The organism is Citrobacter sp. Cf116 (assembly GCF_030336505.1).
GTDB classification, from domain to species: domain Bacteria; phylum Pseudomonadota; class Gammaproteobacteria; order Enterobacterales; family Enterobacteriaceae; genus Citrobacter; species Citrobacter freundii.
In genome coordinates, this window is sequence record NZ_JAOWEQ010000034.1 from 403701 (window position 1) to 461009 (window position 57309).

A 57309-nucleotide genomic window follows, 5' to 3' on the forward strand; every position below is an offset into this window, starting at 1 on the left:
ATCCTTAACCTTGCCGTCATTCACGTTCACATTCACCTGTAGAGGCTCCTGCTTCACAACAACGGTCTGTTGTGATGCCTTAGCGTTCACGGCTGATTGTGTCAGGCTGGAAGGGCTGAAGGTTGGCACGGGGGCCGGGGTTACTTTCAGATCCTTAAATGGGGCTAGCGCCGGGAGGTTATCCGGGACCTGTAGAGGTTTTGGCAGATTTGGGGCCTTACCGCCGTACTCCTGCGGAAGGAAAGCCTTGGAGTCAAAATCTAACAGATTTCCCCAGAATCCTTTCTCCGGCTGTTCTGACTTGGGAGTCATATCACGTGACCCCGTGTAATTCTCCTTAATGCCTGCCGCTGTACCGTCACCGCCTACACTCGGGAGGATATGGGAGAGCCAACCAAAGAGGCGCACAAAAGAATTTAGGACGTCTGCGGACGCGCGGCCCAGGCCCTCCATAACTGGGGCTAGGCTTTCCATTGCTTTGGTCAATTCATCCGAAGAATTAAACGCCTCAGCAAATCCCAACGTGAAGTTATCAGCCAGCCCGCTGGACGCCTGGCCCAATAACATCATACTGCTCTGGAGGTTGCCCACCTGCTCACGCTGCGCGTCTGTGAGATACAGAGAAGAGTTCTTAACAGTTTTCAGGGCATCACTGGCGATCTGTCCGTTTTGATCAAAGGCCCGGAGAGTCTTGGAACCATCATCAATAAATTCCCCAAATAGGGTCATCTCTGAATCAGTCAGCTTGTACTGCTTCTGGAGTTCGCGGAGGTAGGACAGATACCCTTTGAAGTCTGTAGATTGTAGACGCTTGATAACGCCTGTTCCCGCTCCAGCTTGCTTGGATTCTGCCAGGTTAGCGACATCTGCCAGCTCACCACCGCCGGAGTATGTGCGGTTACCCTTCTTGTCAGTTTTCCATTGCCCCAGTGACAAATCACCTACCTTGTCTTTGTAGTCAACAAACTGATCTTGTAGCTTATCAAGAGAGATTCCCGCCCCTTTCTGGTTTGCTGCTAACAGGATCGCGTCTGCGTCTGTGGCGCTTACTCCCTGCTCTTTGAGGCCGCTGTATTGCTTCTGGCGTTCAAATGATTCCCGGAGTGTGGAGGCTACCGCCATTGACGCGCCCGCTACCGCTAGGAGTCCCGCCGCCGCTGCCCCCGCTGCACCTGCGAGGCCAACACCCACACCCGCCGTCACACCATTGGAACCGCGCCCGGGGTGGCGACCACCGCCCCCAAAGTTGCCGCCGTGGGTCCGCTGGGTAGCCATACGGCGACGCAACCGCGCTTGCTTCTGTAGCTCTTGGGTGATCTTGCGAAGCTCGAATCGTGTCTCTTGAGCGTTCAGGGCTTCACGCTGCTGCTGATCCGCTACCCGGCGCATCTTCAGAATTGCTTCTGTACGCTCCGCATTAGTCAGGCCCTCAATGTTCTGGATTTTGTACGCCTCTGATCGGATAGTCAGATAACGTCTACGGGCGTAGTCTAAGCGGCGCTTTTCTGCCTTGCCCGCCTCCCTCGCTAAACGCGCCTCTTCACGTTTGGCCTGTCGCATAGCCTGCGCTGCGGCTTTCGCTGCGTTGGCTTTTGATTCGGGGCTGTGAGCGTTGATCAGACCCTGTACGGCGGGCACCATCTCGGCGGCTGTTGGTAACGGCTGGCGGACACGTGGCCCACGCTGCCCGGTGAAGCGTCTCCCTAACTCCCGTTGTAGCTTGCTTTCAGCCCGTAGCTGGTCCGCCGTTTCCATTTTGCGCTGCGTGGCTGTCTTAGCGGAGATCGCCCGCTCCTTTTCCTTGGCGGCGTTCAGTCGGTTCTGCGACGCTAAACGTTTTGCCTCCAGGTTATTTGCCTGGACGATAGCTTTATTATTCTCAAGCTGTTGGCGGGAGGCTGATTTGACTTTCTGATCAACCTTCTCCCATGACTTGCCCACATCCTCGATCTTTTTCTTGGCCCGGTTGTAAGACTCTTTCGAAACTTCAAAATCGACAACGTTGGTTGTCCTTGTGATGATCTTATTTTCCATTCTTGACCTCCCCGTTGGCGCGGATCTGGGCCGCTGCCTTGGCGGCTTTTTGCTGCGCCTGTTTGACCTTCTCAATTGCCACCTGCTGAAGAAGCAAATCAATGTTGTTCTGTGCCATAGGGCATCCTTACCCCATGCCGGGGAGATAGTGAAAGAGGTGAGCCAGTACGAAAAGCGACCAGACGGCCACTCTCCAACTGATTAGAAAGTAAGCATTCATAATTTTATGCAGAGGGGAAAACCAACAACGGCGCGGGCTGTAGACAGATTTGACTTAAATCACAAAAAGAAAGTGAAATAAAAATTTCAGGGAGTTATGGGGTTACCGGGCGGGGTTAGGCAGGCACTTGACACAATGCGGAAAGTAGGGAATTGCAATTAAATTTTACAGAATCAAAAGGCTGGGTCTAAATCCCAATCCCTGGATGGCTCCTTGATCTCTCCCCTTGGGAATGGCACCACCATAGGAGCCGTCTCCCCGGGTTGCGGGTCTGTCTGGTCCGCCGTTTCCACCTTGGATGTATACAGCCTGATTAAGTCCGTTGGCTGTTCTCCTGCCGCTGCCGTTATAGGCACAATGTCCGCCACTTCAGGCGCTTCTACAGCTTCCGCCGCGTGGTTGGGTTCCTGCACCTCTTCCGGGGCCTTAGCGGACTGTTGTGGCTGTTCCTGTGGCGCTCCTGCTTCCCCTGTGCCCAACATAGCCGGGGTGATCGGGTTTACAGTGTAATGGCAAGTCTTGCCGCCGATCTGCGCCGTCTTGTTGATCAGCCCAATAGCCACCATATCCGCCAGGAGTTTTACAACTGTTTGACGGGTAACCCCCAGGCGACGCTTCAGCATGTCTTGTGAGAAATAGGCGGTTTGCCCATTGGTCTGGTAACCCTCGATCAGTGCATAGGTGTAAACCATGTTCATGGTGAATACTTTGCCGTTGATTCTCTCAATGTCTGCCAGTTCGTGACAAACGGCGGTAAATGGCTTACTTGCTGTTGCTGGCATTCTGTTTTCCTTCTGCGGAAGCGACTAAAAGAGGATGGTTTTTCAGGTAGGCGGCTAACGCCTCCTTAACGATTGTATGAGGCGCACCACCGCCCGCCCTTACCAGGGCATAAAGCTGATCGGCCTGTTCTTTCGGGAAGTCAATTTTCACAGTGCGATCTCCTTGAGTTCGTCGATGTCATCGGCTGAAAGACTCAGCCCGAAAAATGCGCCCCACCAAGAGGCTGAGGCCTTCAGGCCCGGATTACCCAACGTCACCATTCTGGACGGCGGAAGCTGCTGTAACGTCGTGTAAATGTCGTCATACAGCCCGGGGGCGCTGGCGTCATCCCGGATCGCGTTAACCACCTGGGAAGCGTAAGCGTTAACCAGGCGACTCTCTGACAAGTCTGTGAAGCTGTGCATCATGCTGATCCCCTCAAGTTGGAATTGGATTAATCGACCAAGATCGGGAGGCCACCCGTTAGGCGCTCGAACTGTTCGGCGGCATTCAGGAGGATGAAAGACATTGTTTCGTCATAGTCCATCGGCACACCGCGAGCCTCGAACATCCCCTGGTAGGCCAGAACAACGGAGACCTGAAGGTTTGCATGAGTGGTGCGGTTCTTTTCGGTGTACATGTTCACGGCGGCTTTCAACTCTAAAGCCTGCGAGGCGTCCATGACCTCCAGCTTATCGATCAGGCGTTCATTCTGTCGCATGATTCCATAGGCTGGCTGTTCGGTACGGTTCAGGGCTTCGGTGATAGCCTCGACCTCTGCGGTCTTGTTCAGCTTCTTAAAACGGCTCCGTAACTCAATCAGGGATTTACGGGAAGTAAGACGCTGATCGACACGCCAGATAAGGGTGTCAACGTCGCTGTAATCGATTTTACTCATAGGGCTTGCAATCTCCGGGCAGAACATTTATCATTAAATTGGGAAATTGCACTCAATTACAACCCCGCATCACGTTGATTATTTTATCATAATTTCAATAGATTGACAATGGATTATTTGCGGCTGGGTTGATTTATCAAATCATGCGTATAACGAGCTGTAAGCGGTTCTGAGGGCCACCCTGTGGTGGTAGGGTCACCTGAGAGGAGATAACGCCATACAGCGCGTTAGGTATTGCCCTGTGGCGTCCGTGGGTATCACTCCGCGCCGGGCACCCCACCCCGCTGCCAGGTGTCACGGTTTCCCAAAGGCAGAAACAGAAACCGTGTTGCGGTTCTGGTTCTGCATTGCCCAAAGGAGGCTAACCCGTTGGGCGTAGCCTGTCCCAAGATCAGGAACGGATGTTCCTTACCTAAAGAGTCTTGCTTAATTAACAATCAATTAATACTCACAATCTCTTTAAGGTCTTGCCCTGGTCCTGGGGGTTCTAGTTTTATCTGGTGTGGGTAGGTTTATCTATAGTCTTATTGTGTCTGATTTCTTTACACCACGGTGTCGGGATTCTTTACACCAGATGTCACCTGCTGTCTGATTTCTTTACACCTCTGAAGATTCCCCGGTTTGTCGTGGCGTCTGATTTCTTTACACCGGGAGATGAGCCAACAGGCTCGACTCCACATGTGGGAAACAGGCCCCGGCCTAAAACCTGGACCCGGACGGGTGAGCGTAGCGAAAGGTTTTAAGAGGCTAGAATTTAAGAGAGAAATAATTAAGAGCCTGAGCGATTAATTATTGAACGATTAAATTATAAGATTAATAAGACCGTAGCCCGGACGGGCGAGCGGAGCGAGGTCTTATATATCTATTATTGTCTAGTGTGTCCCAAAAGACACATAGCCCCCCCTGAGTCAGACCACCCACAAACCCACCGTAATCACCCCCCACAAATTCATCTGATACACATCACGACGTATAAGTCAACATATACCTGATCATTTTGTTGCAATTTTGCATAAATTATTGTAAAATATAGACATAGCGTTATGTAGTGAGCATGTCTACTCGGGATCTGGAAACCCGCCGTTTTGCAACTCATCGCGTCACGCTGTGTACAGAGTCGCAACGTGTGCTTAGCCGAGCAATCAAGATCTGTACGAGTGAGCCGGGCGGCTTCTCCTCCGCTCTGGTTCCTCACCCTGTGAGCCTTGAACAACTCCACTTGCCAGGGTTCACAGTGTGATGTTCCTCTCAAGATATCACGCGAGATCTCCTTATCTCAAAAGCCTCCCCGAAAGGGCACAATCCAACGGCGTGGTAACCGTGTGGATGATTAACCGTTTACGGTTTCCGGCGTGTTTCAGTTCACGCCGTTTTCCTCTGGTGTCTTGTCGATGAGTCGCCACAGGAAAACTCAAGCGATAAATCTCCTCTTATTAAGTCCACCCGGTAATCTTCCCGGGTTCTTTTTTTTGTGGGTATTTGCCAAAAGGTTGGCGCTATTGGCGTGACGCCGCCAGGGGCGGCAAGTATCCACACAAAAAGGGTTTACCCTTTCCCTCCACAGAGGTGTGGGATCGGGGCTGGTGATGGGGTCCATGATGGACCTCTGATCCTATTCGCTGCCTCTCTCCTGTATCTCTAATATCCGATCTGGAGTCTCCCCAACTCCCGGATTCTCCGGTGCAACGCCGGGTATCACTGCGCCCCTGTGCGCTTCTCCACTCCTCAAGGAAAATTCAATGAATGCTACTCCTCGTTACCCTGTGACCCAGGGCGACATCATCGTGAGCTATGCTAGCTCACTTTTTGACCGCACCGAAGTAACCGCCCCGGATGGTCTCCCCGATCACGTCGATTGTGGCGACATCCTGGACAGCAAAACTTTTGCCCTGTATGACTCATCCGCCGCTGACGCTGGCAAGCCGATCATTAACCTGTCCAACATGGACGCCGACGGCAAGCCCAAAACGCTGGTCATTGTGGATCGCCACGTAGTGATCACGGATTTCAATCTGAAAGCCAAAGATGAGGCATCCAAGAAAGCCGCATTAGAAGCGCTGACCGCATCGGGTGAGATTCGCCTGGCTGTTAATTCTGATTTCCGTAAATCTCAAGGAGAGTAATCACATGGCTGTGGATTTCAAAAGTTTTGAACGTCTCGACACGGTAGCGGCTATCAAGTCCGTTCCCGCTGGTAATCACCTGATCTCTGATCTGGGTATCTTCACTGGTGTTAACTCCACTACCCCACGCGCTCAGGTTGTGGATATTGTGGAAAGCGCTGTTGCAGAGCTTGAGCAGGTCTCCCGCTACGGCACCGAAGTAAACAGCATCAAGATGGATAAAACCATCCTCCGTGATCAGGAGATCCCACACTACGCAACAGAATCCGATGTGAAAACCGAAGATTGGCAATCCTTGGTAAGCCCGGCTAACCCGGATCAGGCTCAGGCGGTTGCGTCCGTCATTGCCGCTAAATCCGTGCGTATGCGTGATCACCACCTGGAGACTGTGGAAGCGACTTTAGCCCGCGCCCTGTTCCAACAGAAAGCGAAAGCGGCAAAGACCAATGACGGCGACGTCGATTTCAACGTGGTGTTTGATACCGCCCCGCTAGATTTTGAGCTTGACGCCTCAGCCGGGGCTAATGTGTATGCCCAGCTTTCGAAGATTCGCCGCCAACTGGTGAAAGAGTACGGCGCATCCCGTGCCTATCTGGAGCGATTCTTCTGTTTCGCATCCCCGGATCTGTATGACGCTTTAGCGGGTCACCCTGAAGTAACCAGCCTGATCACTAACAAGGTGGCAGAGGCGGCACGTGGTGCGCTGATCCCGGTTAACACTGCGGGCTATGACAGCTTCAGCATTGGCAACATTACTTTCATTCTGGCGGACGATGACCGCTACGAGATTGAAGAGGGTTCCGGCCTGTTCGTTCCTAAGTTCTCCAGTGCTGATCGTAACCCGTTCAAACTGGTGCGCGGCCCGGCTTCCCGTAATCAGGATATTGCCGCTAAAGGCGTGATCAGCCCGTACTACCAGAAAGTGATGGTTGACCGTTACAACATGGTAACCATCCATCAGGAATCAAGTCATATTCCTCTGGTACTGCGTCCGTCCTACCTGCTCAACGTTAAGTTGAAGTAAGGCAGCAAGTAACAGACTTTAAGCCCTGGCATTGCTGGGGCTTTTTACCATTTGAGGTGAGTAGTGAAGATTAGCCTTAACATTCCAGCCTTGGGAGAGGTGTACACCTCAACCAATGCCGACGTGATCAACCGTTCAGCCCTGGCGTAAGTTGGGGATCGATCAGGTGTCTCTATGCCGCTATGAAAAACAGTACGGCTTTGAGCGAGCGTTAAAAATTATGTTGGAGAAAAAGAAACTCCGGCAGATTATTGGGAAGTAATAAAAATTCAACGGGCTAGCCTTTATGGGCTAGCCTTTTTTATTGGTTGGGGCCTGTGGCGTAAAGGTTATATAAAGGGGAAAACAATTCCTTTCATGGAGAGGCAAAAGAACAAAAATCATTATTGTCTTTGTTGATGATAGCCTTTCGAACATTCGATCATATAATTAAACATTTCTGACAACATTCTATCTTTAGATACCTCTACTTTTTGTATTTTCTGATGACTTCCAGATGTAAGCTGTGAGTTCAATCTTGTAGTGCGGGCATCATAGTAATTTTCACCAGGATAAAATACATAGTGAAAGATAAAACCTTCAGCTATAAAATACCATCCAATCCCATTGATACTTTCAATCTCACCAAAAGCAAAGTTCGTGAGGACCGATTTGATGACATGATCAGGAATATTGCCAGTGCTATCAACAATCCGTAGCACTCTAATCTTGATAAAATTATCAATTTTAACCTGACTCTTATTATTAAACCTAACAATGTTATTTTTAATGCAGTGCCTCATCATCTCTCCAAAATCAGGATTCCCTACCACCGAAGAATAATGCAGGTCCATAGCATTAGAGGCTCTCCATAGTATGGATAATAGAAATAGATAAAAGCGCTTGTAATCGAAGTTGCTAATAATAATGTGATCAGAGTTCTTTCTAATGTTGTGAGGGTTTCTTAGCAATCTGATCCCATAAGACTCGTATTGACCACTAAGAAATTGTTCGCATTCAAAACATAGCATTGGTTCTTTAGGATCTAAATTTTCTCTTCTTGGTTCCCTTCCTTTTTGCATAGAGATAACTTGACCGCCGTTTCCTTTTGCTTTGTTAAAGAAACTTCTAGGGATACTGTGTGATTCCTGAAGTTCTTTTGCTTCAAGACATAACTTACAAACACCATCCATAAAACCTCCTATATCTCATAATTGAAATTCAAGATTTTGACTAATATTTCTCTTCATTCATTAAACTTCTGAGATGGCGTAACTCATTTGTACAGCTTCGTGCCTCTCTTACTTCGTTTTCTAACATAACTATTGAGGGTTCTGCCGATTCATCCTCAAAAATTTTTTCTGTTAGACTAACAACCCTAAATAATGTCCATCCAGAAATAATAGCAAGATCTAGGAGTGGCTCTTCGATATAGGCATCGCCTGTTCTTTTATTCCTAAGTTCACCATGCCATCTTGGATTTCTCATGAATGAAGGCTTATCACCCAGCGGTAATAAATATCCATGAACCAAACTATTCCTATAATCAGCCAAATCAATAGCAGCGAGAGAAGCAAGATTTAAGACTGTATTACATTCATTGCTAAGTTTATCATTACCATTTCCCAAATACTCGAACCATTTATCAGATGGCAATTTTTCGGTAAAGGGCCTAACTCCTTTTACATCAATCTCTCTCAGAGTCCATAAGGCACGCTCCAAAGTTGTTTCAAACTGACCATAACAAACAACAAAAGCCCCGATCTTCATTAATCTTTCTGGGGTTAAGTGTAATGCAATGAATCGACTGATAACTTTAAATGATTCTTCCTCGTAATTTTTAACCATAGTGCCGTCCTTTGATCCATACAGGTGCTTAACATCACATGAAATTTTTTATGATTTTACAACTAACTAGGTCACAGACAATAGCATCCATAAAGCCCCGTTAGTGGTAAGGAGACAAGTGAAGCCGTTAGGCGACTGCATCAGATTGTCAGAGGGATCACACCTTATCAGGGTGCTCGTGTACCGTTAGGAGCGTGAGCGAAGCGCTGGCAGAGCCGGATCTGTAGCTACCGGGGCATTACCACTATTCACCTGTTTACGTGGCTTATAGGGCCACACATCGGGCTTAAATGCGTGTGATCAATCTGTTTGGGAGTTGTGCCAGGTATGCGGCTTTTTGTTCGTTGTTGTGCTGTCGCGGTAAGAACGTGGAACCACCGCCAGCGTGATGATATGCTCCCTTGTACCACAGACCAATCACGCGACAGGTGCGGGCGTAGAACAATGGGTAGTTTAAGTTGTACCTGCTTTAGCGGGGCAACGTAACTAACTGATAAATCGTAACTTCTTGATTTATCAGGAGACTGGAGCGGGCGAAGGGAATCGAACCCTCGTATAGAGCTTGGGAAGCTCTCGTTCTACCATTGAACTACGCCCGCATTGAAGTGCGTAAGGGATTATAAACCTTACGCTCTTCTTGGCAAGGGACTAACCGACTGACTGGCGATTAATTCACCGTCAGCATTTTGGCTTACTCCCCTGCGGCGGTAAATAACGCAGCGGATCGATAGCCGTTGCCCGGTAGCGGATTTGGAAATGCAGGCGCACTGTCGTCGCATCCGAGCTGCCCATCGTCGCTATCTTCTGCCCGGCCTTCACGTTTTGACCGTTGTTCACCAGCATGGTGTCATTATGCGCATACGCAGTGATGTAGTCCTCACTGTGCTTAATCATGATGAGATTACCGTAGCCCCGCAGCTGATTACCGACATAAACCACCTTCCCTGCTCCGGCCGCATAAATCGGCGTACCGCGCGCAGCCGAGATATCAATGCCCTTATTGCCGCCGTCCGCCGTAGAATAAGGCAGGATCACCTTACCGCTGGCAGGCCACTGCCAGCAACGTTGCCCTACTGGTGGCCAGGACGACTGCGGCACAGAAGAAGATGGTCTGACCGCCGCCGTTTTGGTTGAGGATTTCTTGGTTGTTTTGCCAGATCCAGAACTGGTTTTCGCGCCGCCGCTGACCTTCAGCTTTTGCCCCACTTCAATGGTATAGGGCGGTGAAATATTATTCAGGCGAGCGATCTCTTTCACGCTGGTACCGGTGGCGCGCGAAATACGGTATAGCGTATCTCCCCGCTTCACGGTATACACGGAGCCGGAATAACTTCCTGTATCAGACGACTTGCTCCCGGAACAGCCCGCTAACAGCAGACCGACACACAGCAGCATCACGATACCCAGGCCATTTTTCTTCAGGCGTCCTGCACTCAAAACAATACCTCGCAACATTTTCAGACGCTTTATCATAGCAGCCAGAAACCGGATGCCAAATCATATCGCGCAACGAACCGGCAGCTCTGGCATTTCACACCCTCTGTTAATCACTCTGACTTAATTAAGCATATAATGTGAGTGCTTAAGATTGATGGTGGACGCTATGCGACAGGAACATGTCATTTTATTGAATGAGCAGGACCAACCCTGCGGAACGCTGGAAAAGTATGCGGCGCATACCGCCACAACCCCCCTGCACTCCGCTTTCTCGTGCTGGATATTTAACGAGCAGGGCCAACTGCTGGTCACCCGCCGCTCGCTGCACAAAAAAGCCTGGCCAGGTGTCTGGACCAACTCTGTCTGCGGTCACCCGCAGTTAGGTGAAACCAACGAAGCTGCTATTGTCCGCCGGGCTCGCTTCGAACTGGGTGCAGATATCAACTTGCTCACCCCCGTATACGCTGATTTTCGTTATCGCGCCACGGACCCGAGTGGAATAGTTGAAAACGAAGTATGTCCGGTTTATGCCGCACATATCGTCAGTGAGCTACAGCTAAACCCAGATGAAGTGATGGATTGCCAGTGGAGCAATCTTGAGGATGTCTTAAGCGGGATTGACGCGACGCCGTGGGCTTTCAGCCCGTGGATGGTAATGCAGGTTGCAAACAAAGAAGCGCGTGCGCTGTTGCAGAATTACTGCCAACAAATTATTGCCTGATGGCGCTACGTTTATCTGGCCTACATTACGAATCGTAGGCCGGATAAGGCGTCAGCCGCCATCCGGCATTTCACATCTTACTTAACCGGGCGCATCGCCGGGAACAGGATCACGTCGCGGATGGTGTGGCTGTTGGTGAACAGCATAACCATACGGTCGATACCAATGCCCAGACCCGCAGTCGGCGGCAGACCGTGTTCCAGAGCGGTAACGTAGTCTTCGTCGTAGAACATCGCTTCGTCATCACCCGCATCTTTGGCGTTAACCTGATCCTGGAAACGCTGCGCCTGATCTTCGGCATCGTTCAGCTCGCTGAAGCCGTTACCGATCTCACGTCCGCCGATGAAGAATTCGAAGCGATCGGTGATTTCCGGGTTTTCGTCATTACGACGCGCCAGCGGAGAAACTTCTGCCGGATACTCGGTAATGAAGGTTGGTTGAATCAGGTGCGCTTCTGCAACTTCTTCAAAGATCTCGGTCACAATACGGCCCAGACCCCAGCTCTTCTCAACTTTGATGCCGATAGATTCAGCAATCGCTTTTGCAGAGTCGAAGTTATCCAGATCGGCCATGTTGGTTTCCGGACTGTATTTCTGAATCGCTTCGCGCATGGTCAGTTTTTCAAACGGCTTACCGAAGTCGAAGACTTCTTCACCGTAAGGCACTTCAGTCGTTCCCAGAACGTTCTGCGCCAACGTACGGAACAGAGATTCAGTCAGTTCGATGAGATCTTTGTAGTCCGCATAAGCCATGTAGAGTTCCATCATGGTGAACTCTGGGTTATGGCGAACAGAGATGCCTTCGTTACGGAAGTTACGGTTAATTTCGAATACGCGTTCGAAGCCGCCAACCACCAGACGCTTGAGGTAAAGTTCCGGCGCGATACGCAGGTACATGTCCAGATCCAGCGCGTTATGATGGGTGATAAACGGACGCGCTGCCGCACCGCCTGGGATCACCTGCATCATCGGGGTTTCGACTTCCATAAAGCCGCGAGCAACCATGAACTGACGGATGCCAGCCATAATCTGTGAACGCACTTTAAAGGTATTGCGGGATTCATCGTTAGAGATGAGATCCAGGTAACGTTGACGATAGCGTGCTTCCTGATCCTGCAGACCGTGGAATTTGTCCGGCAGCGGGCGCAGCGCTTTGGTCAGCAGACGCAGTTCGGTGCAGTGGATAGACAGCTCACCGGTCTTGGTCTTGAACAACTTACCTTTCGCGCCGAGGATATCGCCCAGATCCCATTTTTTGAACTGCTCGTTGTAGACGCCTTCCGGCAGGTCATCGCGAGCAACGTACAGCTGAATACGGCCGCCAACGTCCTGCAGCGTAACGAATGATGCTTTACCCATAATACGACGGGTCATCATACGGCCAGCAACGGATACCTCAATGTTCAGCGCTTCCAGCTCTTCGTTTTCTTTCGCGTCGAAGTCAGCATGCAGTTGGTCTGAGGTATGATCGCGACGGAAATCGTTCGGGAACGGGATCCCCTGCTCACGCAGGCTCGCCAGCTTCTCACGGCGCGTTTTCAGTTCATTGTTAAGGTCGGCTACCGCGTCAGCGCCCTGTACGTGTTGTTCAGACATGTTGGTTCCTCATAACCCTGCTTTCAAACTTGCTTCGATAAATTGATCCAGGCTGCCATCCAGCACCGCCTGCGTGTTACGGGTTTCAACCCCGGTACGCAGATCTTTGATGCGGGAGTCATCAAGGACATAAGAACGAATCTGGCTACCCCAGCCGATATCTGACTTGGTGTCTTCCATCGCCTGTTTCTCGGCATTCTTCTTCTGCATTTCCAGTTCATAAAGCTTCGCTTTCATCTGCTTCATGGCCTGGTCTTTGTTCTTGTGCTGGGAACGGTCGTTCTGACACTGCGTCACAATCCCGGTCGGGATGTGGGTAATACGCACCGCAGATTCCGTACGGTTAACGTGCTGACCACCTGCACCGGAGGCACGGTAAACGTCGATACGCAGGTCCGCCGGGTTGATATCGATATCAATATCATCGTCAACTTCCGGATAAACAAACGCCGAACTGAACGACGTATGGCGACGTCCGCCGGAGTCGAACGGACTCTTACGTACCAGACGGTGTACGCCGGTTTCAGTACGCAGCCAACCGTACGCATATTCACCAGCAATTCTGATGGTCACGGACTTAATACCCGCGACTTCACCTTCAGACTCTTCAATGATTTCAGTCTTAAAGCCGCGCGCTTCAGCCCAACGCAGATACATGCGCATCAGCATGCTTGCCCAGTCCTGCGCTTCCGTACCGCCAGAACCTGCCTGAATATCGAGATAGCAATCCGCGCTGTCATATTCACCGGAGAACATACGACGGAATTCCAGCTGGGCCAGCTTATCTTCCAGCGTATCGAGTTCTGCTACGGCTTCGTTAAAGGTTTCTTCGTCGTCGGCTTCTACAGCCAGTTCCAGCAGGCCGGAGACATCTTCCAGGCCCTGGCTCATCTGATCGAGCGTATCAACGATGGCCTCAAGGGAGGAACGCTCTTTGCCCAGCGCCTGAGCGCGTTCGGGTTCGTTCCACACGTCCGGCTGTTCCAGCTCGGCGTTTACTTCTTCCAGACGCTCTTTCTTGGCATCATAGTCAAAGATACCCCCTAAGAACGTCAGAGCGCTCCGTGAGGTCCTGAATGCGGTTATTTACCGGATTAATTTCAAACATTGTCTGATTTCTTTTATTGGACTAGTCAAAATGCGGTGATAAGAGCGGGATTGTAACTAATCCACGCCCTTTTTTATAGCGATTAGTGACGCTAAAGTGGCCAGATATTGTCGATTATAATCTGCAAGCTGCGGTTGCCGCGAAACTCGTTAATATCCAGTTTGTAGGCAAGCTGAACTTCGCGCACGCCGTTGTCTGGCCAGCAGGTGGTATCGACATTAAACGCAATACCGTCCAGCAGCGGACCACCGCCCACGGGCTCGACCATCACCTTCAGATGACGCTCACCGACCAGACGCTGCTGGAGCAAACGGAAATGCCCGTCAAACAGCGGTTCCGGGAACATTTGCCCCCACGGTCCGGCATCGCGCAGCATTTGTGCGATCTCCATGGTCATCTCCGCCGCGCTCAGTGGGCCATCCGACACCACTTCACCTTGCAGTAAGGCAGGATCCAGCCACTCGGTTACCAGCTCGCCAAAACGCTGCTGGAAACGCTCAAACTGCGCCTCTTCAAGCGATAAACCCGCCGCCATGGCGTGACCGCCAAACTTGAGGATCATGCCCGGATAAAGGGTGTCCAGGCGCTCCAGCGCATCGCGCATGTGCAGCCCCTGAATCGAACGCCCGGACCCTTTGAGAGTACCATCACCTGCCGGGGCAAACGCTATCACTGGGCGATGGAATCGCTCTTTAATACGCGATGCCAGAATCCCCACAACGCCCTGATGCCACTCGGGATGATACATTGCCAGGCCGCCCGGTAGCGTATCGCTACTGCGTTCCAGCTTTTCACACAAAGTCAGTGCTTCGGCCTGCATACCCTGCTCGATCTCTTTGCGCGTCTGGTTGAGCGCATCCAGCTCATTGGCCAGCACACGCGCTTCGCCAATGTTGTCGCACAGCAACAGCGCCACACCAACGGACATATCGTCCAGACGGCCCGCCGCATTCAGCCGTGGCCCGAGGGCAAAACCTAAATCACTGGCTGCCAGCTTTAGGGGGTCGCGATTGGAAATCTCCAGCAGCGCTTTAATACCAGGGCGGCACTTTCCGGCACGAATGCGGCTTAAGCCTTGCCACGTCAGAATACGGTTATTGGCATCCAGCGGGACCACGTCCGCCACCGTGCCAAGTGCAACCAGATCGAGCAAATCTGCCAGGTTCGGCGGTGCAATGCCGCGTTCATCAAACCAGCCTTTGTCACGCAGGAAAGTACGCAGCGCCAGCATCAGATAGAAGGCTACACCAACGCCTGCCAGCGATTTCGACGGGAACTCACAGTCGGGCAGATTAGGATTGATGATTGCCTCTGCGCCCGGCAGCGTATCCCCTGGCAGGTGGTGATCGGTCACAACGACCGGGATCCCCAACGTTCTGGCATGTTCGACACCCGCGTGAGACGAGATGCCGTTGTCTACGGTGACAATCAGCTGAGCGCCCCGGGCATGGGCCTGATCAACGACTTCCGGGCTTAAACCATAACCGTCTTCAAAACGATTTGGCACCAGGTAGTCAACGTTACTGCAGCCCAACGCACGCATCGCCAGGATGCTTAGCGCCGTGCTGGTCGCACCATCAGCGTCAAAATCGCCGACAACGATGATTCGGGTTCCTTCGCGAAAGGCGTTGTAGAGGATCTCAACCGCTTTTTCGACGCCGTTCAAATGTTGCCACGGCAGCATGCCTTTCACGCTACGCTCAAGCTCCTGCGCGCTACGTACACCACGGCTGGCGTATAAACGGCGCAGCAGTGGCGGCAAGTCGGCAGGTAGCTCGGCGGTCTCGTCGGCCTCACGCCGACGAAGTTGTATCTGTTGTTTCACGCGAATTATTTACCGCTGGTTTGTTTTGCATGTGCGTCGAGGAATTCTTTCATCTCTTTCGGGCCCTGATAACCAGGTACGACATAGCCATTGCTCAGCACAATCGCCGGTGTACCGCTGACGCCAAACTGTACGCCCAGCGCATAGTGGTTAGCGATATCCACATCACAGGTCGCCGCTTTTACACCCTTGCCAGTCATCGCGTCATCAAAGGCTTTGTTTTTGTCCTTAGCACACCAGATAGACTTCATGTCCTGCTCAGCCTGGCTGTCCAGCCCCTGACGTGGGAAGGCCAGATAACGTACGGTGATCCCCAACGCATTGTAATCTTTCATCTCTTCATGCAGCTTGTGGCAGTAACCACAAGTGATGTCGGTGAAAACAGTAATGACGTGTTTTTCCTGCGGCGCTTTGTAGATGATCATCTCTTTTTCCAGCGCGTTCAGATGCTTCATCAGCAGTTGGTTGGTGACGTTCACCGGACTTGCGCCGCTCACGTCATACATCGGTCCCTGAATAATATGTTTACCGTCTTCAGTTACGTACAGCACGCCGCTATTGGTCAGTACGGTTTTCATGCCCGCAACCGGAGCAGGTTGAATCTCGGTGCTCTGCACACCCAGCTTTGCTAATGACTGGCGAATTGCCGCGTCGTCTGCATGTACCATGCCGGAAAACGCCGTCGCCAGCAGGGTGAACATCATAAAACGTTTTTTCATAGCCTATCCTATCCTGTCAGCACTCACGCTCGCGGGTGATGCTGTTGATGTAGTTGCCGCAAGCGCTCCGTTGCGACATGAGTATAAATTTGCGTTGTCGAGAGATCGCTATGCCCCAGTAGCATCTGCACCACGCGCAGATCTGCGCCATGGTTGAGCAGATGCGTGGCAAATGCGTGCCGCAGGACGTGCGGTGACAGCTTTTCGCTGTCGATTCCCGCCAACACAGCATAGTGTTTGATACGATGCCAGAAGGTCTGACGGGTCATCTGTTGCGCCCGCTGACTAGGAAACAGCACATCAATCGATACGCCGTTGAGCAACCATGGACGCCCATGCTCCAGGTATGTTTCCAGCCAGTACACTGCCTCCTCACCCAACGGGACAAGGCGCTCTTTGTTACCTTTACCGATCACCCGTACCACGCCCTGACGCAGGCTGACGTCACTCATCGTCAGTCCTACCAGTTCAGACACGCGCAGGCCCGTTGCATACAACACTTCCAGCATGGCTTTGTCGCGTAGCTCCAGCGGTTGATCGATAAGCGGCGCCTGCAGCAGTCGTTCTACCTGCGCTTCGCTGAGATCTTTGGGCAGACGCTGCGGAAGTTTAGGTGATGCAAGCGAGGCGCTGGGGTCATCTTCGCGATATTTTTCGCGGTACAGATGCTGAAAAAAACGTCGCGTCGCACTGAGCAAACGTGCAGAACTGGTGGCTTTATACCCTCCATCCATCCGCTCAGCCAGCAAGGCTTGCAGATCATCACTTTGCGCGGTCGCAAGCGAAGCGCCGCGGTGATGTAACCATTCCACAAGCATGGTCAGATCGCGACGATACGCACTTAATGTGTTTTCCGCCAGATTTCGTTCCAGCCACAGGGCATCAAGAAACTGCTCGATGCGCGCCAGATCCTGTTCCACTCGCGCCCCTTATTCCACTCTCATTTTTGATGCATTATGCCTCATTGTGCCGGGATTGCGGCGATTCTGTTACACTACCCGCAACGCTACAGCAGAATTGAGATGTTTACGTCATGAACATGGGTCTTTTTTACGGTTCCAGCACCTGCTACACCGAAATGGCAGCAGAAAAAATCCGCGATATCCTGGGTCCCGAACTGGTGACACTGCACAACCTCAAAGACGATTCCCCGACCCTAATGGAGCAGTATGACGTGCTCATTTTGGGCATCCCAACCTGGGATTTCGGTGAAATTCAGGAGGACTGGGAAGCGGTCTGGGAGCAACTGGACGACCTCAACCTGGAAGGAAAGATTGTCGCGCTTTACGGTATGGGCGATCAGTTGGGATACGGTGAATGGTTCCTGGATGCGCTGGGTATGTTGCACGATAAACTGATCACCAAAGGTGTAAAGTTTGTCGGCTACTGGCCCACCGAAGGCTACGAATTCACCAGCGATAAACCCGTCATTGCCGATGGACAGCTGTTTGTTGGTTTGGCGCTGGATGAAACGAACCAGTACGATCTCAGCGATGAACGCATTCAGGCCTGGTGCGAGCAAATTCTTGGCGAAATGGCCGAACACTGGTCCTGAATTTCTGCCGACTGACGGCTAAGGTCGCAACCTTACCGTCAGTGCTACTTCTGCTTCGCCTTTTGCAGCATCAACCGCCGTAAATCCCGCCACTCTGCATCATCCATACTGTCTGCCGCCAGCCACAAATGTTGACGTTTTCCGGCATCAGAGCGCAAACGCAGCATCATGCCTGTTTTAACCATCCAGGGGGCGCTAACGATAGACCACTCTTGCCCTTGCCAGCGCAGACGGCCATCCATCAACAGCCGAATCTCACCCTGACAGGCGTTGATTCGACGCTGACTGCGAACGCTATCGAATACCACCAGAGAGAGCAAAACCAGCCATAATGGGGTGTAGCTCAATGGCCAGGGCATCAATAAAATAAACACCGCGACCAGCCCATGAATTAGCAGTGAAAGCCACTGCGCGCGCCATGATACGCGTAAATCAGATTGCCACTGGACCACGTTCCCGATTCCGTGTCTGGATAAGTCGCACCATCTGCTCCAGCTCAGCATCAGCTGGTTTCCCATGATTCATCAACCAGTTAAATAAATCTGGATCATCACATTCTAGCAGACGGATAAAGATACGCTTTTCTTCGTCACTTAAGCTGTCATATTCATATTCGAAAAACGGCATGATCGAGATGTCCAGCTCGCGCATACCGCGGCGGCATGCCCAATGAATACGTGCTTTGTTGTTAATATCCATGTTCTTCTCCCTGTCTCGCGAAAACGAAGTATCCCGCTATTGTAACGTGTTTTTCCCGCTCTTTTACGGGAATATCAGTAAACTGAAGCTCGCTCGCTAAATAAAACCTTATTAAGCCAAAGGATTCACCATTTTTTGATGTTTCCTCGCAAAGCGCAATATATGGCACAAATAGCCTGTTTAAACCGCTTGCAATGGGCCATAGCTCTTTTACCATTAGTCATTATCACTGCGTTAAGCAAATCAGGACATTATTATGGCTTTTACATCTTTTCCTCCTCGCCAGCCTTTCGCGTCAACGCGTTTGCCTCTGACGCTAATGACGCTAGATGACTGGGCGCTCGCCACCATCACCGGTGTCGACAGTGAGAAGTATATTCAGGGTCAGGTCACGGCGGATGTCAGCCAGATGACCGAGCATCAGCACCTGTTAGCTGCACATTGTGACGCCAAAGGTAAAATGTGGAGCAACCTGCGTCTGTTCCGACAGGGTGACGGTTTTGCATGGCTTGAGCGCCGTAGCCTGCGTGATGCGCAGCTCACCGAGTTGAAAAAATACGCGGTCTTCTCGAAGGTGGCGATTGCCCCGGATGACGAGCGTGTCCTGCTGGGCGTAGCGGGATTCCAGGCACGTGCAGCGCTGGCCAATCTCTTTAGCGAATTACCGAACAGTGATAAGCAGGTCATTACCGAAGGTGCCTCCACGGTATTGTGGTTCGAACACCCTGCTGAACGTTTTCTGCTGATCGTTGATGCCACCACAGCAGAAACCTTGGTTGAAAAGCTGCGTGGCGAAGCAGAGTTAAATAACAGCCAGCAGTGGCTGGCGCTGGATATCGAAGCGGGTATCCCCGTTATTGATACAGCCAACAGTGCACAGTTTATTCCACAGGCTACCAATCTGCAGGCTTTGGGCGGGATCAGCTTTAAAAAAGGCTGCTACACCGGTCAGGAAATGGTTGCTCGTGCAAAATTCCGCGGAGCCAATAAACGCGCCATGTGGACTTTGGCGGGTGCCGCCGGTCGAGTACCGGAAGCTGGCGAAGACCTTGAATTAAAAATGGGCGAGAACTGGCGTCGTACCGGTACCGTACTTGCCGCAGTAAAACTGGCCGATGGTCAGGTACTGGTGCAGGTTGTGATGAATAACGACATGGAGGCCGACAGCGTGTTCCGCGTTCGTGACGACGCAAAAACGCTGCAAATCGTACCGCTGCCGTATTCGCTGGAAGAGTAAATGAATAATGCCTGATTGCGATGCGTCTATCAGGCATGCTGGCTTTTGTTTTGTAGGCCGGATAAGGCGCTAGCCTCCATCCGGCGTCAGTGATTACGCCTGACCAACGTACAGATAGATCGCCAGGAAGTGGCAAACGCTGCCGCCCAGCACAAAGCCGTGCCAGATCGCATGGTTATAAGGAATACGCTTACAGACGTAGAAAATTACGCCCAGGGAATACACCACACCGCCAACAGCCAGCAACGTCACGCCTCCCGCTGCCAACTTAACCGCCAGTTGATACACCACAATCAGCGATAGCCAGCCCATTGTCAGGTAGGTTACCAGCGACAGAACCTTAAATCGGTGCGCAATGGTCAGTTTGAATAAAATACCGATCAGCGCCAGGCTCCAGATAACAATCATCAGTCCACGTGCCAGCGGCGAATCAAGCCCCACCAGCAGAAATGGCGTGTAGGTCCCGGCAATCAGCAGATAAATCGCACAGTGGTCAAATTTTTTCAGCCAGACTTTCGCTCTCTGATGGGGGATCGCGTGATACAAGGTTGAGGCGAGGAACAGCAGGATCATGCTGCCGCCGTACAGGCTATAGCTGGTAATGGCCATAGCGCTGGCGTTGGTATCTACTGCCTGGACCAGTAATAACACCAGTCCGACAATCCCAAACACCAGCCCGATACCGTGACTGATGCTATTGGCTATTTCCTCTGCCAACGAATATCCCTGCGCGATTAATGGCTTCTGAACCATAAGTTACTCCCCAGAAACGAACACTTTCGTTATTGCGCCTCTAGCGTAACTGAGAATGGTTCCAGTGAACACCTGTTAGCTAAAATAAATATCAAATTAATATTAATCCTTTAAAATCATTGTGTTGTAAGTGATTTTTCAACTAACAGATGTTTCTTTAAATCAAAGGCATTTAAAATCAATCACATAAAATTGCGTCTGATTCGGGTAAATCTCGGCAATCACATGTTTAAGTTCTTCAAGCGTCATGTTTTCCTGCTGGGCATGTTTATCCGTTAGCGTATCCAGCGTGACGGTTGAGGTGCCAACAACCTCAATCGTGCAGAAGTAACCGTCATCTTCGAAGCGCCCAACCCGTAAAATGTCCCCGGCTTTGAAGTGTGATTCGGACTCGTCACGAATGGTGATGGTCTTGCGTCCGGCCAGAATGTCATCCTGGAAACGCTGAAAAAAAGTGATGTCATTTGGCTGCATGTTATTATTCCCTGTAGATGAAGTCTGATGAGTGAGTTTTGCCATTGTGAGTATGTTCTCCCACGCTGCCATTGCCAGTCTCAACAATCTTGAGATGCTGGTCTACAACTATGTCATCAAAAACCGTGACAAAGTCATGTACATGACCATTCGCGAGCTGGCCGATGCCGTGGGTGTTTCTACTACCACCGTACTGCGCTTTTGCCGCAAGCTTAAATGTGAAGGTTACTCAGAATTTCGCGTGCGCTTCAAATTATATTTAGAGCAGAATGAACCGCAACAGGCTAATTTCGGTGCCAGCGAAATTATCAGTTTCTTTAAAGGCGTCAATAACGACGAGTTCGATAAACTGCTCGATCAGGCTGTTGATATTATATTATCGTCCGAACGTATTATATTCGTCGGAGCAGGAACGTCTGGAGCGCTGGCAAAATATGGCGCACGTTTTTTCTCAAACGTCGGTAAATTCAGTAATCACATTGACGATCCTTATTTCCCGGTAACTAACGACATGGCCAGAAACGCGCTAGCGATCGTGCTTTCCGTATCTGGTGAAACAGAAGAGATCCTGCGCTTTGCCAGCCAGTTCAGTCTGCACAACTGTAAGGTTCTGTCGGTCACCAGCCATGAACACTCTCGCCTGGCGAAACTCGCCGACTTTAACCTCTCCTGGCATGTTCCACAAACACGTATTGCCGGGGTATACGATATAACCACGCAGATCCCCGTTATTTATATTTTGGAATCACTCGGTCGCAAGCTGGCGAAAAGAATAGCGTAAAAAAACAATCTGTTTTTTTGATGTAACAAACCACATTTACGCTATTTTGTTATATCGTGACATTTATCTTTCCTTTGTTAGACTCAAAATCAGATTGTATTAATTTGAGACTGAGCGCAGATGAAAAAACTTACCTTACCAAACGATTTTTTATGGGGCGGCGCGGTTGCGGCGCACCAGGTTGAAGGCGGCTGGAACAAAGGTGGCAAAGGCCCCAGCATTTGCGACGTACTGACCGGAGGGGCACACGGTGTTCCGCGAGAAATCACTCAGGAAGTTGAGCCCGGTAAGTACTACCCCAACCACGAAGCTGTCGATTTTTACAGTCATTACAAAGAAGACATCAAGCTGTTTGCCGAGATGGGGTTCAAATGCTTCCGTACCTCCATCGCCTGGACCCGTATCTTCCCCAAAGGGGACGAAATCCAACCGAATGAAGAAGGGCTAAAGTTCTACGACGACATGTTCGATGAACTGCTGAAGTACAACATTGAACCAGTCATCACCCTTTCCCACTTTGAAATGCCGCTGCACCTGGTTCAACAGTACGGTAGCTGGACCAATCGTAAAGTCGTCGATTTCTTTGTCCGTTTTGCTGAAGTCGTTTTTGAGCGCTATAAGCACAAGGTCAAATACTGGATGACCTTCAATGAGATCAACAACCAGCGTAACTGGCGCGCGCCGCTGTTTGGCTATTGCTGCTCCGGCGTGGTGTATACCGAGCATGAAAACCCTGAAGAGACTATGTACCAGGTGCTGCATCACCAGTTCGTGGCCAGCGCGCTGGCGGTAAAGGCGGCACGTCGCATCAACCCGGAAATGAAAGTCGGCTGCATGCTGGCGATGGTGCCACTGTACCCGTTCTCCTGTAAGCCTGAAGATGTGATGTTCGCGCAGGAATCGATGCGTGAGCGCTACGTTTTCACTGACGTTCAGCTGCGCGGCTACTATCCATCATATGTACTGAACGAGTGGGAACGCCGCGAATTCAACATCCGAATGGAGGCCGGCGATGAGCAAATCCTGCGTGAAGGCACCTGTGACTATCTCGGATTCAGTTACTACATGACCAACGCGGTAAAAGCGGAAGGCGGCAGCGGCGATGCCATTTCTGGTTTTGAGGGCAGCGTACCGAACCCGCACGTAAAAGCCTCCGACTGGGGCTGGCAGATTGACCCCGTCGGTCTACGCTATGCCTTATGTGAGCTGTATGAACGCTACCAGAAGCCGCTGTTTATCGTTGAAAACGGGTTTGGCGCTTATGACAAGGTAGAAGAAGACGGCAGCATCAACGACGACTATCGCATCGACTATCTGCGCGCCCACATCGAAGAAATGATGAAAGCGGTGACCTATGATGGCGTAGACCTGATGGGCTACACGCCATGGGGTTGCATCGACTGCGTGTCGTTTACCACCGGTCAGTACAGCAAACGTTACGGCTTTATCTACGTGAACAAACATGACGACGGCACCGGCGATATGTCGCGTTCACGAAAGAAGAGTTTTGAGTGGTATAAAACGGTGATTGCCAGCAACGGCGAGAATCTGTAATTTTTTGCCGGATGGCGGCGTAAACGCCTTATCCAGCCTACAGGTTATACTCCCGTAGGCTGGATAAACGCAGCGCTATCCGGCAATTAAATCCCTACTTCCCGCCTGCCAGTTCCAGAAAACTGCCCGTTACGTAAGATGCCTTCTCGCTCAACAGCCAGGTAATTGCCTGCGCGACTTCTTCCGGCTGCCCGCCACGCTGCATAGGCAACAGTGATTTCACGCGATCGACCCTTCCCGGCTCGCCGCCTGATGCGTGCATTTCAGTGTAGATAAGACCAGGTCGCACGCAGTTTACGCGGATCCCTTGCGCCGCAACCTCCAGCTCCAGGCCGGTGGTGAGCGTGTCCACAGCGCCTTTCGAGGCCGCGTAATCAACATATTCGAATGGCGCACCAAGCCGCGATGCCGCCGAAGAGACATTTACAATCGATCCACCCTGACCGCCGTGCTTGAACGACATGCGCTTTACCGCTTCCCGACAGCACAGAAAATAGCCGGTAACGTTGGTTGCCAGTACGCGATTAATTCGTTCGGCGGTTAAGTTTTCGACCGTGCTTTGCTCAAACAAGATCCCGGCATTATTCACCAGGGCAGTCAGTTGCTCGCCTTCACGGTCAATAGACTCAAACATTGCCACTACCTGGCTTTCATCACTGATATCCGCACGCAAAGCAAATGCTTTACCGCCTGCAGCGACGATGTTGTTCACCACCTCGGTTGCCGCACGAATATTGTGATGAAAATTCACGGCGACCGTGTAACCCTCTTGCGCCAGTTGCAGCGCGGTTGCTCGACCAATGCCACGACTGCCGCCCGTCACCAATGCTATAGCCATAACGTTTCTCCCAAAAAATAAAGGCGCCGAAGCGCCTTTAAAAGATAGTTGAATCAGCAGATTACTGATATTCGCTCATCGGTACACAGGAGCAGAACAGGTTACGGTCACCGTAAACGTCATCAAGGCGTTTCACGGTTGGCCAGTATTTGTTCGCCACACCCGCCGGGAAGACGGCGATTTCGCGGCTATAACCGTGATTCCACTCCGCGACCAGCTCGTTTTGCGTGTGCGGTGAGTTAACCAGCGGGTTATCTTCTAGTGACCATTCACCGGCTTTCACGCGATCGATCTCAGCGCGGATTGCCAGCATCGCATTGATAAAGCGATCCAGTTCCACTTTGCTTTCAGATTCAGTCGGTTCAACCATCAGGGTACCCGCGACCGGGAATGACATAGTCGGCGCATGGAAACCGTAATCGATTAGACGCTTGGCAATATCCAGTTCGCTGATGCCGGTCTCTTCTTTCAGTGGACGAATGTCGAGAATACATTCATGCGCCACGCGACCATCGCGACCGGTATACAGTACCGGATAAGCATCTTTCAGACGGCTGGCAATGTAGTTAGCGTTAAGAATCGCCACCTGGCTTGCCTGCTTCAGACCTTCTGCGCCCATCATACGGATGTACATCCAGCTGATTGGCAGAATGGATGCGCTACCGAACGGCGCCGCAGAAACTGCGCCCTGACGGGTCAGCATCCCTTCAATCTGCACTACGCTGTGGCCCGGTACAAACGGCGCCAGATGTGATTTCACGCCGATCGGTCCCATACCTGGGCCGCCGCCGCCGTGCGGAATGCAGAATGTTTTATGCAGGTTGAGGTGCGAGACATCTGCGCCAATAAAGCCCGGCGTGGTGATCCCAACCTGAGCGTTCATGTTCGCGCCATCCAGGTAAACCTGGCCGCCGAACTGGTGCACAACGTCGCACACTTCACGGATCGTTTCTTCATAAACGCCGTGGGTGGATGGGTAGGTCACCATGATGCAAGAAAGGTTGTCGGCATGTTGTTCTGCTTTTGCTCGCAGATCGTACAGGTCGATGTTGCCGTTCTTATCACAGGCGACCACCACTACCTGCATACCCGCCATCTGTGCAGACGCCGGGTTGGTACCGTGGGCAGAAGCCGGGATCAGACAGATATCGCGATGACCTTCGTTACGGCTTTCGTGATAATGACGAATCGCTAGCAGACCCGCATACTCGCCCTGCGCACCGGAGTTCGGCTGCATGCAGACGGCATCATAACCGGTCAGTTTAACCAACCACTCGGAAAGCTGGCCGATCATCTGGTGATAACCTTCAGCCTGCTCTGGCGGGCAGAAAGGATGCAGCTCAGCGAATTCAGGCCAGGTGATAGGGATCATCTCGGCAGCGGCGTTGAGCTTCATGGTGCAGGAACCCAGCGGGATCATTGCCTGATTCAGCGCCAGATCTTTACGCTCCAGTGAGTGCATGTAGCGCATCATCTCGGTTTCGCTGTGATAGCGGTTGAACACCGGGTGGCTGAGGATCGCATCGTCACGCAGCATGCTTTCCTGAATAGAACGGCTGTCGAGCGCCACGTCTTTATCCAGCGTATCGATGTTCAGAGTGTGACTGTCGCCCAGCAGTACATTGAACAACTGCACCACGTTTTCACGGGTGGTGGTTTCATCGAGCGTAATACCTACCGCGTTATGGATATCGCTACGCAGGTTGATTTCTGCCGCTTCGGCACGCGCCAGCACTGCGGCCTTATCGGCTACTTCAACGCACAGGGTGTCGAAGTAATGTGCATGACGCAGCTTCAATCCTTTCTGTTGCAGACCGGCTGCCAGGATATCAGTCAGGCGGTGGATGCGATTAGCAATGCGTTTCAGGCCAACCGGACCATGATAAACAGCATACAGACTGGCGATGTTGGCCAGCAGGACCTGCGAGGTACAAATGTTGGAGTTCGCTTTCTCGCGGCGGATATGCTGCTCACGAGTCTGCATCGCCATGCGCAGTGCGGTATTGCCCGCCGCATCTTTGGAGACGCCGATAATACGGCCTGGCATGGAGCGTTTGAATTCGTCTTTAGCGGCGAAGAATGCCGCGTGTGGGCCACCGTAACCCATCGGTACGCCGAAGCGTTGTGCAGAACCGAAAACGATATCCGCGCCCTGTTTGCCCGGAGCAGTCAGCAGTACCAGCGCCATAAAGTCGGCAGCGACACTGACCACAACTTTACGGGATTTCAGCTCGGTAATCAGTTTGCTGTAGTCATGCACTTCACCGGTGGTGCCAACCTGCTGCAACAGCACGCCAAACACATCCTGGTGATCCAGTGCTTTCGCCGCGTCATCGACAATCACGTCAAAACCAAAGGTTTCCGCACGAGTACGCACAACATCCAGCGTTTGCGGATGAACATCAGCCGCAACGAAGAAGCGGTTGGCGTTTTTCAGTTTGCTGACGCGTTTTGCCATCGCCATCGCTTCAGCCGCCGCGGTGGCTTCATCCAGCAGAGAAGCGGAAGCCATATCCAGCCCCGTCAGATCCAGTGTGACCTGTTGGAAGTTGAGCAGCGCTTCCAGACGCCCCTGAGAAACTTCTGGCTGATACGGCGTATACGCAGTGTACCAGCCCGGGTTTTCCAGCATGTTGCGCAGGATAACCGGTGGCAACTGCACGGCGGTGTAGCCCATGCCAATGTAGGACGTGAAGCGCTTGTTACGCCCAGCGATGGCTTTTAATTCAGCCAGCGCAGCGTATTCGGTCGCCGCCTCGCCCACCTGCGGCGGGGTTGCGAGCTGAATGTCTTTCGGCACAATCTGGCCGATCAGCGCGTTTAACGACTCGGCGCCAACCGCATTCAGCATCTCTTGCTGCTGCGCGGCGTCCGGTCCGATGTGGCGTTCAATGAAAGCGCCGCTGTTTTCAAGCTGGCTTAACGTCTGTGTCATGGGCGATGGTTCCTGAAACGTGCAGTGAATCGTGATTGTCTCTGTCTACGAGCCCGGCAGCGCTAGCGCTTACCGGGTCTACGCATGCTTTGTAGGCCGGATAAGCGCAGCGCCATCCGGCAAAAGCGTATTTACTCGTCTTCTAACAATGCTTCATATGCGGTCGCATCCAGCAGCGATTCAATTTCGCTTTCATCGCTGGCTTTGATTTTGAAAATCCAGCCGCCCGCATACGGCTCGCTGTTGACCAGTTCCGGGGAGTCGCTGAGCGCGTCGTTAACCGCCACAATCTCACCACCTACTGGCGCATAGATATCGGATGCCGCTTTTACGGACTCCGCAACGGCACAATCATCGCCCGCGCTGACGGTTGCGCCAACTTCTGGCAGGTCAACGAAAACCATGTCACCTAACAGCTCCTGAGCGTGTTCGGTGATACCAACGGTGTAAGAGCCGTCAGCTTCTTTGCGCAGCCATTCGTGTTCTTTGCTGTATTTCAGTTCTGCAGGTACGTTGCTCATCAATCAATCTCCAAAAAAGGATGAATTACGCGACGGCTTTGCCGTTACGCACAAAAACAGGTTTAGTCACTTTTACCGGCATTTCGCGGTTACGGATCTGCACGATCGCAGTTTCGCCGATACCCGCAGGGACACGCGCCAACGCGATGCTGTAACCAAGAGTTGGGGAGAATGTCCCGCTGGTGATAATGCCTTCCTGCTGGTTGCCGGAAGCATCGGTGAAGCGCACCGGCAGTTCATTACGCAGCACGCCTTTCTCGGTCATCACCAGCCCGACCAGTTGTTCGTGGCCTTTTTCACGCTGCATTTCCAACGCTTCACGACCGATAAAGTCGCGGTCAGCTGGTTCCCATGCGATGGTCCAGCCCATGTTAGCCGCCAGTGGAGAAATCCCTTCGTCCATCTCCTGACCGTACAGGTTCATGCCCGCTTCCAGACGCAACGTGTCACGCGCGCCGAGACCGCAAGGTTTGACACCTGCTTGTACCAGCGCACGCCAGAAATCTGCCGCCTTTTCATTCGGCATGGCAATTTCATAGCCTGCTTCGCCGGTATAACCGGTGGTTGCGATAAACAAGTCACCCGTCTGAACGCCAAAGAACGGCTTCATGCCTGCTACCGCCTGACGCTGCTCGTCAGTAAACAACGTAGCTGCTTTTTCCTGTGCGTTTGGCCCCTGTACCGCAATCAGCGACAGGTCGTCACGAACGGTGATGTCGATAGCGTATGGTTCAGCGTGTTGGGTAATCCAGGAGAGGTCTTTTTCGCGGGTGGCGGAGTTTACAACGAGGCGGAAGAAGTCTTCAGTGAAGTAGTAGACAATCAGGTCATCTATCACGCCGCCCGAAGCGTTAAGCATACCGGAGTAGAGGGCTTTACCCGTCTTCGTTAGCTTCGCGACGTCGTTTGCCAGCAGATAACGCAAGAACTCCCGGGTGCGGCTACCGCGCAGGTCGACGATGGTCATATGCGACACATCAAACATTCCGGCATCGGTGCGAACAGCATGGTGTTCATCGAGCTGAGAACCGTAATGCAGTGGCATCATCCAGCCATGGAAATCGACCATGCGCGCGCCACATAGCGTGTGTTGTTCGTACAAAGGAGTCTGTTGAGCCATCTTTTCCTCGTTGAATAAGCGGGGCTACCAACTCTTTCGCGGTGAAATTTTCGCCACGAAACCCAGCACCGCAGCCGCTCCAGGGGCTACGACGCAAACGTTCTCTTTGTCCTGAACTTACCACCGAAACAGACGCTAAACCATAAGTCAAAATTAACCATCACATTAGCTTATGGCGAAAAACAGCCAGATCGGCAACAGAATAAAACTCCATGTATATAGTAAGAAATCAGAATAACAAACAAAGATAAGCGCAAACTTACAGCACCAATCCACATTAAATGTGGAAAAAATGTCAAAAATGGCGTTATGAAAAAAACGTGATATTAAAAAAACTAATGCGAAAAAAGGCGTGGAATTAGATTATTTCAAATGAGAGAAGCACCCCGGCGCGCAGGCCGGGAGAGGAAAGTGTGACGGGTCTCAAACTCTTAAGATTGTCCTTACGGACACTAACGTAACCACTCGGGAAGATCGTTCAGTCCCATCGCCTGACGGATGAGTTGTGGTTTTACGCCCGGGAGGGTATCGGCCAGTTTCAGCCCAATATCACGTAGCAGTTTTTTCGCCGGATTCTCGCCTGCAAACAGTTCACGGAATCCCTGCATCCCTGCCAGCATCAGCGCTGCGCTGTGCTTACGGCTGCGCTCGTAGCGGCGTAAATAGAGATACTGCCCAATATCTTTACCCTGACGTTGTAGCCGCTTAAGTTCATCGATCAACTCCGCCGCATCCATAAAGCCAAGGTTAACCCCCTGACCCGCCAGCGGGTGGATGGTATGCGCCGCATCCCCCACCAGCGCCAGACGATGGGCGGCGAACTGACGGGCATAACGTCCCGTCAGCGGAAATGCCTGGCGTTCGCTTTCAAGGCTGCACAGCCCCAGACGATTATCAAAAGCGATATTCAGCGCCTGATTAAACTCGTCAACGCTTGCCTGCTGCATACGTTCTGCTTCCTGCGGCGAGAGCGACCAGACGATAGAACACAGGTGTGGATCGCTGAGCGGCAGGAATGCCAGGATCCCCTCGCCGTGAAACGCCTGACGCGCAACTGCACCGTGCGCTTCCTGCGTACGGATAGTCGCCACCAGCGCATGATGACGATAATCCCAGAAGGTGAGCGGAATATCCGCTTTGTTGCGCAGCCAGGAGTTAGCACCATCAGCACCGACGACCAGACGAGCCGTCAGCATCGCGCCATCTTTCAGGGTCAGAAATGCTTCGTTCTCACCCCAGGCCACCTGCTGTAATTCAGCAGGTGCCATCAGCGTAATATCCGCTGAACGCTGCGCCTTTTGCCACAGCGCATAATGAATCTCTGAGTTTTCGACAATGTGCCCCAAATGGCTGTAGCCCATGCTCTGGTCATCAAACGCAATACGTCCAAAGCTGTCTTTGTCCCAGACTTCCATGCCGTGGTAGCAGCAAGCGCGACGGGCAACAATGTCGGACCAGACGCCAAGACGGGTAAGCAGTTTTTCGCTGGCGGCATTAATGGCCGAAACACGAAGCTGAGGAGGTGCATCCGCCGCCAACGGCTGCGGAACATGTTGTTCTAATACAGCAACGCGCAACCCGCTGCCCTGTAAGCCGCAGGCAACCGCCAGTCCTACCATGCCGCCACCAACAATTGCTACATCAACACTTTGCACTGTTTGCTCCTGAAAATAGGACAATCAAAAACCGTAGGCCGGATAAGGCAAAGCCGCCATCCGGCATCAATTCCGCGACATTGCCTGATGGCGCTGCGCTTATCAGGCCTACTTCTTTAATTCGGCCTACAGATTATATTTAGCGCGCAACCCAGCCCAGGGTCCGCTCCGCCAGCGCATCGCGCGCAGGGGGGAATAATTCCATCGCCATCAGCCCGGCATTACGGCCAACAACCAGCGGGGCCCAGTGATTGGCAAACAAATACACTAAATTATTGGTCACACCAATCGTCGTATCACGATCGCTTTCGCGGCGCTGCTGATAGCGTGCCAGCACCGCATAATCACCCACATCTTCCGCGCCGTTTTCCGCCTGCATCAACGTCTCAGCCAGGCTCATTACGTCACGCAGGCCCAGGTTGAAACCTTGCCCGGCAATGGGATGCAGCGTCTGGGCGGCGTTCCCTACCAGCACGGTACGATGGGTAATCGCCTTCAGCGCTGTAGTTAACGAAAGCGGGTAGGCGCTGCGTTTACCGGCCTGGGTAATACGTCCCAGTCGCCAACCAAAAGCGGTTTGTAGTTCACGGCAAAACTGTTCGTCGGACCAGGCCATAATCTCATCACGCTGCTCCAGCGGATGGCACCACACCAACGAGCAGCGACCGTCAGACATCGGCAGCATTGCCAGCGGACCATATTGCGTGAAGCGTTCAAACGCTCGCCCGTCGTGCGGTACAGAGGTTGTGACGTTGGCAATTACCGCCAGTTGCTCATAAGGCTGTTGCAGCCAGTCAACACCGCAGGCGGTAGCCAGTGCGGAGCGCGTACCGTCGGCGGCCACCAGCAGGCGACCATCAATCACTTCGCCATTTTCCAGCGTAACTTCTACGCGCTCCTGTGTGCGCGACACGCTGGCTACGCGGTCGGGGCAGTGCAATGTGACGCCCGGAGCTTTGCGCAGCAGCGCAAACAGACGCAGCCCGACGTCGTGCAGTTCTACCACCTGGCCCAGAGCCGGAATACGGTATTCCTGCGCATCCAGCGTCACAAATCCGGCATGACCGCGATCGCTGACGTGAACCGTTTTAATGGCCGTTGCGCAATCGGCAATCGCCTGCCATACGCCAATTCGCGCCAGCTGTTGGCAGGTTCCTGCCGCCAGAGCGATCGCCCTGGCATCAAACCCGGGATGGCGGTCAGTTTCAGGTTCGCTCGCTTCTATCAGATGAACCGGCAGAGTCCCATGGCTGAGCTGAGAAATGGCCAACGCCAGCGTCGCGCCAACCATACCACCACCAACGATAATCACGCTCATTGCAGTCGCGCCGCAGCCATTAAGGCTTCAATGTCATCCGCTTTCTTCACTACGCTGGCGGTCAGGTTTTCATTGCCGTCCTCGGTGATGAGAATGTCATCCTCAATACGAATGCCGATACCACGATAAGCCGGCGGTACATCGGCGTCCGGCGCGATATACAGTCCCGGCTCGACGGTGAGCACCATTCCCGGCTCAAGAATACGTGAGCGGTCCTGACCATAAACGCCGACGTCGTGCACATCCAGCCCAAGCCAGTGGCTTAGACCATGCATAAAGAATGGGCGATGTGCATTTTCGGTAATCAACTGATCGACATCACCGTGCAAAATACCGAGTTTCAGCAGACCCGTAATCATGATGCGCACCACTTCGCCAGTGACTTCCTGAATGGACGTTCCGGGACGATACAGACGCAGGCTGGTCTCTAAGGATTCCAGCACGATATCGTAGATTTCACGCTGTGCTGGGGTAAATTTACCATTTACCGGAAAGGTACGCGTAATGTCGCCCGCATAGCCTTTGTATTCACAGCCAGCGTCGATCAGCACCAAATCGCCATCGCGCATTTCACTTTCATTTTCGGTGTAATGCAGGATACAGCCGTTTTCACCGCTGCCGACAATCGTGTTATAGGACGGATAACGCGCACCATGGCGGGTAAATTCGTGGTGAATCTCCCCTTCTAACTGGTATTCAAACATTCCCGGACGGCATTTTTCCATCGCACGGGTATGCGCCAGCGCGGTGATTTCTCCGGCACGACGCATGACCGCAATCTCTTCCGGTGATTTGAACAGGCGCATCTCATGCACCATTGGACGCCAGTCGATAATCGCGGCAGGTGCGTGCAGATTTTGTCTGGAGCCTTTACGCAGTTTATCCAGTGCCGTGCACACAATCTCGTCGGCCCAGGCATATTCGCCCTGTGCGTGGTACACCGCGTCCAGGCCATTGAGCAACAGGTGCAGCTGTTGGTTGATTTCACTGAAGGCCAGCGCCCGGTCAACGCCAAGTTTTGCCGGGGCAGCATCCTGGCCCAGACGGCGACCAAACCAGATCTCCGCCGTCAGATCGCGAACCCGATTGAACAAAACGCTATGGTTATGAGTGTCATCGCTTTTAATCAGCACCAGCACGGCTTCAGGTTCGTTAAAACCGGTGAAGTACCAGAAATCACTGCTTTGGCGGTACGGGTATTCACTGTCCGCGCTGCGCGTCGCTTCAGGCGCAGCAAAAATCAGCGCGGCGCTGCCGGGCTGCATTTGTGCCAGTAAAGCCTGGCGACGACGCTGGAATTCTTGCTGAGATATCTCGCTCATCACACTCTCCTTTGCGTTTCGTTCTTAGTGCAGAGTCGGTTTACGAACTTCCGGCGCAGTCGGCTGCTGACGCGTAAACGTGTCATGACACAGCAAAGCGGCTACGCGCACGTATTCGATGATCTCTTCGAGCGACATTTCCAGCTCTTCCTGATCTTCGTCTTCGTCATACCCTAACTGCGCGATATTGCGCAGGTCGTCAATCGCTTCCCCGGTTTCGCCGGTTACTTTGTCGAGCTTCGGCTGCGTGACGCCAAGGCCCAGCAAAAAGTGGTTTACCCATCCCGCCAGCGCATCGGCGCGATCGAACACGCTGACGTCATCCCCTTCAGGCAGATAAAGCTGAAAAAGGAAGCCGTCGTCTTCGAGGGCATCGCTGGTGGCAGAGTGCATTTTCAGCAGCGCCTGAGCCAGCTCGTGACCAAAGGCCAGACCTTCGTTCGTCAGGTCGTGCAACAGCGGCTGCCATGAGCTGTCGTTGTTTCCACCGCAAATCATTCCGCTTATCAAGCCGTGCATTTCGGCCGGGGTTAATCCAGCCCCTTGTTGGTTCAAAAACTGGCTAACTTCGTTGTAACCAGGCATTTCGTTCTGTATAGACATAAGCATTCGTCATCAAAGGGAGGAATATTCATGGTATGCTACCACTTTGGACCCTGGTGGACCAGAAAAGGGCTTGTATCTTGATACCAGGGTAGCTATAGTGTCGCCCCTTCGCGGACCCACGGTCTGGAGACGAAGGCAGCGCAGTCAATCAGCAGGAAGGTGGCATGTCTGCACAACCCGTCGATATCCAAATATTTGGCCGTTCACTGCGAGTGAATTGCCCGCCTGAACAAAGGGATGCGTTGAATCAGGCTGCGGACGATCTCAATCAGCGATTGCAAGATCTGAAAGTTCGCACTAGAGTCACAAATACTGAGCAGTTGGTTTTCATCGCCGCGTTGAACATCAGCTATGAATTAACTCAGGAAAAAGCGAAGACGCGTGAGTACGCGGCGAGCATGGAACAACGTATTCGGATGCTACAACAGACCATCGAACAGGCGTTGCTTGATCAGGGTCGCATAACCGAAAAAACGGGCCAAAACTTTGAATAACACTTTTCGGTTTACTGTGGTAGAGTGACCGTGAAGACAAAATTTCTCTGAGATGTTTGCAAGCGGGCCAGTCCCCTGAGCCGATATTTCATACCACAAGAATGTGGCGCTCCACGGTTGGTGAGCATGCTCGGCCCGTCCGAGAAGCCTTAAAACTGTGACGACACATTCACCTTGAACCAAGGGTTCAAGGGTTACAGCCTGCGGCGGCATCTCGGAGATTCCCTTCTACCTGGCAACAGCCATGACATTACTTTCTGAACTCCCTTTATCCCGGCAAGAAATTCGTCAACTGATTCGGCAGCGTCGTCGTGCGCTTACCTCCGAACAGCAACGACAATACGGTCAGCAAGCCGCGACCCGAATGCTCAGCTTCCCCCCTGTTGTACTCGCTCATACGGTGGCAGTATTCCTCTCGTTCGATGGCGAACTCGATACCCAGCCGCTAATAGATCAGCTGTGGCGAGCGGGCAAGCGCGTTTATCTTCCGGTTCTTCATCCCTTCAGCGCCGGTAATTTGCTGTTCCTGCACTATCATCCGCATAGCGACCTGGTAACCAATCGCTTAAAGATCCAGGAACCACGACTTGATGTACGTGACGTATTACCGCTGCCACAGCTGGATGTACTGATTACGCCGTTAGTGGCGTTTGATGAATATGGGCAACGCCTGGGCATGGGCGGCGGATTTTATGACCGCACGCTACAAAACTGGCAGCAGCATAAGATCCAGCCCGTAGGCTACGCCCACGATTGTCAGCGAGTAGAAAAGCTGCCTGTTGAAGAATGGGATATCCCGCTGCCTGCGGTGGTGACGCCATCAAAAGTATGGGAATGGTAACTTTTTTGTCGATTGACAGCGCCGTTTTTTTAAACTAACTTTCTCGGTGAAGGGTGAGGGAGGCGAACCTCCCTCCTGCGTACTCTCTGTTAATATGCTGGCGAAGCGATGATTAACAGGATCAGCAGCATGATGACGTATCTCATCATCGTCCCTTTCCTTTTTAAAGCCCCTGCTTCGGTAGGGGCTTTCCCGTTTCAGCACGATGCTGAGCCCCTATCGTAAATTCCTTTTATTGATGTACAACGCAGAGCGCAGCCTTTAATTACCAATTGCGGCAAGGGTCGAAAACGGAATGCATGCGTTACACAAAGAGATAGTAAGGCAGGAAAATCAGAGGAAAGATGGGCAGGTCAACCGCCTGCCCATGTAGAGGAAATCAGTACAGCAGACGAGCACGAATAGTACCCGGGAGGGCTTTCATCGCCAGCAACGCTTTCTCCGCCACATCTTCATCCGCTTCAATATCAATAACCACGTAACCTACCTGTGCGGAAGTCTGCAGATACTGTGCGGCAATGTTGACGCCCTGCTCGGCAAAAATCTGGTTCAGCGCGGTCAGTACGCCCGGACGGTTTTCGTGAATGTGCATCAGACGACGACCGCCGTGTAGCGGCAGCGAAACTTCCGGGAAGTTAACTGCAGACAGCGTAGAGCCGTTATCGGAATACTTGGTCAGTTTCCCAGCCACTTCCAGACCGATGTTTTCCTGCGCTTCCAGTGTTGAACCACCAATGTGCGGCGTCAGGATCACGTTGTCGAAATCACACAGCGGCGAAGTGAAAGGATCGCTGTTGGTTGCCGGCTCGGTTGGGAATACGTCGATTGCCGCCCCTGCCAGGTGCTTGGTCGCTAACGCGTCGCACAGCGCAGGAATATCAACAACCGTACCACGTGCGGCGTTAATCAGCAGCGCGCCTGGTTTCATCAACGCAATCTCACGCGCGCCCATCAGATTTTTGGTGGAGGCATTTTCCGGTACGTGCAAACTGACCACGTCGCTCATATTGAGCAGGTCGGAAAGATGCTGCACCTGCGTGGCGTTGCCGAGTGGGAGTTTATTTTCAATATCATAGAAATAGACATGCATCCCCAGCGATTCCGCCAGAATGCCTAGCTGAGTACCAATGTGGCCGTAACCGATGATCCCCAGTTTTTTGCCACGCGCTTCAAAGGAGCCGGTAGCCAGTTTGTTCCACACGCCGCGGTGTGCTTTGGCGTTCGCTTCGGGTACACCGCGTAGCAGGAGAAGCAGTTCGCCAATCACCAGTTCCGCAACGGAACGCGTGTTAGAGAATGGCGCGTTAAACACGGGGATCCCGCGCTTTGCCGCAGCGGTCAGATCAACCTGGTTGGTGCCGATACAGAAGCAGCCAATCGCGACCAGTTTCTCTGCGGCGTCAATCACATCTTCAGTCAGATGGGTACGGGATCGCAGGCCAATGAAGTGGGCATCACGGATGGACTCTTTCAGTTGTTCAGTGTCCAGAGCGCCTTTGTGAAACTCGATGTTGGTATAACCTGCTGCACGAAGGCTTTCGAGTGCTTTTTGATGCACGCCTTCTACCAGCAGAAATTTAATCTTATCTTTCTCCAGTGATACCTTTGCCATTTCCCCGACCCTGTCTTTTTTTGTTCAAACTGATGTGTTGTGTGTGGGATTTTCATCCGCCTCTTCAACATATCAAAAAATAATATTGCGGCAATATGAACGTTTGCGTCGCCGTGCTGAAGAAATGTCATTCAGAGAGAAATGTCAGAGGAAAATACTGGCGATAACTTTTTCTTTGGAGAGATCGGCAGGACAATATTATAAACGTGACACAAGTCACCAAATTTGCCCTGCCAAAATTTTTTTAACGGGAGAAGACACTCCCATCAGATCATTTTACGATAGTTTTCACGCCGTCTGGGGTACCGATCAGCGCGACATCCGCACCACGGTTGGCAAACAGACCGACGGTTACCACGCCCGGAATCGCATTGATGGCGTTTTCCATGGCCACGGCGTCAAGGATCTCCAGACCATGTACATCAAGGATCACGTTGCCGTTGTCCGTCACTACGCCCTGACGGTATTCAGGACGACCGCCCAGCTTCACCAACTGGCGAGCCACAGCGCTGCGCGCCATTGGGATCACTTCAACCGGCAGCGGGAAGTTGCCGAGAATGTCGACTTCTTTGGACGCATCCGCGATGCAGATAAATTTCTTCGCCACGGAAGCAATGATTTTTTCACGAGTCAACGCTGCACCGCCGCCCTTGATCATCTGCATGTGGCCGTTGATTTCATCCGCGCCGTCCACGTATACGCCGAGACTATCAACTTCGTTAAGATCGAACACGTGGATGCCAAGGCTTTTGAGTTTTTCGGTTGAAGCGTCCGAACTGGATACCGCACCTTCAATCTGACCTTTCATTGTGCCCAGCGCATCAATAAAGTGTGCGGCTGTTGAACCTGTACCTACGCCCACAATGGTACCGGGCTGTACATACTGAAGTGCCGCCCATCCTACTGCTTTTTTCAGTTCATCCTGCGTCATGATCGTTTCGCCTGTGGTGTGAATATGGTGGGAAAATTCACGCGCATTATAGAACATTGTGCAGAAAAATGTCCCCACACCCGCTCGCAAGCGGCGGATTTCGTCTTTACCCAACCTAAATTTGTGTCATAGTGCAGAACAAGCAAAATTTTCAGGAGTGCGTCAAAGCAATGAAACGTCCGGACTACAGAACACTACAAGCACTGGATGCGGTTATTCGTGAACGAGGATTTGAGCGCGCGGCGCAAAAGCTGTGCATCACGCAATCCGCGGTTTCACAGCGCATAAAACAGCTTGAGAATATGTTCGGACAACCGCTGCTGGTGCGTACCGTACCACCACGCCCAACCGAACAGGGGCAGAAACTACTGGCGCTTTTGCGTCAGGTTGAACTGCTGGAAGACGAGTGGCTGGGTGATGAACAAACCGGATCGACGCCGCTGCTGCTCTCACTGGCAGTGAACGCCGACAGTCTGGCGACCTGGTTGCTTCCGGCGTTAGCCCCGGTACTGGCCAATTCACCGATTCGGCTGAACCTGCAGGTTGAGGATGAAACGCGCACCCAGGAACGTCTGCGTCGTGGTGAAGTGGTCGGTGCGGTGAGTATCCAACATCAGGCGCTGCCAAGCTGTCTGGTGGATAAACTTGGCGCGCTGGACTACCTGTTTGTTGGCTCCAAACCTTTCGCCGAGCGTTATTTCCCTAACGGCGTCACCCGCTCCGCCCTGCTGAAAGCCCCGGCGGTAGCGTTTGACCATCTTGATGATATGCATCAGGCGTTCCTGCAACAAAACTTCGACCTGCCGCCGGGCAGCGTGCCGTGCCACATCGTTAACTCGTCTGAAGCCTTCGTCCAGTTGGCGCGTCAGGGCACCACCTGCTGCATGATCCCGCACTTACAGATTGAGAAAGAGCTGGAAAGCGGCGAGCTGATCGACTTAACGCCAGGTCTGTTCCAGCGTCGGATGCTGTACTGGCACCGTTTTGCACCGGAAAGCCGCATGATGCGCAACGTTACCGATGCGCTGCTGGAATACGGGCACAAGGTGTTGCGCCAGGATTAAACCGTTTATTGCTCCAGAGTGCCGGATGGCGGCGTAACGCCTTATCCGGCCGACAAGCCTTTACCCTCTATTCATGCTATTCCCGCCACGTCTTTGAAATAAATCACAAAATCAAACACGCCATGCGGCAAAAAACGACGCCCTGTTGGCTATTTTTTGCTGGCGACAAGCCAAATGAAAAAGCTCACCGTATCCGCAAAGATTCAACTTATTGCGTAATACGGAGCAAAAAATGGCAAATGTGCAGGAGTGGCAAACACTCGCTAATAAAGAACTCAGTCGACGGGAAAAAACCGTCGAATCGCTGGAAAGACAGACGGCGGAAGGAATTGCCATCAAGCCGCTATACACTGAAGCAGACCTCGATAATCTGGAAGTCACAGGCACTCTTCCCGGCCTACCGCCTTACGTGCGTGGCCCGCGCGCCACCATGTATACCGCGCAGCCGTGGACCATTCGCCAGTACGCTGGTTTCTCTACCGCCAAAGAGTCCAACGCCTTTTACCGCCGCAACCTCGCCGCCGGGCAAAAAGGACTTTCCGTCGCCTTTGACCTTGCCACCCATCGCGGCTATGACTCTGACAACCCGCGCGTGGCAGGTGACGTCGGCAAAGCGGGCGTGGCGATCGATACTGTCGAAGATATGAAGGTGCTGTTCGACCAGATTCCGCTGGATAAGATGTCGGTATCAATGACCATGAACGGCGCGGTGCTGCCGGTACTGGCGTTTTATATCGTGGCTGCAGAAGAACAAGGCGTAACGCCGGAGCAACTCACCGGGACCATTCAGAACGATATTCTGAAAGAGTACCTGTGCCGCAATACCTACATTTACCCGCCAAAACCTTCAATGCGCATCATCGCCGACATCATCGCCTGGTGTTCCGCCAATATGCCGCGCTATAACACCATCAGTATCAGCGGTTATCACATGGGGGAAGCCGGGGCGAACTGCGTCCAGCAGGTGGCGTTTACGCTGGCTGACGGCATTGAGTACATCAAAGCCGCGCTGTCTGCCGGGCTGAAAATTGATGACTTCGCGCCGCGCCTGTCATTCTTCTTCGGCATCGGCATGGATCTGTTTATGAACGTCGCCATGCTGCGTGCGGCTCGCTATTTGTGGAGTGAAGCAGTCAGCGGTTTTGGCGCAAACAACCCGAAATCTCTCGCTCTGCGTACCCACTGCCAGACCTCCGGCTGGAGTCTGACCGAGCAGGATCCTTACAACAACGTGATCCGCACGACCATTGAAGCGCTCGGCGCTACGCTTGGCGGCACCCAGTCTCTGCATACCAACGCCTTTGATGAGGCGCTCGGGCTACCCACCGATTTCTCCGCCCGCATCGCGCGTAATACACAGATCATCATTCAGGAAGAGTCAGAGATCTGCCGCACCGTCGATCCGCTGGCCGGATCGTATTACGTCGAGTCGCTCACCGATCAAATCGTGAAGCAAGCGCGCACGATCATCAAACAAATTGATGAGGCAGGCGGCATGGCGAAAGCGATCGAAGCCGGGCTCCCTAAACGGATGATCGAAGAAGCTTCCGCGCGCGAGCAGTCGCTGATCGACCAGGGTAAACGCGTTATCGTCGGCGTGAACAAATACAAGCTGGATAAAGAAGACGAAACGTCGGTACTGGAAATCGACAACGTGAAGGTACGCAACGAGCAAATTGCCTCGTTGCAGCATATCCGCGCAACTCGCGACACAGATGCCGTCAATGCCGCACTCGCGGCGCTGACCCACGCCGCGCAGCATAATGAAAATCTGCTGGCCGCCGCCGTTAACGCCGCCCGCGTTCGCGCCACGCTCGGTGAGATCTCCGACGCACTGGAAACCGCTTTTGACCGCTATCTGGTTCCCAGCCAGTGCGTCACCGGCGTGATTGCGCAAAGCTATCACCAGTCCGACAAATCCGCCGATGAGTTCGACGCCATCGTTGCGCAAACCGAACAGTTCCTCGCGGAAAATGGTCGCCGACCGAGGATCCTGATCGCCAAGATGGGCCAGGATGGTCACGATCGCGGCGCGAAAGTGATCGCCAGCGCCTACTCCGATCTCGGCTTCGATGTCGATCTCAGTCCGATGTTCTCCACACCAGAAGAGATCGCCCGTCTGGCGGTAGAAAACGATGTGCATGTAATAGGCGCATCGTCACTGGCGGCGGGTCATAAAACGCTGATCCCGGAACTGGTTACCGCGCTCAAAAAATGGGGGCGTGAAGATATCTGCGTGGTAGCAGGAGGCGTTATTCCGCCACAGGATTACGCCTTCCTGCACGAGCATGGCGTGGCAGCCATTTATGGCCCCGGCACGCCAATGCTCGACAGCGTCCGCGATGTGCTAACCCGTATCAGTCAGCATCATGATTAACGCCGCCACGCTTGAGGATACCGTCCGTCGCTTGCGACTTGGCGAACGGGCAACGCTCGCCCAGGCGATGACGCTGGTCGAAAGCAGCCACCCGCGCCACCAGCCGCTGAGTACGCAGTTGCTGGACGCAATTATGCCGTTCACCGGTAACGCCCTGCGTTTGGGGATAACCGGTACGCCGGGCGCGGGCAAAAGTACCTTTCTGGAAGCATTCGGCATGCTGTTAATCCGTCACGGATTACGGGTGGCGGTGATCGCCGTCGATCCCAGCAGCCCGGTTAGCGGCGGCAGCATTCTTGGCGATAAAACCCGCATGACGGAGCTGTCTCGCGCCGAATCTGCGTTTATTCGCCCGGTCCCTTCCAGCGGTCATTTAGGCGGAGCCAGCCAGCGCGCCCGCGAATTAATGCTGCTTTGCGAAGCGGCTGGCTTTGACGTGGTGATTGTAGAAACCGTCGGCGTTGGGCAGTCAGAAACCGAAGTCGCAGGCATGGTGGATTGCTTTATCTCACTGCAAATCGCCGGCGGTGGCGACGATTTGCAAGGCATCAAAAAAGGCCTGATGGAAATGGCGGATCTGGTCGTCATCAATAAGGACGACGGCGAGAACCATGCCAGCGTGGCCATCGCCCGCCATATGTACGAATCCGCCCTGCATATTCTGCGCCGTAAATATGACGAGTGGCAGCCGCTGGTTCTGACCTGTAGCGCCCTGGAAAAACGCGGTATTGAGGAGGTCTGGCAGGCGATAACCGACTTTAAAACGTGCCTTACCGCCAGCGGTCGACTGGAAAAAGTCCGCCAGCAGCAGGCGGTGGACTGGTTACACCAGCAGGCTGAAGAAGAAGCCCTACATATGCTGTTTGCGCGGACTGATTTCGACCGCTATTTCCAGCAGACGCTACAGGCCGTCAAAAATAACGATCTGTCGCCGCGCACCGGTCTGCGGCACATCAGCGAATTTATCCAGCATCATTACTTTCAATAAAGAGAACATTATGTCTTATCAATACGTCAACGTGGTCATCATCCAGAAAGTCGCGGTTATTGAGTTCAATTACGCCCGCAAGCTCAATGCCCTGAGTAAAGTGTTTATTGACGATCTGATGCAGGCGCTGAGCGATCTCAATCGTGCGGACATTCGCTGCATCATTCTGCGCGCTCCGAGTGGAGCCAAAGTTTTCTCTGCCGGGCATGATATTCATGAACTCCCGACCGGACGTCGCGATCCGCTCTCCTATGACGATCCGCTGCGTCAGATAACCCGCATGATCCAAAAATATCCAAAACCGGTGATCTCTATGGTTGAAGGCAGCGTCTGGGGCGGCGCATTTGAGATGATCATGAGTTCCGATCTGATCATCGCCGCTGAAACATCCACCTTCTCGATGACCCCGGTCAACCTCGGCGTGCCGTATAACCTGGTCGGCATCCACAACCTGACTCGCGACGCCGGTTTTCACATCGTGAAAGAGCTGATCTTTACCGCCTCACCGATTACCGCTCAGCGTGCGATGGCCGTCGGGATCCTCAACCATGTGGTTCCTGTAGACGAACTGGAGGATTTCACTCTGCAAATGGCGCACCACATCTCGGAGAAAGCGCCGCTGGCGATCGCTGTCATTAAAGAAGAGCTGCGCGTACTGGGTGAAGCGCACACCATGAATTCCGATGAGTTCGAGCGCATTCAGGGCATGCGCCGCGCGGTGTACGACAGCGAGGATTATCAGGAAGGGATGAACGCGTTTATGGAAAAACGTAAACCTAATTTTGTCGGCCATTAATCACGTCTGAGGAAGGAGACAGCCATGAAACGGATGAGCGCCGAACAGGCGGCAGAAATTATCCAGCACGATGATATGGTGGCGTTTAGCGGCTTTACCCCCGCGGGTTCGCCAAAAGCGTTACCCACCGCAATTGCCCAACGCGCCTGCGAACAGCATCAGAACGGACAGCCTTTTCAGATCCGCCTGCTGACCGGAGCATCAATTGGCGCCGCCGCTGATGATGTACTATCCGCGGCGGATGCCGTTTCCTGGCGTGCGCCTTATCAAACGTCATCGGGCCTGCGCGAGAAAATTAATCAGGGCCAGGTGAGGTTTGTCGATCTCCATTTGAGCGAAGTGGCGCAAATGGTTAATTACGGCTTTTTTGGCGAGATCGATGTTGCCGTCATTGAAGCCTCAGCCATCGCGCCGGATGGCCGGATTTGGCTGTCCAGCGGTATCGGTAATGCCCCCACCTGGCTGCTGCGGGCGAAAAAAGTGATCATTGAATTGAATCATTACCATAATCCGCGTGTGGCGGAGTTTGCCGACATCGTGATACCCGGTGCGCCGCCGCGGCGTAACAGCGTACCCATTTTTCATACCATGGATCGCGTAGGCAGTCAGTGCGTACAGATAGACCCCAAAAAGGTGGTTGCGGTGGTGGATACCGAACTGCCCGATGCAGGAAATGCATCGGATAAAACCAATCCGGTCAGCCAACAAATTGCCGATAACGTAGTCTCTTTTCTGCTGGCAGAAATGGCGCACAAACGCATTCCAGCTGAGTTTTTGCCCTTACAAAGCGGGGTGGGCAATATCAACAACGCGGTAATGGCTCGACTGGGCGAGAACCCGGATATCCCGCCCTTTATGATGTATTCGGAGGTGTTGCAGGAGTCGGTGGTGCATCTGCTGGAAACGGGCAAGATAACTGGTGCCAGCGCCTCCAGCCTGACCATTTCAGCCCCGTCGCTACAGAAGATTTACGACAACATGGACTTCTTCGCCAGCCGGATTGTGTTGCGCCCGCAGGAGATCTCCAATAATCCGGAAATCATTCGTCGGCTGGGAGTCATTGCGCTCAACGTCGGTCTGGAGTTTGATATCTACGGTCATGCCAATTCCACGCACGTTGCGGGGGTGAACCTGATGAACGGCATCGGCGGCAGCGGAGATTTCGAGCGCAACGCCTACCTGTCTATCTTTATGGCGCCGTCGATTGCCAAAGGCGGGAAAATCTCAACCATCGTACCAATGTGCAGCCATGTCGACCACAGCGAACATAGCGTTAAAGTGATCGTGACCGAACAAGGGATTGCCGATCTGCGTGGGTTATCTCCGATGCAGCGGGCGCACACAATTATCAATAACTGTGCGCATCCGCTTTACAGAGATTACTTGCACCGCTATCTGGAGAAAGCGCCCGGCGGGCATATCCATCACGATCTCAGCCATGCGTTCGATCTGCATCGCAACCTTCTCGAAACAGGCTCGATGCTAGGTTAACTTGCACTACCGTCACGATCTTCAGCAATATGCTGGAGCATGGTGGCGGTATAGCGATGATTTTTCAGCGAATAGAGAAACTCCTGCATATACATGGGACTGCCGGGCGCGTCGAAATATTTCAGCGTCGACGGGTTCACCAGCCGCCAGGCGAAGTGAGGGATCACCGTCAAAAACTGCCCGCGCTCCACCGCGCTAATCTTGGCCATAAAGCTGTACGGACGATAGATAATCGTCGGGTTGATCCCGCAGGGTCGCATGTATGCATCCAGCATCGCCTCAAAGTTGGCGCGATTCTGGAAGCGCATTTGCAGCCAGGGCAGCTCGCGCAGCAGATCCTGCGGCTGTTTTTCTTCATAGCGCCGGGAAACGAGAAACCCCAAACGCAGCGGAGGCAGTTCGCTGATCGCCAGATTTTCCAGCTCCTGCACGCGGGGGGAAACGTGCTGCGGCGAGATAATAAAATCCAGTTTGCGATCGAACAGGTTATCAATCACCCCATTCTCGCTGAATTCAACGGCCTGAGCCGTCACACCGTCATACTTGTCACCAAGGCTAATCAACTGGTCAAAAATAATCGTTGGGTAGGTATTGTCGATGCCGATAACAATTTCCCGCGAGCGGCGAGAGGCGTTATGGATTTCGTTATCAATGGCAGAGAGGCGCTGATAAACGGGAAACAGCTTCTGATACAGCTCTTGTCCTGCTTTATTCAGGCTGATGTTGTTATCTTTGCGGGTAAACAACGTATAGCCGATTTGATCTTCCAGTGCAGCAATGCTTTTACCGAAGGGCGATGCGGTCATATGTATTTTTTCTGCCGCTCTGGCGATGTTATTGGTTTGCGCCAGCAGAATGAAATTACGCATCTTTTTCGAGATAAAAATATCCATAGCGTCCCCTTAAAAATCGCTATGGCCTATCCTCATTACGGCGAAAAAAAAGACCGGATGTGAAGTCTCATTTTTACAGTTGCTCACAGAAAAAACCCGGCTGGAAAGCCGGGTCTGCAACAATTACTGAGTTTTGGCTGGCGTTGCAGCTGGTTGCCCCGCCGTCGGCTCAATCTGGAAGACGACATCAACCTGATCGTCAAACTGAATAACCGGCTGTTCGTAGGTTTCCTGAGCAGAAGCAGCAGGTGCGGCATCTGCTTTCATCATCCGAACCATCGGGCTCGGCTGATAATTGGAAACGTGGTAGCGCACGCTGTACACCGGGCCAAGTTTGCTATTGAAGCCCGCAGCCAGCTGTTCAGCCTGATGAATGGCATCATCAATTGCCGCTTTACGCGCTTTATCTTTGTAAGCATCCGGTTGGGCAACACCAAGCGATACCGAACGGATCTCATTCAGACCAGCCTTCAGCGCGCCATCGAGCAGAGCGTTAAGTTTGTCCAGCTGGCGCAGCGTGACTTCAACGGTGCGCACCGCACGATACCCTTTGAGGATACTTTTACCTTTCTGGTAGTCGTAATCCGGCTGGGTACGCAGGTTTGCAGCGCTAATGTCTTTCTTCGCTATCTGGTTCTGTTCAAGGAAGGACAGATATTGCGCCACGCGCTCATCGGCCTGCTTCTTCGCTGAAGCCGCATCCTTGGCAGCAACGTTCACTTCAATTGCCAGCGTAGCGATGTCTGGTGTCGCATCCACGCTTGCTGTTCCGGAAGTCACGATGTGCGGTCCATTTGGCAACTCATTTGCCTGTACCGATAGTGCGCTGAATCCGACTAATGCCGCCAGGGCCATTATTTTGAACTTCACGGTCGTTCCTCCATGTTTCAATAATTACCCCGAAACTCAGGGCACATGCAGGCAAGCTTAGACGATCTCGCTGCGTTGTCCATCAGACAACACTTAGTTGAACAACGCATGAACGTGCGCAACACCTTCTTTTGCCAGTTGAAAAGCAATAAACCACATCACTAATCCTACCAGCGTATTGATGATGCGCTGCGCTTTAGCAGTGCGCAGACGCGGAGCCAGCCAGGCCGCCAACAATGCCAGACCGAAGAACCACAGGAACGAAGCGCTGACGGTTCCCAGCGCAAACCAGCGCTTCGGCTCAACGTCCAGTTGCCCCCCCAGACTCCCCAGCACCACAAAGGTATCCAGGTAAACATGGGGATTGAGCCATGTCACCGCCAGCATAGTAGCAATGATTTTCCAGCGGCCCTGCTTCATCACCTCGGCACTGGCCAGTTCCAGGTTACTGCTCATCGCCGTTTTTAACGCCCCGAAACCGTACCAGAGTAAAAAAGCCACCCCACCCCAGGTGACCAGCGCCATCAGCCATGGTGACTGCATCAGCAAGGCGCTACCGCCAAAGATCCCCGCACAAATCAGCACTAAATCGCTGATAGCACAGAGTAAAGCAATCATGATGTGATACTGGCGGCGAATGCCCTGGTTCATCACGAAGGCGTTTTGCGGACCAAGCGGAAGAATCATGGCCGCACCAAGTGCAAGCCCTTGAAAGTAATACGATAACACGTTAATCATCCCGAACTGTTTCTCTTAGGAGCAGACTATAGCGCGGGGAAAACATTAGCGGAAATGGATAATTTTAATCGCAGATTAGGGAAATTAATGGAAAGAAAGTTTTTATCGGCCCGGAAAGCAAAAGCGCCTCCGGGCGCGTAATTACTCTGCCGCGCGCTCTTTCACACGCTTGAAGTTCACATCCATCTGCGGATACGGGAAGCTGATGCCGTTGGCATCGAACTCGCGCTTAATGCGTTCCAGCACATCCCAGTAGACGCTTTGCAGATCGCTGCTGTTGCTCCAGACGCGTACCACAAAATTAATTGAGGAGGCCCCCAGCTCATTCAGGCGTACCGTCATTTCACGGTCTTTAAGAATGCGATCTTCCGACTGAATGATATCAGTGAGGATTTTTTTCACCTGATCGATATCGGAGTCGTAAGCCACGCCGATAATAAATTCGTTACGACGAACCGGCTCACGAGAGAAGTTAATGATGTTCCCGGCAATAATTTTACCGTTCGGGATCACTACAATCTTACCGTCAACGGTACGCATGGTGGTGGAGAAAATCTGCACGTTGAGCACGGTTCCCGCTACGCCGCCGAGATCGACATACTCACCCGCACGGAACGGACGGAACATTACCAGCAGGACACCTGCGGCGAGGTTGGACAGCGAACCTTGCAGCGCCAGACCGACGGCTAAACCTGCGGCACCGAGAACGGCGATCACGGAGGCTGTTTGCACCCCAACGCGGCCCAGAGCGGCAATCAGCGTGAAAGCGATAATACCGTAACGCACCAGTGCAGAGAGGAAGTCGGCAACAGTGGCATCAATTTTACGCGCCAGCATCAGGCGGTTAACGGTATTTGATACAATGCGCGCCACGATCATACCGATAATGACAATCGCGATGGCCGCAACGATGTTGACGGCATAGCTCAACAGCAGTTCCTGGTTGCGCACCAGCCAGGTGCCCGCACCGTTTATGCTGTCGACAACATTCAAATCTTCCATTCAATATTCCTTTTTTGCTTACCCAAACGGGAGAAATAAAGCCGCCCTAACGGGACTGGCAACCTGACAAGGGTAAACAATAAACCTGGATTTTGCCAAACAGATCACAGAATTCTCTGCCAGCAGAACGTTGACATAGCAATAAAAAAGGCCCGCATTTGCGGGCCTCATGTCACGTGGAACGGCGTAAATTACAGAACGTCAACCGCGTTCAGTTCTTTGAAAGCCTGTTCCAGACGGGTGATCATGGTTGCCTGACCAGCACGCAGCCATACGCGTGGATCGTAGTATTTCTTGTTCGGCTGATCTTCGCCTTTCGGGTTACCCAACTGGCCCTGCAGGTAAGCTTCGTTTGCTTTGTAGTAGTTCAGAACGCCTTCCCAGGTAGCCCATTGGGTATCGGTGTCGATGTTCATTTTCACTACGCCGTAGCTTACGGAGTCTTTGATTTCCTGAGCAGTAGAACCGGAACCGCCGTGGAAGACGAAGTTCAGGCTGTTGTGCGGCAGGTTATGTTTCTTAGAAACATAGTCCTGAGAGTCGCGCAGGATGGTCGGGGTCAGAACGACGTTACCCGGCTTGTAAACGCCGTGTACGTTACCGAAGGAAGCTGCGATGGTGAAACGCGGGCTGATTTTGCTCAGCTCGGTGTATGCGTAATCAACGTCTTCCGGCTGGGTGTACAGTGCAGAAGCGTCCATGTGGCTGTTGTCCACGCCATCTTCTTCGCCACCGGTGCAACCCAGTTCGATTTCCAGAGTCATGCCCATTTTGGACATGCGCGCCAGGTATTTGGAGCAGATTTCGATGTTCTCTTCCAGAGACTCTTCAGACAGGTCGATCATGTGAGAAGAGAACAGCGGTTTGCCGGTTGCTGCGAAGTGTTTTTCACCCGCGTCCAGCAGACCGTCGATCCACGGCAGCAGTTTCTTCGCGCAGTGGTCAGTGTGCAGGATAACCGGAACACCGTAGTGTTCAGCCATCTGGTGAACGTGATGCGCGCCAGAGATAGCACCCAGGATTGCAGCGCCCTGAGGAACGTCGGACTTCACGCCTTTACCCGCGATGAAAGAAGCACCACCGTTGGAGAATTGTACGATTACCGGCGCTTTAACTTTTGCAGCAGTTTCCAAAACGGCGTTGATGGAGTCGGTACCCACGCAGTTAACAGCTGGCAGAGCAAAGTTGTTTTCTTTAGCTACCTGGAAAACTTTCTGTACGTCATCACCAGTGATTACGCCTGGTTTTACGAAATCAAAAATTTTAGACATTTTACGAGTCCTGTATCTTCGGCCTTGGAAAGGGCGCGCGCCCTAAAGCGCGCTAAAATAAGGGCAGGTTTCCCTGCCCATTAAATTCTTACTTTTTAGCACGCTCTTCGAGCATGGCTACTGCTGGCAGTACTTTGCCTTCCACGAATTCGAGGAACGCGCCGCCGCCAGTAGAGATGTAGGAGATTTTGTCAGCAATGCCGAACAGGTCGATTGCTGCCAGGGTGTCACCGCCGCCTGCGATAGAGAATGCTTCGCTGTCTGCGATGGCATTAGCAACGATTTCAGTACCTTTGCGGAAGTTCGGGAATTCGAACACGCCAACCGGGCCGTTCCACAGAATGGTTTTCGCATTCTTCAGGATGTCAGCCAGCTGCTGTGCAGAAGCGTCGCCGATATCCAGGATCTGCTCGTCTTCTTTTACATCGCTAACGGATTTCAGGGTAGCCGGTGCGGTTTCAGAGAATTCAGTCGCTACGCGAACGTCGGTCGGAACCGGGATGTCGCAAGTGGTCAGCAGACGCTTAGCTTCGTCAACCAGGTCAGCTTCGTACAGGGATTTACCCACATTGTGACCTTGAGCAGCAACGAAGGTGTTCGCGATACCACCGCCAACAATCAGCTGGTCAGCGATTTTTGACAGAGAATCAAGAACGGTCAGTTTGGTAGAAACTTTAGAACCACCAACGATAGCAACCATCGGACGAGCAGGTTCTTTCAGTGCTTTACCCAGTGCATCCAGCTCGGCAGCGAGCAGCGGACCTGCGCAAGCGACATCGGCGAATTTACCGATACCGTGAGTAGACGCCTGCGCACGGTGAGCAGTACCGAAAGCGTCCATAACGAACACGTCGCACAGAGCAGCATATTTTTTGGACAGCGCTTCGTCGTCTTTCTTCTCGCCTTTGTTGAAGCGAACGTTTTCCAGAACAACCAGTTCACCAGCAGCGACTTCAACGCCGTCCAGGTAATCTTTTACCAGGCGAACCGGAGCAGACAGTTTGTCTTTCAGGTAGTTAACAACCGGCAGCAGAGAGAATTCTTCGTTGTACTCGCCTTCGGTAGGACGACCCAGGTGGGAAGTTACCATCACTTTAGCACCCTGTTTCAGGGCCAGCTCGATGGTCGGCAGGGAAGCACGGATACGCGCATCGCTGGTTACTTTCCCTTCTTTAACTGGTACGTTCAGGTCCGCACGGATAAAAACGCGTTTACCAGCCAGATCCAGATCGGTCATCTTAATTACAGACATGGTGAATCCTCTCGTTGATTCATAAAGTTTTGTCGACGCTCAAGCGTCGAGCCTGAAACCAATAGCAGCCATCGCTAACGTCGTGTCGAGCATACGGTTAGCAAAGCCCCATTCATTATCACACCAGACCAGCGTTTTGATCAGGTGAGCGCCACTCACGCGCGTTTGCGTACCATCAACGATGGCGCTGTGCGGGTCGTGGTTAAAATCTACTGAGACCAACGGTAATTCCGTATAGTCAACTATACCATGAAATGCACCTTGTGCTGCTTTTTGCAGCAACTGGTTGACTTCACTGGCTTTTACTGGTTTTTTCACCGTCACGCTTAAGTCGATCGCCGTCACATTTATGGTCGGTACACGCACCGCAATCGCTTCAAAACGATCGTTAAACTGCGGGAAAATTCGCGTGATGCCCGCCGCCAGTTTGGTATCAACCGGAATGATCGACTGGCTGGCCGCTCGCGTGCGACGCAGGTCAGGATGATAAGCATCAATAACCTGCTGATCGTGCATCGCGGAGTGGATCGTGGTGACTGTACCAGACTCAATGCCGTAAGCATCATCCAGCAATTTAATGACGGGTATTATGCAATTCGTGGTGCAGGAGGCATTGGAAACGATCCGGTGCTCAGCGCGCAGCTGATCCTGATTAACGCCAAACACAACGGTTGCGTCGATGTCGTGACTACCAGGATGTGAAAAGAGCACTTTCTTTGCGCCGGCGGCAATATGCGCCTCGCCGTGTTCGCGGCTGCCAAAGACCCCCGTACAATCCAGCACAACGTCGACACCCAGTTCGCGCCACGGAAGCGCATCGAGCGTTCGCTCATGCAGAATGCGGATCGCGTCATCGCCAACGATGAGCTGGTCTCGTTCCTGACGAACATCCCAGGCAAAACGCCCATGGCTGGTGTCATATTTCAACAAATGCGCCATGCCTGCAGCATCCGCCAGTTCGTTGATTGCCACCACGGTGATTTCCGCCCGACGCCCGGATTCATACAAAGCACGAACCACGTTGCGTCCGATGCGACCGAAACCATTAATCGCTACGCGTACGGTCATAGGTCTCCTGCAAGGATTTCTCAGAAACGATGTGGCAGACAGAGTAATGCAGCAAATCGCTCAGGGAAACCTTACCTGTCGCAAACTGCGACTAATTGGTTAATTGTCGAACATTTAATCGACTGAAACGCTTCAGCTAGAATAAGCGAAACGCGGAATAAAAGGAATGTTTGTCCAGCAACAGAACACAGTTATCTGACTTACGTCACATTTTAACGTCCTTCAACGCGACTTTTATTCCATATTCCAGAATTACGAATAACCGTAGCAAGATTATTTCGTTGCCATGTCACAAATCCTGATTTATATCAGAAAGCTCCCTAACCCGCGTCTATATTATCAGCGCAACGTCCGAGTCTCGGAGTCCCTCAACTATGGCAACATTCTATCCCCAACCATCTGAAGCTCGCTTTCATGCGCTGCGTTTATTACCGGGCCAAGAAGTCTTTTCAGCGCTACACGCTTTTATCCAGCAGCATCAACTACAGGCAGCCTGGATAGCAGGTTGCACCGGCAGTTTGACCAACATTGCTCTGCGCTTCGCCGGACGTGAAGAAACCACATTACTTACGGGTACGTGGGAAATTATCTCTCTGAACGGCACGCTGGAACTTACCGGCGAGCATCTTCATCTGGCGGTTGCTGACCCACACGGCGCGATGCTGGGCGGACACATGATGCCGGGCTGTACCGTGCGAACCACGCTGGAACTGGTGATTGGCGAGTTGACGTCTCTGGCATTCAGCCGTCAGCCCTGCGCCGTTTCCGGTTATGACGAACTGGTTATTTCATCCCGCTAACGATTCACTTATACGAGGTCTTTTATGGCGCGTCGCCAATTTTCCAGCCAGTCTCTGGTTCTTATTGTCATTGCTATCGCCATCAACATGGTCGGTGGGCAGCTTATCAGCATGTTGAAATTACCTATTTTTCTCGACTCGATTGGCACGTTGATCAGCGCGGTGCTGTTAGGTCCGGTTGTGGGGATGCTAACCGGATTACTCACTAACCTGTTGTGGGGGTTGCTGACCGATCCGATCGCCGCCGCCTTTGCGCCCGTCGCCATGGTTATTGGACTGGTCGCCGGTTGGCTGGCACGGGCGGGATGGTTTCGCACCTTACCCAAAGTCGTGGTCAGCGGCGTAATTATCACGCTTGCCGTGACCCTCGTTGCCGTGCCGATTCGCACGACTCTGTTCGGGGGTGTCACCGGCAGCGGCGCCGATCTTTTTGTCGCCTGGATGCACTCGGTCGGTCAGAACCTGGTTGAGTCCGTCGCCATCACCGTCATCGGAGCGAATCTGGTCGATAAAATCCTCACGGCAATCATCGTCTGGGTGCTGCTGCGACAACTTCCGCTGCGTACCACGCGCCATTTCCCTACGATGTCTGCCGTGCGCTAAATGCATCCGTTTACGTCGTTAACTCTGTGGGCGCTTGCCGCCTGCTCCACGCTCCTGCTGCCAGCCGGAGTGCCGCTCAGCTTGTACAGCGCCGCGACGTTTGTCGGTTTGCTATGTATGAAGGCTACGCGGTCGCGGGCGAAATACGTACTCTGGCTGATGATCCCCTTAGGACTGGGGCTATGGCTGGTACACGGCGGATGGCTTACCGAGTGGATTAGCGGGCAGCCGCGCACTCCAGAACGCTGGGGCGATGCCGTTACGCTCTGGCTGCGGATCCTGGCCATTGTGTCGACATCGCAGATGTGGATGCAGTACGTGCCGGTTGCGCGCTTTATGCGCGCCCTGTTTGCTTCACGCCTGCCGCCAGGCGTTGCCTATCTGTTCGCAGGCCCGCTGCTGGTGGTTGAACAGCTCAAACGCCAATTGGCGATTATTCACGAGGCTCAGCGCGCACGTGGCGTACCGCTGGATGAGTCCTGGTACCAACGTTTACGCGCTATGCCGGCATTGATTGTGCCGCTCACCCATAACGCGCTCAATGACTTGGCCGTTCGCGGTGCAGCGCTCGATATGCGGGGATTTCGCCTGCATCGCACTCGCACCACGCTATGGGCGCCGCCAGACAGCACCTTACAACGTCTGGCCCGCTACGGTATGGTGGTTCTGATGGCAGTTGAGACAGGAATCTGGATATGGTTACGTTAGAGCAGTTTCGCTATATTCCGACGCACGCTATGCGGCCATCCGCTTGTTACGATTTCCATTACGCCAGGCCTGGTATGGTGGCTATTTTTGGTGAGAACGGCAGCGGGAAAAGTACGCTGGCACAGCTGATGGCTGGCTGGTACCCCGACTTCCTTCCGGGAGAAATTGAGGGCACAGGTACGCTACTGGGTAATCCCATCGGGCAACTATCGCTGGTCGAGCAGTCGAGTACCATCCAGCTTGTGCAGCAGTCACCTTACCTGCAGCTTTCAGGTTGTACTTTCAGCGTGGAGGAAGAAGTGGCGTTTGGCCCGGAAAATCTCTGCCTTACCGAGACTGAAATTATGCAGCGCATAGATGCCGCCCTTACGCTGACAGAATGTCAGCCTCTGCGCCATCGTCATCCCGGCACCCTTTCCGGTGGGGAAACCCAGCGGGTAGTCATTGCCAGCGCACTCGCCATGCAGCCGAAAATATTGATTCTGGATGAAGCGTTCAGTCGCCTGACGGCGCAAGCCACGGCAATGCTGCTGGCGCGACTGCAACAGTGGGCACAGGAACAGCATGCTTTGGTGATATTTTTCGAACGCAACCCTTCACCTTTTCTCAGCTACTGCCAGCAGGCATGGCAGCTGCGCGACGGAGCATTGTCATCACTATGCTAACGCTAAACCAGGTCAGCTATCGCTGGCCGAACGCCGCCGATGACTGTTTACGCAATATTTCGCTGGAACTCCAGGAGGGGGAATGGCTGGCGCTAACGGGCGATAATGGCGCAGGAAAATCCACACTTTTGCGCATCATGGCCGGGCTACTGACGCCCTCATCCGGCACAATAACCGTTCAAAATCGTGCGATTGCGCAACTGAAAAACCGGGAGCGCGCCAGGGTGCTCGGCGTACTGTTTCAGGAAGCGGAGAATCAAATCTTTCACAGCAAGGTTGCAGAGGAAGTGGCCTTCGGATTACGGCTACAGAAGCTTCCGGCGACTGAAATTGCGCAACGCACGACGGCGGCGCTGCAATTATGTCAGTTAGAGGATGTCGCCGACTCGCACCCGCTCGATCTACATACTGCACAACGACGTATGGTTGCCGTCGCCAGTCTGGAAGCCCTCAAACCCGCTATTCTACTGCTGGATGAGCCCAGCCGGGACTTTGATGCACACTGGCTTGGCGTCTTCGAAAACTGGCTGGCAGTGTGTCGTACACGTGGCGCCAGCGTTGTAGCGATCAGTCATGACGCTGCATTTACGCAGCGCCATTTTTCGCGCATAGTACGGCTACACAACAAAAATCTCATGCCGTCCGATATGCCCCCTCAAGCGTCATCTCCAGCATAAGGTCTGCTGACAGGCTATCTTCCAGCACCCGACGAACATTCGGTCCGTCGGTACGCTCATAAAATGCCTCAGCGTCAGCTTGTGAGAGTCCGCCAGCCAGTTTACGGCCTACCAGTCGCGTACGCAGCGCATTGGCTGGAGCGCGAATAAACAACGAGTAATCACAAAACTCAGCTAACGCTCGCCATCTTTCATCATCGCGCAATAGCCAGTTTCCCTCCACAATCACCATCGGCGCAGTCACCCGTATGGCCTCTTCGACCGGATCGTGCTTTTGCCGATCATATTGCGGCCAGAATCCTTCTCCTTCCCTTATCTGGCGTAGATTCTGCGCAAGCTTATCCACATCAAAGGTTTCCGGCGCACCTTTGTATGCCCTCAGATTATGGGCATCCAGCCAGCTGTTGTAGTGATGGAAGCCATCCATCGGCAGTGTCTGGATCTCCGGCAGACAAGGATCCTGAGCGCAGAGATATTCCCAGAAGGTGGTCAGCGTCGATTTACCCGTACCCGGTGGCGCGCAGAGAAAAACTATCGTACGTCGCTGCGGATTAGCAGCGTGTATTTTTGCCAGTTGCTGTAATAACGGTTTGTGGACGTTCTCTATCTCATCATCATGGTAATGTGCTTCAACCTGTAGCCCATTCACCGTTAGTTTGATTTTCACGGCGTTAATTCCTTTAAAATCGCCGTCACTGCCAGCGTCATTGCCGTCTTGACCATTGCACTAAAGCGCACCTCAGACCACGCAGCAAAGTCGGCAAATTTCATTGACTCCAGTGCGCCGTAGAGCGTTGCGTTGTGGGTAATACTGTTCACGTTGCTGATAAAATCCCAGGTGATGTCATCGGCAAAACCGGGGATAGTATCCTGCTCGTTCAGGTACTGATAAAACTGGGAAAAATGGGTGATATCGGCGTAAAGCCATTTATCCATTTTTCCCAGCGCATAAATCAGACGTAGCGCAACGTCGATATCGTCAAGCGGTCCACTCTGGGCGAGCAACGGCTTCACTGCATATTCCACGATCTCTTCATCGTTATTAACGAACAGCGACGGCAGAAAGCGCTTAATGCCCTGGAGCAAAATGTTATGTGCCGTCGTCATAAACGAAAGTAAATTATTTTGAGCATCCAGTTGCTCAAGCACATCGTCTTCTGTCAGCGTCGTCATTAGTTATCCGATAAATCACCATGAATGCAGAGAGTCTATTATATTACACGTTCGATCCGCGCCGCCGATCAGTAAAGTTTGCGTGCGCACACCATTCGCAACCTGTTGGATCCCTTTCACAAGATCGCCGCCCGTAACCCCCGTCGCGCTGAAGAGGATCTTATTTCCCCCTACCAGTTCGTCGAGCGCATAGATACGGTTGATCTCAACGCCCATTTCCCTGCAGCGCTGACGTTCCTGTGCCGCAATCAGACGATTATCTGCGCTATCACCTTTCGCCGCGCAAAAATCAATCAGTTCAGCCTGCATGTCGCCCCCCAGCGCTTTAACTGCGCAAGCTGAAATAACCCCTTCAGGTGCCCCGCCAATGGTGTACATCAGGTCATAGGGATTTTCCTGCATACAGGCCAGCACGCTGGCGGCCACATCACCATCGGGCAGCGCAAAGACTTTGACCCCAAGCCGTGTCGCTTCGGCAATCGCCGGTTGAAGACGCGGTTTATCCAGCGTCACCATCCGCAGTCGCTCCAGCGGTTTGCCCAGTGCCTCAGCCACATTGCGCAGATTGTCTGCCAACGGCAGCGCCAGATTAATCGCCCCTTTTGCATACCGATTAACAACCAGTTTTTTCATGTACATATCAGGGGCGTGTAACAAACTGCCGCGAGGGGCAAACGCCATGACGGCCAGCGCATTGCATTGCCCCATCGCCACCATTCGCGTACCTTCAATAGGATCGACAGCGATATCGACCTCTGGTCCGGCGCCGGTTCCCACTTCCTCACCAATCCACAGCATCGGGGCTTGATCAATCTCCCCTTCGCCAATGACGATTCGTCCGCGGATGGCAATACTGTTCAATGCTTCGCGCATTGCCGTCACGGCCAGACCATCAATCTTGTTTTTATCGCCGCACCCGGTTTGCGGCCAGGCTGCCAGCGCAGCCTGCTCCGTGATACGAAATAGCGGCCATGCCAGCGACATCATATCGCCGCCTCCCCGATATCAACGCCGAAGTGTGCCAGCAGGTATTTTTCTGCCTTTTCGTTCCAGATGCCGTGCGTTTCCTCCACCAGCAGCGCCAACTCTTTGAATAATGGGTCAGTTTTCCCTTTCTCGGCAAAATCAGCAATGGCGGTTAGCGGCATGGTAACGCCGTTATAAATCAGCTTCTTACCGCCAGGAATTGCCGGTAAATTCAATACGGTTTCCGGAACCGCATCAAGGCCGCCAATGTGCGTCACCATAAACGACGGCTGTAGCTGTCCGGTTGCACTCAGTGCAATAGCCTCTTTCATATCATCCGTTGATCCACCGGAGGTCCCGACCACGTG

58 protein-coding genes, 1 tRNA gene and 1 other RNA gene (2 of these 60 running past the window's edge) are annotated in these 57309 nt (G+C 52.8%); 20 read left to right on the plus strand and 40 right to left on the minus strand.

Annotation, left to right across the window (positions count from 1 at the left end):
• The 6 genes from OGV74_RS07300 to OGV74_RS07325 all read right to left on the minus strand — a co-directional run.
• Positions 1 to 2034 carry the 5' portion of a hypothetical protein gene (locus tag OGV74_RS07300; RefSeq protein ID WP_045293211.1) on the minus strand. It extends 69 nt beyond the left edge of the window, so only the first 2034 of its 2103 coding nucleotides appear in the window; it begins with the start codon at positions 2032 to 2034; the stop codon falls past the left edge of the window.
• Positions 2024 to 2152 (minus strand): hypothetical protein, encoded by a 129-nt coding sequence (locus OGV74_RS07305; RefSeq protein ID WP_255238438.1) that lies wholly within the window; start codon positions 2150 to 2152, stop codon positions 2024 to 2026. Before OGV74_RS07305 ends, OGV74_RS07300 begins: the two co-directional genes overlap by 11 nt.
• A gap of 275 nt (positions 2153 to 2427) precedes the next feature.
• Positions 2428 to 3036, minus strand: coding sequence for a helix-turn-helix domain-containing protein (locus OGV74_RS07310; protein WP_050500419.1), 609 nt, complete (start codon positions 3034 to 3036; stop codon positions 2428 to 2430).
• Positions 3017 to 3187 (minus strand): hypothetical protein, encoded by a 171-nt coding sequence (locus tag OGV74_RS07315; protein ID WP_007777902.1) that lies wholly within the window; start codon positions 3185 to 3187, stop codon positions 3017 to 3019. The genes OGV74_RS07310 and OGV74_RS07315 overlap by 20 nt, the downstream gene beginning before the upstream one ends.
• Positions 3184 to 3441 (minus strand): hypothetical protein, encoded by a 258-nt coding sequence (locus OGV74_RS07320; RefSeq protein ID WP_251998179.1) that lies wholly within the window; start codon positions 3439 to 3441, stop codon positions 3184 to 3186. Before OGV74_RS07320 ends, OGV74_RS07315 begins: the two co-directional genes overlap by 4 nt.
• A gap of 29 nt (positions 3442 to 3470) precedes the next feature.
• Positions 3471 to 3914 (minus strand): hypothetical protein, encoded by a 444-nt coding sequence (locus OGV74_RS07325; protein ID WP_032983047.1) that lies wholly within the window; start codon positions 3912 to 3914, stop codon positions 3471 to 3473.
• A gap of 1739 nt (positions 3915 to 5653) precedes the next feature.
• On the opposite strand from OGV74_RS07325, the gene OGV74_RS07330 reads away from it, so the two are divergent.
• Both OGV74_RS07330 and OGV74_RS07335 read left to right on the plus strand, forming a co-directional pair.
• Positions 5654 to 6037 carry a hypothetical protein gene (locus tag OGV74_RS07330; protein WP_000994589.1) on the plus strand — a complete coding sequence of 128 codons (384 nt, stop codon included), beginning with the start codon at positions 5654 to 5656 and terminating at the stop codon, positions 6035 to 6037.
• A gap of 4 nt (positions 6038 to 6041) precedes the next feature.
• Positions 6042 to 7061, plus strand: coding sequence for a major capsid protein (locus tag OGV74_RS07335; RefSeq protein WP_000257473.1), 1020 nt, complete (start codon positions 6042 to 6044; stop codon positions 7059 to 7061).
• A 383-nt stretch (positions 7062 to 7444) separates the two neighbouring features.
• Here OGV74_RS07335 and OGV74_RS07340 read toward each other — a convergent pair whose 3' ends face one another.
• The 4 genes from OGV74_RS07340 to actS all read right to left on the minus strand — a co-directional run bounded on the left by OGV74_RS07340 (position 7445) and on the right by actS (position 10325).
• On the minus strand, positions 7445 to 8233 hold the full coding sequence (locus tag OGV74_RS07340) for a hypothetical protein (RefSeq protein WP_000349207.1): 789 nt from the start codon (positions 8231 to 8233) through the stop codon (positions 7445 to 7447).
• A 40-nt stretch (positions 8234 to 8273) separates the two neighbouring features.
• The gene (locus OGV74_RS07345) at positions 8274 to 8888 is read right to left on the minus strand and encodes a hypothetical protein (RefSeq protein WP_000240517.1); all 615 of its coding nucleotides are present in this window, start codon (positions 8886 to 8888) and stop codon (positions 8274 to 8276) included.
• A 525-nt stretch (positions 8889 to 9413) separates the two neighbouring features.
• A tRNA-Gly gene (locus OGV74_RS07350) sits at positions 9414 to 9487 on the minus strand.
• A 79-nt stretch (positions 9488 to 9566) separates the two neighbouring features.
• Positions 9567 to 10325, minus strand: a complete 759-nt coding sequence (gene actS, locus OGV74_RS07355; RefSeq protein WP_003026902.1) for an amidase activator ActS — start codon at positions 10323 to 10325, stop codon at positions 9567 to 9569.
• Positions 10326 to 10491: 166 nt separating this feature from the next.
• Here actS and idi point away from each other — a divergent pair, with 166 nt between their 5' ends.
• Positions 10492 to 11046, plus strand: coding sequence for an isopentenyl-diphosphate Delta-isomerase (idi, locus tag OGV74_RS07360; RefSeq protein ID WP_032948043.1), 555 nt, complete (start codon positions 10492 to 10494; stop codon positions 11044 to 11046).
• Between the two features lie 77 nt (positions 11047 to 11123).
• Here idi and lysS read toward each other — a convergent pair whose 3' ends face one another.
• The 5 genes from lysS to xerD form a co-directional block, all read right to left on the minus strand.
• Positions 11124 to 12641, minus strand: coding sequence for a lysine--tRNA ligase (lysS, locus tag OGV74_RS07365; RefSeq protein WP_086504550.1), 1518 nt, complete (start codon positions 12639 to 12641; stop codon positions 11124 to 11126).
• Between the two features lie 9 nt (positions 12642 to 12650).
• Positions 12651 to 13749 (minus strand): peptide chain release factor 2 gene (gene prfB, locus OGV74_RS07370; RefSeq protein WP_096878465.1). Its coding sequence is split into 2 segments (ribosomal slippage): positions 12651 to 13673 and positions 13675 to 13749, totalling 1098 coding nucleotides; the frame shifts between segments, so codons are not numbered across the junction.
• Between the two features lie 91 nt (positions 13750 to 13840).
• The gene (gene recJ / locus OGV74_RS07375) at positions 13841 to 15574 is read right to left on the minus strand and encodes a single-stranded-DNA-specific exonuclease RecJ (protein WP_016150943.1); all 1734 of its coding nucleotides are present in this window, start codon (positions 15572 to 15574) and stop codon (positions 13841 to 13843) included.
• Positions 15575 to 15579: 5 nt separating this feature from the next.
• On the minus strand, positions 15580 to 16293 hold the full coding sequence (gene dsbC, locus OGV74_RS07380; RefSeq protein WP_003825520.1) for a bifunctional protein-disulfide isomerase/oxidoreductase DsbC: 714 nt from the start codon (positions 16291 to 16293) through the stop codon (positions 15580 to 15582).
• 23 nt (positions 16294 to 16316) lie between these two features.
• Positions 16317 to 17213 (minus strand): site-specific tyrosine recombinase XerD, encoded by an 897-nt coding sequence (gene xerD, locus OGV74_RS07385; protein WP_003026928.1) that lies wholly within the window; start codon positions 17211 to 17213, stop codon positions 16317 to 16319.
• 113 nt (positions 17214 to 17326) lie between these two features.
• On the opposite strand from xerD, the gene fldB reads away from it, so the two are divergent.
• Positions 17327 to 17848, plus strand: coding sequence for a flavodoxin FldB (fldB, locus tag OGV74_RS07390; RefSeq protein ID WP_003026933.1), 522 nt, complete (start codon positions 17327 to 17329; stop codon positions 17846 to 17848).
• 44 nt (positions 17849 to 17892) lie between these two features.
• Here fldB and OGV74_RS07395 read toward each other — a convergent pair whose 3' ends face one another.
• Positions 17893 to 18300, minus strand: a complete 408-nt coding sequence (locus OGV74_RS07395; protein WP_003026936.1) for a protein YgfX — start codon at positions 18298 to 18300, stop codon at positions 17893 to 17895.
• On the minus strand, positions 18281 to 18547 hold the full coding sequence (sdhE, locus tag OGV74_RS07400; RefSeq protein ID WP_086504552.1) for an FAD assembly factor SdhE: 267 nt from the start codon (positions 18545 to 18547) through the stop codon (positions 18281 to 18283). Before sdhE ends, OGV74_RS07395 begins: the two co-directional genes overlap by 20 nt.
• 256 nt (positions 18548 to 18803) lie before the next feature.
• Here sdhE and ygfZ point away from each other — a divergent pair, with 256 nt between their 5' ends.
• Positions 18804 to 19784 carry a tRNA-modifying protein YgfZ gene (gene ygfZ, locus OGV74_RS07405; protein WP_003026944.1) on the plus strand — a complete coding sequence of 327 codons (981 nt, stop codon included), beginning with the start codon at positions 18804 to 18806 and terminating at the stop codon, positions 19782 to 19784.
• 93 nt (positions 19785 to 19877) lie between these two features.
• Here ygfZ and trhA read toward each other — a convergent pair whose 3' ends face one another.
• Both trhA and yqfB read right to left on the minus strand, forming a co-directional pair.
• Complete coding sequence (gene trhA / locus OGV74_RS07410) at positions 19878 to 20537, minus strand: PAQR family membrane homeostasis protein TrhA (protein ID WP_003026947.1); 660 nt, start codon at positions 20535 to 20537, stop codon at positions 19878 to 19880.
• Between the two features lie 162 nt (positions 20538 to 20699).
• Positions 20700 to 21011 carry a N(4)-acetylcytidine aminohydrolase gene (gene yqfB / locus OGV74_RS07415; protein ID WP_003026949.1) on the minus strand — a complete coding sequence of 104 codons (312 nt, stop codon included), beginning with the start codon at positions 21009 to 21011 and terminating at the stop codon, positions 20700 to 20702.
• A gap of 52 nt (positions 21012 to 21063) precedes the next feature.
• Here yqfB and OGV74_RS07420 point away from each other — a divergent pair, with 52 nt between their 5' ends.
• Positions 21064 to 21792 (plus strand): MurR/RpiR family transcriptional regulator, encoded by a 729-nt coding sequence (locus OGV74_RS07420; protein WP_003838265.1) that lies wholly within the window; start codon positions 21064 to 21066, stop codon positions 21790 to 21792.
• Positions 21793 to 21912: 120 nt separating this feature from the next.
• Complete coding sequence (gene bglA / locus OGV74_RS07425) at positions 21913 to 23346, plus strand: 6-phospho-beta-glucosidase BglA (RefSeq protein ID WP_086504553.1); 1434 nt, start codon at positions 21913 to 21915, stop codon at positions 23344 to 23346.
• A gap of 94 nt (positions 23347 to 23440) precedes the next feature.
• Here the strand turns inward: bglA and OGV74_RS07430 are convergent, their stop codons facing one another.
• The 8 genes from OGV74_RS07430 to OGV74_RS07465 form a co-directional block, all read right to left on the minus strand.
• Positions 23441 to 24184 (minus strand): SDR family oxidoreductase, encoded by a 744-nt coding sequence (locus OGV74_RS07430; protein WP_286520605.1) that lies wholly within the window; start codon positions 24182 to 24184, stop codon positions 23441 to 23443.
• A gap of 61 nt (positions 24185 to 24245) precedes the next feature.
• Complete coding sequence (gene gcvP / locus OGV74_RS07435; RefSeq protein ID WP_286520607.1) at positions 24246 to 27119, minus strand: aminomethyl-transferring glycine dehydrogenase; 2874 nt, start codon at positions 27117 to 27119, stop codon at positions 24246 to 24248.
• 131 nt (positions 27120 to 27250) lie between these two features.
• On the minus strand, positions 27251 to 27640 hold the full coding sequence (gene gcvH, locus OGV74_RS07440) for a glycine cleavage system protein GcvH (protein WP_003026965.1): 390 nt from the start codon (positions 27638 to 27640) through the stop codon (positions 27251 to 27253).
• Between the two features lie 25 nt (positions 27641 to 27665).
• Complete coding sequence (gene gcvT / locus OGV74_RS07445) at positions 27666 to 28760, minus strand: glycine cleavage system aminomethyltransferase GcvT (protein WP_086504555.1); 1095 nt, start codon at positions 28758 to 28760, stop codon at positions 27666 to 27668.
• 452 nt (positions 28761 to 29212) lie between these two features.
• Complete coding sequence (gene ubiI / locus OGV74_RS07450; protein WP_003838254.1) at positions 29213 to 30415, minus strand: FAD-dependent 2-octaprenylphenol hydroxylase; 1203 nt, start codon at positions 30413 to 30415, stop codon at positions 29213 to 29215.
• Between the two features lie 139 nt (positions 30416 to 30554).
• Entirely contained in the window at positions 30555 to 31733 is a 1179-nt protein-coding gene (gene ubiH, locus OGV74_RS07455) for a 2-octaprenyl-6-methoxyphenyl hydroxylase (protein WP_086504556.1), read from the minus strand.
• Positions 31730 to 33055, minus strand: coding sequence for a Xaa-Pro aminopeptidase (gene pepP, locus OGV74_RS07460; protein WP_086504557.1), 1326 nt, complete (start codon positions 33053 to 33055; stop codon positions 31730 to 31732). The genes ubiH and pepP overlap by 4 nt, the downstream gene beginning before the upstream one ends.
• 24 nt (positions 33056 to 33079) lie before the next feature.
• Positions 33080 to 33658: a YecA/YgfB family protein gene (locus tag OGV74_RS07465; RefSeq protein ID WP_003026978.1), complete on the minus strand. Its 579-nt coding sequence runs from the start codon at positions 33656 to 33658 to the stop codon at positions 33080 to 33082.
• A gap of 167 nt (positions 33659 to 33825) precedes the next feature.
• Here OGV74_RS07465 and zapA point away from each other — a divergent pair, with 167 nt between their 5' ends.
• From zapA to OGV74_RS07480, 3 genes are all read left to right on the plus strand, one after another.
• A complete protein-coding gene (gene zapA, locus OGV74_RS07470) occupies positions 33826 to 34155 on the plus strand; it encodes a cell division protein ZapA (protein ID WP_003026980.1) in 330 nt (109 codons plus the stop codon).
• A gap of 41 nt (positions 34156 to 34196) precedes the next feature.
• A non-coding RNA gene (gene ssrS, locus OGV74_RS07475) (6S RNA) lies at positions 34197 to 34380 on the plus strand.
• A 19-nt stretch (positions 34381 to 34399) separates the two neighbouring features.
• Positions 34400 to 34996: a 5-formyltetrahydrofolate cyclo-ligase gene (locus tag OGV74_RS07480; protein ID WP_054528770.1), complete on the plus strand. Its 597-nt coding sequence runs from the start codon at positions 34400 to 34402 to the stop codon at positions 34994 to 34996.
• A gap of 379 nt (positions 34997 to 35375) precedes the next feature.
• On the opposite strand, the gene serA is transcribed toward OGV74_RS07480, so the two are convergent.
• Complete coding sequence (serA, locus tag OGV74_RS07485; protein ID WP_003026984.1) at positions 35376 to 36608, minus strand: phosphoglycerate dehydrogenase; 1233 nt, start codon at positions 36606 to 36608, stop codon at positions 35376 to 35378.
• A 271-nt stretch (positions 36609 to 36879) separates the two neighbouring features.
• Entirely contained in the window at positions 36880 to 37539 is a 660-nt protein-coding gene (gene rpiA / locus OGV74_RS07490; RefSeq protein ID WP_003026986.1) for a ribose-5-phosphate isomerase RpiA, read from the minus strand.
• Positions 37540 to 37709: 170 nt separating this feature from the next.
• Between rpiA and argP the strand changes: the two genes are divergently transcribed.
• The 5 genes from argP (at position 37710) to scpC (ending at position 44255) form a co-directional block, all read left to right on the plus strand.
• Complete coding sequence (argP, locus tag OGV74_RS07495) at positions 37710 to 38603, plus strand: DNA-binding transcriptional regulator ArgP (RefSeq protein ID WP_003026988.1); 894 nt, start codon at positions 37710 to 37712, stop codon at positions 38601 to 38603.
• A 232-nt stretch (positions 38604 to 38835) separates the two neighbouring features.
• Positions 38836 to 40980 (plus strand): methylmalonyl-CoA mutase, encoded by a 2145-nt coding sequence (gene scpA, locus OGV74_RS07500; RefSeq protein ID WP_003838245.1) that lies wholly within the window; start codon positions 38836 to 38838, stop codon positions 40978 to 40980.
• Entirely contained in the window at positions 40973 to 41968 is a 996-nt protein-coding gene (gene meaB / locus OGV74_RS07505; protein WP_057063055.1) for a methylmalonyl Co-A mutase-associated GTPase MeaB, read from the plus strand. The genes scpA and meaB overlap by 8 nt, the downstream gene beginning before the upstream one ends.
• A gap of 10 nt (positions 41969 to 41978) precedes the next feature.
• A complete protein-coding gene (gene scpB, locus OGV74_RS07510; protein ID WP_003026994.1) occupies positions 41979 to 42764 on the plus strand; it encodes a methylmalonyl-CoA decarboxylase in 786 nt (261 codons plus the stop codon).
• Between the two features lie 24 nt (positions 42765 to 42788).
• Positions 42789 to 44255: a succinyl-CoA:acetate CoA-transferase ScpC gene (gene scpC / locus OGV74_RS07515; RefSeq protein WP_044700829.1), complete on the plus strand. Its 1467-nt coding sequence runs from the start codon at positions 42789 to 42791 to the stop codon at positions 44253 to 44255.
• Here scpC and srsR read toward each other — a convergent pair.
• The 7 genes from srsR to epd form a co-directional block, all read right to left on the minus strand.
• Positions 44252 to 45148 carry a LysR family transcriptional regulator SrsR gene (srsR, locus tag OGV74_RS07520; RefSeq protein WP_003026999.1) on the minus strand — a complete coding sequence of 299 codons (897 nt, stop codon included), beginning with the start codon at positions 45146 to 45148 and terminating at the stop codon, positions 44252 to 44254. The two genes, scpC and srsR, sit on opposite strands and share 4 nt — an antisense overlap.
• 123 nt (positions 45149 to 45271) lie before the next feature.
• Positions 45272 to 46018, minus strand: a complete 747-nt coding sequence (locus OGV74_RS07525; RefSeq protein ID WP_286520611.1) for an oxidative stress defense protein — start codon at positions 46016 to 46018, stop codon at positions 45272 to 45274.
• Between the two features lie 93 nt (positions 46019 to 46111).
• Positions 46112 to 46747 (minus strand): arginine exporter ArgO, encoded by a 636-nt coding sequence (gene argO, locus OGV74_RS07530; RefSeq protein WP_003027005.1) that lies wholly within the window; start codon positions 46745 to 46747, stop codon positions 46112 to 46114.
• 150 nt (positions 46748 to 46897) lie between these two features.
• Entirely contained in the window at positions 46898 to 47758 is an 861-nt protein-coding gene (locus OGV74_RS07535; protein WP_003027007.1) for a small-conductance mechanosensitive channel MscS, read from the minus strand.
• Positions 47759 to 47949: 191 nt separating this feature from the next.
• Entirely contained in the window at positions 47950 to 49029 is a 1080-nt protein-coding gene (fbaA, locus tag OGV74_RS07540) for a class II fructose-bisphosphate aldolase (RefSeq protein ID WP_003027029.1), read from the minus strand.
• Between the two features lie 88 nt (positions 49030 to 49117).
• Positions 49118 to 50281 carry a phosphoglycerate kinase gene (gene pgk / locus OGV74_RS07545; protein WP_003027032.1) on the minus strand — a complete coding sequence of 388 codons (1164 nt, stop codon included), beginning with the start codon at positions 50279 to 50281 and terminating at the stop codon, positions 49118 to 49120.
• Between the two features lie 39 nt (positions 50282 to 50320).
• Positions 50321 to 51349, minus strand: coding sequence for an erythrose-4-phosphate dehydrogenase (epd, locus tag OGV74_RS07550; RefSeq protein ID WP_003027035.1), 1029 nt, complete (start codon positions 51347 to 51349; stop codon positions 50321 to 50323).
• A 374-nt stretch (positions 51350 to 51723) separates the two neighbouring features.
• Here epd and OGV74_RS07555 point away from each other — a divergent pair, with 374 nt between their 5' ends.
• From OGV74_RS07555 to OGV74_RS07575, 5 genes are read left to right on the plus strand one after another with little or no spacing between them, the layout of a single operon-like run.
• A complete protein-coding gene (locus OGV74_RS07555) occupies positions 51724 to 52149 on the plus strand; it encodes a PPC domain-containing DNA-binding protein (RefSeq protein ID WP_003027037.1) in 426 nt (141 codons plus the stop codon).
• A 24-nt stretch (positions 52150 to 52173) separates the two neighbouring features.
• Positions 52174 to 52752: an ECF transporter S component gene (locus OGV74_RS07560; protein WP_003027040.1), complete on the plus strand. Its 579-nt coding sequence runs from the start codon at positions 52174 to 52176 to the stop codon at positions 52750 to 52752.
• The gene (locus tag OGV74_RS07565; RefSeq protein ID WP_061547623.1) at positions 52753 to 53460 is read left to right on the plus strand and encodes an energy-coupling factor transporter transmembrane component T; all 708 of its coding nucleotides are present in this window, start codon (positions 52753 to 52755) and stop codon (positions 53458 to 53460) included. It begins immediately after the preceding gene.
• Positions 53448 to 54125, plus strand: coding sequence for an ABC transporter ATP-binding protein (locus OGV74_RS07570; RefSeq protein WP_003027044.1), 678 nt, complete (start codon positions 53448 to 53450; stop codon positions 54123 to 54125). Before OGV74_RS07565 ends, OGV74_RS07570 begins: the two co-directional genes overlap by 13 nt.
• Positions 54119 to 54802 (plus strand): ABC transporter ATP-binding protein, encoded by a 684-nt coding sequence (locus tag OGV74_RS07575; protein ID WP_086504558.1) that lies wholly within the window; start codon positions 54119 to 54121, stop codon positions 54800 to 54802. The genes OGV74_RS07570 and OGV74_RS07575 overlap by 7 nt, the downstream gene beginning before the upstream one ends.
• On the opposite strand, the gene OGV74_RS07580 is transcribed toward OGV74_RS07575, so the two are convergent.
• The 4 genes in view from OGV74_RS07580 to OGV74_RS07595 are tightly spaced (at most 15 nt apart) and all read right to left on the minus strand, a layout consistent with a single transcriptional unit that may run on beyond the window.
• Positions 54759 to 55469, minus strand: a complete 711-nt coding sequence (locus OGV74_RS07580; protein WP_016150961.1) for a nucleoside/nucleotide kinase family protein — start codon at positions 55467 to 55469, stop codon at positions 54759 to 54761. The genes OGV74_RS07575 and OGV74_RS07580 overlap by 44 nt on opposite strands.
• Positions 55466 to 55975: an MltR family transcriptional regulator gene (locus tag OGV74_RS07585; RefSeq protein WP_032950053.1), complete on the minus strand. Its 510-nt coding sequence runs from the start codon at positions 55973 to 55975 to the stop codon at positions 55466 to 55468. The genes OGV74_RS07580 and OGV74_RS07585 overlap by 4 nt, the downstream gene beginning before the upstream one ends.
• A 15-nt stretch (positions 55976 to 55990) precedes the next feature.
• Positions 55991 to 56962: a class II fructose-bisphosphatase gene (gene glpX, locus OGV74_RS07590; protein ID WP_016150963.1), complete on the minus strand. Its 972-nt coding sequence runs from the start codon at positions 56960 to 56962 to the stop codon at positions 55991 to 55993.
• Positions 56959 to 57309, minus strand: partial view of a zinc-binding dehydrogenase gene (locus OGV74_RS07595; RefSeq protein ID WP_048218565.1) — the 3' portion only. Its footprint extends 927 nt past the window's final position; the window shows 351 of its 1278 coding nt (coding positions 928–1278); the start codon falls outside the window, past its right edge; it ends in the stop codon at positions 56959 to 56961. The genes glpX and OGV74_RS07595 overlap by 4 nt, the downstream gene beginning before the upstream one ends.

Coding starts and splice junctions, on each gene's coding strand:
- fbaA (WP_003027029.1), bottom strand. CDS start 49,029: ATGTCTAAAATTTTTGATTTCGTAAAACCAGGCGTAATCACTGGTGAT.
- OGV74_RS07330 (WP_000994589.1), top strand. CDS start 5,654: ATGAATGCTACTCCTCGTTACCCTGTGACCCAGGGCGACATCATCGTG.
- OGV74_RS07335 (WP_000257473.1), top strand. CDS start 6,042: ATGGCTGTGGATTTCAAAAGTTTTGAACGTCTCGACACGGTAGCGGCT.
- gcvT (WP_086504555.1), bottom strand. CDS start 28,760: ATGGCTCAACAGACTCCTTTGTACGAACAACACACGCTATGTGGCGCG.
- OGV74_RS07420 (WP_003838265.1), top strand. CDS start 21,064: ATGTTCTCCCACGCTGCCATTGCCAGTCTCAACAATCTTGAGATGCTG.
- serA (WP_003026984.1), bottom strand. CDS start 36,608: ATGGCAAAGGTATCACTGGAGAAAGATAAGATTAAATTTCTGCTGGTA.
- bglA (WP_086504553.1), top strand. CDS start 21,913: ATGAAAAAACTTACCTTACCAAACGATTTTTTATGGGGCGGCGCGGTT.
- OGV74_RS07560 (WP_003027040.1), top strand. CDS start 52,174: ATGGCGCGTCGCCAATTTTCCAGCCAGTCTCTGGTTCTTATTGTCATT.
- OGV74_RS07575 (WP_086504558.1), top strand. CDS start 54,119: ATGCTAACGCTAAACCAGGTCAGCTATCGCTGGCCGAACGCCGCCGAT.
- gcvP (WP_286520607.1), bottom strand. CDS start 27,119: ATGACACAGACGTTAAGCCAGCTTGAAAACAGCGGCGCTTTCATTGAA.
- yqfB (WP_003026949.1), bottom strand. CDS start 21,011: ATGCAGCCAAATGACATCACTTTTTTTCAGCGTTTCCAGGATGACATT.
- ubiH (WP_086504556.1), bottom strand. CDS start 31,733: ATGAGCGTGATTATCGTTGGTGGTGGTATGGTTGGCGCGACGCTGGCG.
- OGV74_RS07345 (WP_000240517.1), bottom strand. CDS start 8,888: ATGGTTAAAAATTACGAGGAAGAATCATTTAAAGTTATCAGTCGATTC.
- glpX (WP_016150963.1), bottom strand. CDS start 56,962: ATGATGTCGCTGGCATGGCCGCTATTTCGTATCACGGAGCAGGCTGCG.
- scpA (WP_003838245.1), top strand. CDS start 38,836: ATGGCAAATGTGCAGGAGTGGCAAACACTCGCTAATAAAGAACTCAGT.
- OGV74_RS07570 (WP_003027044.1), top strand. CDS start 53,448: ATGGTTACGTTAGAGCAGTTTCGCTATATTCCGACGCACGCTATGCGG.
- dsbC (WP_003825520.1), bottom strand. CDS start 16,293: ATGAAAAAACGTTTTATGATGTTCACCCTGCTGGCGACGGCGTTTTCC.
- trhA (WP_003026947.1), bottom strand. CDS start 20,537: ATGGTTCAGAAGCCATTAATCGCGCAGGGATATTCGTTGGCAGAGGAA.
- gcvH (WP_003026965.1), bottom strand. CDS start 27,640: ATGAGCAACGTACCTGCAGAACTGAAATACAGCAAAGAACACGAATGG.
- OGV74_RS07325 (WP_032983047.1), bottom strand. CDS start 3,914: ATGAGTAAAATCGATTACAGCGACGTTGACACCCTTATCTGGCGTGTC.
- argP (WP_003026988.1), top strand. CDS start 37,710: ATGAAACGTCCGGACTACAGAACACTACAAGCACTGGATGCGGTTATT.
- OGV74_RS07465 (WP_003026978.1), bottom strand. CDS start 33,658: ATGTCTATACAGAACGAAATGCCTGGTTACAACGAAGTTAGCCAGTTT.
- OGV74_RS07305 (WP_255238438.1), bottom strand. CDS start 2,152: ATGGCACAGAACAACATTGATTTGCTTCTTCAGCAGGTGGCAATTGAG.
- OGV74_RS07535 (WP_003027007.1), bottom strand. CDS start 47,758: ATGGAAGATTTGAATGTTGTCGACAGCATAAACGGTGCGGGCACCTGG.
- OGV74_RS07480 (WP_054528770.1), top strand. CDS start 34,400: ATGACATTACTTTCTGAACTCCCTTTATCCCGGCAAGAAATTCGTCAA.
- pepP (WP_086504557.1), bottom strand. CDS start 33,055: ATGAGCGAGATATCTCAGCAAGAATTCCAGCGTCGTCGCCAGGCTTTA.
- OGV74_RS07555 (WP_003027037.1), top strand. CDS start 51,724: ATGGCAACATTCTATCCCCAACCATCTGAAGCTCGCTTTCATGCGCTG.
- OGV74_RS07565 (WP_061547623.1), top strand. CDS start 52,753: ATGCATCCGTTTACGTCGTTAACTCTGTGGGCGCTTGCCGCCTGCTCC.
- scpC (WP_044700829.1), top strand. CDS start 42,789: ATGAAACGGATGAGCGCCGAACAGGCGGCAGAAATTATCCAGCACGAT.
- OGV74_RS07585 (WP_032950053.1), bottom strand. CDS start 55,975: ATGACGACGCTGACAGAAGACGATGTGCTTGAGCAACTGGATGCTCAA.
- srsR (WP_003026999.1), bottom strand. CDS start 45,148: ATGGATATTTTTATCTCGAAAAAGATGCGTAATTTCATTCTGCTGGCG.
- lysS (WP_086504550.1), bottom strand. CDS start 12,641: ATGTCTGAACAACACGTACAGGGCGCTGACGCGGTAGCCGACCTTAAC.
- zapA (WP_003026980.1), top strand. CDS start 33,826: ATGTCTGCACAACCCGTCGATATCCAAATATTTGGCCGTTCACTGCGA.
- OGV74_RS07310 (WP_050500419.1), bottom strand. CDS start 3,036: ATGCCAGCAACAGCAAGTAAGCCATTTACCGCCGTTTGTCACGAACTG.
- idi (WP_032948043.1), top strand. CDS start 10,492: ATGCGACAGGAACATGTCATTTTATTGAATGAGCAGGACCAACCCTGC.
- ygfZ (WP_003026944.1), top strand. CDS start 18,804: ATGGCTTTTACATCTTTTCCTCCTCGCCAGCCTTTCGCGTCAACGCGT.
- fldB (WP_003026933.1), top strand. CDS start 17,327: ATGAACATGGGTCTTTTTTACGGTTCCAGCACCTGCTACACCGAAATG.
- scpB (WP_003026994.1), top strand. CDS start 41,979: ATGTCTTATCAATACGTCAACGTGGTCATCATCCAGAAAGTCGCGGTT.
- sdhE (WP_086504552.1), bottom strand. CDS start 18,547: ATGGATATTAACAACAAAGCACGTATTCATTGGGCATGCCGCCGCGGT.
- OGV74_RS07320 (WP_251998179.1), bottom strand. CDS start 3,441: ATGCACAGCTTCACAGACTTGTCAGAGAGTCGCCTGGTTAACGCTTAC.
- rpiA (WP_003026986.1), bottom strand. CDS start 37,539: ATGACGCAGGATGAACTGAAAAAAGCAGTAGGATGGGCGGCACTTCAG.
- OGV74_RS07430 (WP_286520605.1), bottom strand. CDS start 24,184: ATGGCTATAGCATTGGTGACGGGCGGCAGTCGTGGCATTGGTCGAGCA.
- pgk (WP_003027032.1), bottom strand. CDS start 50,281: ATGTCTGTAATTAAGATGACCGATCTGGATCTGGCTGGTAAACGCGTT.
- epd (WP_003027035.1), bottom strand. CDS start 51,349: ATGACCGTACGCGTAGCGATTAATGGTTTCGGTCGCATCGGACGCAAC.
- meaB (WP_057063055.1), top strand. CDS start 40,973: ATGATTAACGCCGCCACGCTTGAGGATACCGTCCGTCGCTTGCGACTT.
- OGV74_RS07340 (WP_000349207.1), bottom strand. CDS start 8,233: ATGGATGGTGTTTGTAAGTTATGTCTTGAAGCAAAAGAACTTCAGGAA.